This is a genomic window from Mammaliicoccus lentus, from assembly GCF_002902755.1.
GTDB classification, from domain to species: Bacteria; Bacillota; Bacilli; order Staphylococcales; family Staphylococcaceae; genus Mammaliicoccus; species Mammaliicoccus lentus.
Genome location: NZ_PPRS01000003.1, coordinates 1 through 57,671 on the forward strand (window position 1 = coordinate 1; position 57,671 = coordinate 57,671).

The 57,671-nt window shown below is 31.6% G+C and carries 66 protein-coding genes, 1 pseudogene and 1 riboswitch; of the genes and pseudogenes, 18 read left to right on the plus strand and 49 right to left on the minus strand.

Features of this window, described 5'->3' with window-relative positions:
* Positions 1 to 290: 290 nt before the first annotated feature.
* The 3 genes from CD135_RS00525 to CD135_RS00535 are packed head-to-tail and all read right to left on the minus strand — an operon-like array spanning position 291 to position 2,475.
* Entirely contained in the window at positions 291 to 1,256 is a 966-nt protein-coding gene (locus CD135_RS00525; RefSeq protein WP_016999770.1) for a 2-hydroxyacid dehydrogenase, read from the minus strand.
* Positions 1,257 to 1,277: 21 nt separating this feature from the next.
* On the minus strand, positions 1,278 to 2,045 hold the full coding sequence (locus tag CD135_RS00530; protein ID WP_064211452.1) for a TIGR01457 family HAD-type hydrolase: 768 nt from the start codon (positions 2,043 to 2,045) through the stop codon (positions 1,278 to 1,280).
* Positions 2,032 to 2,475 carry a DUF86 domain-containing protein gene (locus CD135_RS00535; RefSeq protein WP_070044943.1) on the minus strand — a complete coding sequence of 148 codons (444 nt, stop codon included), beginning with the start codon at positions 2,473 to 2,475 and terminating at the stop codon, positions 2,032 to 2,034. Before CD135_RS00535 ends, CD135_RS00530 begins: the two co-directional genes overlap by 14 nt.
* A 107-nt stretch (positions 2,476 to 2,582) precedes the next feature.
* Between CD135_RS00535 and CD135_RS00540 the strand changes: the two genes are divergently transcribed.
* Positions 2,583 to 2,852, plus strand: a complete 270-nt coding sequence (locus tag CD135_RS00540) for a DUF3055 domain-containing protein (RefSeq protein WP_016999766.1) — start codon at positions 2,583 to 2,585, stop codon at positions 2,850 to 2,852.
* 653 nt (positions 2,853 to 3,505) lie between these two features.
* Here the strand turns inward: CD135_RS00540 and CD135_RS00545 are convergent.
* From CD135_RS00545 to CD135_RS00580, 8 genes and pseudogenes are all read right to left on the minus strand, one after another.
* Positions 3,506 to 3,871, minus strand: a pseudogene (locus tag CD135_RS00545) (YutD family protein); the annotation flags it as partial.
* Positions 3,872 to 3,883: 12 nt separating this feature from the next.
* Entirely contained in the window at positions 3,884 to 4,801 is a 918-nt protein-coding gene (gene lipA / locus CD135_RS00550) for a lipoyl synthase (RefSeq protein WP_016999764.1), read from the minus strand.
* An 81-nt stretch (positions 4,802 to 4,882) separates the two neighbouring features.
* Complete coding sequence (locus CD135_RS00555) at positions 4,883 to 6,208, minus strand: bifunctional metallophosphatase/5'-nucleotidase (protein WP_064211453.1); 1,326 nt, start codon at positions 6,206 to 6,208, stop codon at positions 4,883 to 4,885.
* 12 nt (positions 6,209 to 6,220) lie between these two features.
* Positions 6,221 to 7,042, minus strand: coding sequence for a sulfite exporter TauE/SafE family protein (locus CD135_RS00560; protein ID WP_016999762.1), 822 nt, complete (start codon positions 7,040 to 7,042; stop codon positions 6,221 to 6,223).
* Between the two features lie 10 nt (positions 7,043 to 7,052).
* Entirely contained in the window at positions 7,053 to 7,901 is an 849-nt protein-coding gene (locus tag CD135_RS00565) for a DUF72 domain-containing protein (RefSeq protein ID WP_016999761.1), read from the minus strand.
* Between the two features lie 162 nt (positions 7,902 to 8,063).
* On the minus strand, positions 8,064 to 8,432 hold the full coding sequence (locus tag CD135_RS00570) for a YxeA family protein (protein ID WP_016999760.1): 369 nt from the start codon (positions 8,430 to 8,432) through the stop codon (positions 8,064 to 8,066).
* Positions 8,433 to 8,707: 275 nt separating this feature from the next.
* The gene (locus CD135_RS00575) at positions 8,708 to 9,961 is read right to left on the minus strand and encodes an N-acetylmuramoyl-L-alanine amidase (protein ID WP_103268582.1); all 1,254 of its coding nucleotides are present in this window, start codon (positions 9,959 to 9,961) and stop codon (positions 8,708 to 8,710) included.
* Between the two features lie 19 nt (positions 9,962 to 9,980).
* Entirely contained in the window at positions 9,981 to 10,301 is a 321-nt protein-coding gene (locus CD135_RS00580; RefSeq protein ID WP_016999758.1) for a phage holin, read from the minus strand.
* A gap of 142 nt (positions 10,302 to 10,443) precedes the next feature.
* Between CD135_RS00580 and CD135_RS00585 the strand changes: the two genes are divergently transcribed.
* A complete protein-coding gene (locus CD135_RS00585; RefSeq protein ID WP_026023660.1) occupies positions 10,444 to 10,773 on the plus strand; it encodes a helix-turn-helix transcriptional regulator in 330 nt (109 codons plus the stop codon).
* A gap of 37 nt (positions 10,774 to 10,810) precedes the next feature.
* Complete coding sequence (locus tag CD135_RS00590; protein WP_016999757.1) at positions 10,811 to 11,275, plus strand: ImmA/IrrE family metallo-endopeptidase; 465 nt, start codon at positions 10,811 to 10,813, stop codon at positions 11,273 to 11,275.
* A 78-nt stretch (positions 11,276 to 11,353) separates the two neighbouring features.
* Here the strand turns inward: CD135_RS00590 and dgoD are convergent, their stop codons facing one another.
* From dgoD to CD135_RS00615, 5 genes are read right to left on the minus strand one after another with little or no spacing between them, the layout of a single operon-like run.
* Positions 11,354 to 12,502 (minus strand): galactonate dehydratase, encoded by a 1,149-nt coding sequence (dgoD, locus tag CD135_RS00595; protein ID WP_070044942.1) that lies wholly within the window; start codon positions 12,500 to 12,502, stop codon positions 11,354 to 11,356.
* 1 nt (position 12,503) lies between these two features.
* A complete protein-coding gene (locus tag CD135_RS00600) occupies positions 12,504 to 13,148 on the minus strand; it encodes a bifunctional 4-hydroxy-2-oxoglutarate aldolase/2-dehydro-3-deoxy-phosphogluconate aldolase (RefSeq protein WP_016999755.1) in 645 nt (214 codons plus the stop codon).
* Between the two features lie 12 nt (positions 13,149 to 13,160).
* Positions 13,161 to 14,114, minus strand: coding sequence for a sugar kinase (locus tag CD135_RS00605; RefSeq protein ID WP_016999754.1), 954 nt, complete (start codon positions 14,112 to 14,114; stop codon positions 13,161 to 13,163).
* Positions 14,115 to 14,135: 21 nt separating this feature from the next.
* Positions 14,136 to 14,921: an SDR family NAD(P)-dependent oxidoreductase gene (locus CD135_RS00610; RefSeq protein ID WP_016999753.1), complete on the minus strand. Its 786-nt coding sequence runs from the start codon at positions 14,919 to 14,921 to the stop codon at positions 14,136 to 14,138.
* A gap of 18 nt (positions 14,922 to 14,939) precedes the next feature.
* Entirely contained in the window at positions 14,940 to 16,160 is a 1,221-nt protein-coding gene (locus tag CD135_RS00615) for an ROK family transcriptional regulator (RefSeq protein ID WP_070044941.1), read from the minus strand.
* 199 nt (positions 16,161 to 16,359) lie between these two features.
* Between CD135_RS00615 and glcP the strand changes: the two genes are divergently transcribed.
* Entirely contained in the window at positions 16,360 to 17,727 is a 1,368-nt protein-coding gene (gene glcP, locus CD135_RS00620; protein ID WP_016999751.1) for a glucose transporter GlcP, read from the plus strand.
* Between the two features lie 547 nt (positions 17,728 to 18,274).
* On the opposite strand, the gene sufB is transcribed toward glcP, so the two are convergent.
* The 13 genes from sufB to CD135_RS00690 all read right to left on the minus strand — a co-directional run bounded on the left by sufB (position 18,275) and on the right by CD135_RS00690 (position 29,305).
* Positions 18,275 to 19,672, minus strand: a complete 1,398-nt coding sequence (gene sufB, locus CD135_RS00625; RefSeq protein WP_017000941.1) for a Fe-S cluster assembly protein SufB — start codon at positions 19,670 to 19,672, stop codon at positions 18,275 to 18,277.
* A 46-nt stretch (positions 19,673 to 19,718) separates the two neighbouring features.
* On the minus strand, positions 19,719 to 20,159 hold the full coding sequence (sufU, locus tag CD135_RS00630; protein WP_064211459.1) for a Fe-S cluster assembly sulfur transfer protein SufU: 441 nt from the start codon (positions 20,157 to 20,159) through the stop codon (positions 19,719 to 19,721).
* Positions 20,149 to 21,414, minus strand: coding sequence for a cysteine desulfurase (locus CD135_RS00635; RefSeq protein ID WP_174700894.1), 1,266 nt, complete (start codon positions 21,412 to 21,414; stop codon positions 20,149 to 20,151). The genes sufU and CD135_RS00635 overlap by 11 nt, the downstream gene beginning before the upstream one ends.
* Before the next feature lie 2 nt (positions 21,415 to 21,416).
* The gene (gene sufD, locus CD135_RS00640) at positions 21,417 to 22,733 is read right to left on the minus strand and encodes a Fe-S cluster assembly protein SufD (protein WP_017000938.1); all 1,317 of its coding nucleotides are present in this window, start codon (positions 22,731 to 22,733) and stop codon (positions 21,417 to 21,419) included.
* 35 nt (positions 22,734 to 22,768) lie between these two features.
* A complete protein-coding gene (sufC, locus tag CD135_RS00645) occupies positions 22,769 to 23,548 on the minus strand; it encodes a Fe-S cluster assembly ATPase SufC (RefSeq protein WP_017000937.1) in 780 nt (259 codons plus the stop codon).
* 645 nt (positions 23,549 to 24,193) lie between these two features.
* On the minus strand, positions 24,194 to 24,799 hold the full coding sequence (locus CD135_RS00655) for a short chain dehydrogenase (protein WP_103268583.1): 606 nt from the start codon (positions 24,797 to 24,799) through the stop codon (positions 24,194 to 24,196).
* A gap of 159 nt (positions 24,800 to 24,958) precedes the next feature.
* Entirely contained in the window at positions 24,959 to 25,777 is an 819-nt protein-coding gene (locus tag CD135_RS00660; RefSeq protein ID WP_064204452.1) for a MetQ/NlpA family ABC transporter substrate-binding protein, read from the minus strand.
* Positions 25,778 to 25,791: 14 nt separating this feature from the next.
* A complete protein-coding gene (locus CD135_RS00665; protein ID WP_017001083.1) occupies positions 25,792 to 26,487 on the minus strand; it encodes a methionine ABC transporter permease in 696 nt (231 codons plus the stop codon).
* A complete protein-coding gene (locus tag CD135_RS00670; RefSeq protein ID WP_103268584.1) occupies positions 26,480 to 27,505 on the minus strand; it encodes a methionine ABC transporter ATP-binding protein in 1,026 nt (341 codons plus the stop codon). The genes CD135_RS00665 and CD135_RS00670 overlap by 8 nt, the downstream gene beginning before the upstream one ends.
* 75 nt (positions 27,506 to 27,580) lie before the next feature.
* Positions 27,581 to 27,687: riboswitch (SAM riboswitch) on the minus strand.
* Between the two features lie 29 nt (positions 27,688 to 27,716).
* A complete protein-coding gene (locus CD135_RS00675; protein ID WP_017001081.1) occupies positions 27,717 to 28,040 on the minus strand; it encodes a thioredoxin family protein in 324 nt (107 codons plus the stop codon).
* Positions 27,997 to 28,401 carry a toprim domain-containing protein gene (locus CD135_RS00680; RefSeq protein ID WP_017001080.1) on the minus strand — a complete coding sequence of 135 codons (405 nt, stop codon included), beginning with the start codon at positions 28,399 to 28,401 and terminating at the stop codon, positions 27,997 to 27,999. Before CD135_RS00680 ends, CD135_RS00675 begins: the two co-directional genes overlap by 44 nt.
* Before the next feature lie 103 nt (positions 28,402 to 28,504).
* Positions 28,505 to 28,885 (minus strand): glycine cleavage system protein GcvH, encoded by a 381-nt coding sequence (gcvH, locus tag CD135_RS00685; protein ID WP_103268585.1) that lies wholly within the window; start codon positions 28,883 to 28,885, stop codon positions 28,505 to 28,507.
* Between the two features lie 66 nt (positions 28,886 to 28,951).
* A complete protein-coding gene (locus CD135_RS00690; RefSeq protein ID WP_017001079.1) occupies positions 28,952 to 29,305 on the minus strand; it encodes an arsenate reductase family protein in 354 nt (117 codons plus the stop codon).
* A 142-nt stretch (positions 29,306 to 29,447) separates the two neighbouring features.
* Here CD135_RS00690 and CD135_RS00695 point away from each other — a divergent pair, with 142 nt between their 5' ends.
* Positions 29,448 to 29,768: a thioredoxin family protein gene (locus CD135_RS00695; RefSeq protein ID WP_017001078.1), complete on the plus strand. Its 321-nt coding sequence runs from the start codon at positions 29,448 to 29,450 to the stop codon at positions 29,766 to 29,768.
* 464 nt (positions 29,769 to 30,232) lie between these two features.
* Here CD135_RS00695 and CD135_RS00700 read toward each other — a convergent pair whose 3' ends face one another.
* The 3 genes from CD135_RS00700 to CD135_RS00710 form a co-directional block, all read right to left on the minus strand.
* Positions 30,233 to 30,772 carry a nitroreductase family protein gene (locus tag CD135_RS00700; protein ID WP_064204455.1) on the minus strand — a complete coding sequence of 180 codons (540 nt, stop codon included), beginning with the start codon at positions 30,770 to 30,772 and terminating at the stop codon, positions 30,233 to 30,235.
* Positions 30,773 to 30,867: 95 nt separating this feature from the next.
* Complete coding sequence (gene aroD, locus CD135_RS00705) at positions 30,868 to 31,605, minus strand: type I 3-dehydroquinate dehydratase (protein WP_064204456.1); 738 nt, start codon at positions 31,603 to 31,605, stop codon at positions 30,868 to 30,870.
* A 141-nt stretch (positions 31,606 to 31,746) separates the two neighbouring features.
* Positions 31,747 to 32,160, minus strand: a complete 414-nt coding sequence (locus CD135_RS00710) for a universal stress protein (RefSeq protein ID WP_017001068.1) — start codon at positions 32,158 to 32,160, stop codon at positions 31,747 to 31,749.
* Between the two features lie 271 nt (positions 32,161 to 32,431).
* On the opposite strand from CD135_RS00710, the gene CD135_RS00715 reads away from it, so the two are divergent.
* Positions 32,432 to 33,271 (plus strand): DUF4352 domain-containing protein, encoded by an 840-nt coding sequence (locus tag CD135_RS00715; protein ID WP_103268586.1) that lies wholly within the window; start codon positions 32,432 to 32,434, stop codon positions 33,269 to 33,271.
* A 48-nt stretch (positions 33,272 to 33,319) separates the two neighbouring features.
* Here CD135_RS00715 and CD135_RS00720 read toward each other — a convergent pair whose 3' ends face one another.
* Together CD135_RS00720 and CD135_RS00725 are read right to left on the minus strand one after the other, a co-directional pair.
* The gene (locus tag CD135_RS00720; protein WP_017001066.1) at positions 33,320 to 33,502 is read right to left on the minus strand and encodes a CsbD family protein; all 183 of its coding nucleotides are present in this window, start codon (positions 33,500 to 33,502) and stop codon (positions 33,320 to 33,322) included.
* 72 nt (positions 33,503 to 33,574) lie between these two features.
* Positions 33,575 to 34,540: a DMT family transporter gene (locus CD135_RS00725; protein WP_103268587.1), complete on the minus strand. Its 966-nt coding sequence runs from the start codon at positions 34,538 to 34,540 to the stop codon at positions 33,575 to 33,577.
* A 170-nt stretch (positions 34,541 to 34,710) separates the two neighbouring features.
* On the opposite strand from CD135_RS00725, the gene CD135_RS00730 reads away from it, so the two are divergent.
* Entirely contained in the window at positions 34,711 to 35,127 is a 417-nt protein-coding gene (locus CD135_RS00730) for an organic hydroperoxide resistance protein (RefSeq protein ID WP_017001064.1), read from the plus strand.
* 106 nt (positions 35,128 to 35,233) lie between these two features.
* Here CD135_RS00730 and CD135_RS00735 read toward each other — a convergent pair whose 3' ends face one another.
* Complete coding sequence (locus CD135_RS00735; RefSeq protein WP_103268588.1) at positions 35,234 to 36,634, minus strand: MFS transporter; 1,401 nt, start codon at positions 36,632 to 36,634, stop codon at positions 35,234 to 35,236.
* Between the two features lie 193 nt (positions 36,635 to 36,827).
* Here CD135_RS00735 and CD135_RS00740 point away from each other — a divergent pair, with 193 nt between their 5' ends.
* Complete coding sequence (locus tag CD135_RS00740; RefSeq protein WP_070044935.1) at positions 36,828 to 37,160, plus strand: hypothetical protein; 333 nt, start codon at positions 36,828 to 36,830, stop codon at positions 37,158 to 37,160.
* A gap of 152 nt (positions 37,161 to 37,312) precedes the next feature.
* On the opposite strand, the gene CD135_RS00745 is transcribed toward CD135_RS00740, so the two are convergent.
* Positions 37,313 to 38,245 (minus strand): nucleoside hydrolase, encoded by a 933-nt coding sequence (locus tag CD135_RS00745; protein ID WP_103268589.1) that lies wholly within the window; start codon positions 38,243 to 38,245, stop codon positions 37,313 to 37,315.
* 149 nt (positions 38,246 to 38,394) lie between these two features.
* On the opposite strand from CD135_RS00745, the gene CD135_RS00750 reads away from it, so the two are divergent.
* Complete coding sequence (locus tag CD135_RS00750; protein ID WP_103268590.1) at positions 38,395 to 39,699, plus strand: TrkH family potassium uptake protein; 1,305 nt, start codon at positions 38,395 to 38,397, stop codon at positions 39,697 to 39,699.
* 45 nt (positions 39,700 to 39,744) lie between these two features.
* Here the strand turns inward: CD135_RS00750 and CD135_RS00755 are convergent, their stop codons facing one another.
* Complete coding sequence (locus CD135_RS00755; protein WP_103268591.1) at positions 39,745 to 40,920, minus strand: hypothetical protein; 1,176 nt, start codon at positions 40,918 to 40,920, stop codon at positions 39,745 to 39,747.
* 138 nt (positions 40,921 to 41,058) lie between these two features.
* Positions 41,059 to 41,754, minus strand: coding sequence for an MBL fold metallo-hydrolase (locus CD135_RS00760; protein WP_064211751.1), 696 nt, complete (start codon positions 41,752 to 41,754; stop codon positions 41,059 to 41,061).
* Positions 41,755 to 41,921: 167 nt separating this feature from the next.
* Here CD135_RS00760 and CD135_RS00765 point away from each other — a divergent pair, with 167 nt between their 5' ends.
* Entirely contained in the window at positions 41,922 to 42,323 is a 402-nt protein-coding gene (locus tag CD135_RS00765; protein WP_017000722.1) for an NUDIX hydrolase, read from the plus strand.
* Here CD135_RS00765 and CD135_RS00770 read toward each other — a convergent pair.
* Positions 42,320 to 42,820 carry a GNAT family N-acetyltransferase gene (locus CD135_RS00770; RefSeq protein ID WP_070044931.1) on the minus strand — a complete coding sequence of 167 codons (501 nt, stop codon included), beginning with the start codon at positions 42,818 to 42,820 and terminating at the stop codon, positions 42,320 to 42,322. The two genes, CD135_RS00765 and CD135_RS00770, sit on opposite strands and share 4 nt — an antisense overlap.
* A gap of 182 nt (positions 42,821 to 43,002) precedes the next feature.
* Here CD135_RS00770 and CD135_RS00775 point away from each other — a divergent pair, with 182 nt between their 5' ends.
* Positions 43,003 to 43,422, plus strand: coding sequence for a YolD-like family protein (locus tag CD135_RS00775; protein WP_017000726.1), 420 nt, complete (start codon positions 43,003 to 43,005; stop codon positions 43,420 to 43,422).
* Between the two features lie 87 nt (positions 43,423 to 43,509).
* On the opposite strand, the gene CD135_RS00780 is transcribed toward CD135_RS00775, so the two are convergent.
* From CD135_RS00780 to rpsN, 4 genes are all read right to left on the minus strand, one after another.
* Positions 43,510 to 44,010, minus strand: a complete 501-nt coding sequence (locus CD135_RS00780; RefSeq protein ID WP_070044930.1) for a GNAT family N-acetyltransferase — start codon at positions 44,008 to 44,010, stop codon at positions 43,510 to 43,512.
* A 13-nt stretch (positions 44,011 to 44,023) separates the two neighbouring features.
* On the minus strand, positions 44,024 to 44,536 hold the full coding sequence (locus CD135_RS00785; RefSeq protein ID WP_017000729.1) for a GrpB family protein: 513 nt from the start codon (positions 44,534 to 44,536) through the stop codon (positions 44,024 to 44,026).
* A 295-nt stretch (positions 44,537 to 44,831) separates the two neighbouring features.
* The gene (locus CD135_RS00790; protein WP_017000731.1) at positions 44,832 to 46,025 is read right to left on the minus strand and encodes a GTP-binding protein; all 1,194 of its coding nucleotides are present in this window, start codon (positions 46,023 to 46,025) and stop codon (positions 44,832 to 44,834) included.
* A gap of 49 nt (positions 46,026 to 46,074) precedes the next feature.
* Positions 46,075 to 46,344, minus strand: coding sequence for a 30S ribosomal protein S14 (rpsN, locus tag CD135_RS00795; protein ID WP_017000733.1), 270 nt, complete (start codon positions 46,342 to 46,344; stop codon positions 46,075 to 46,077).
* A 294-nt stretch (positions 46,345 to 46,638) separates the two neighbouring features.
* On the opposite strand from rpsN, the gene CD135_RS00800 reads away from it, so the two are divergent.
* The 4 genes from CD135_RS00800 to CD135_RS00815 are packed head-to-tail and all read left to right on the plus strand — an operon-like array spanning position 46,639 to position 50,562.
* Positions 46,639 to 47,760, plus strand: a complete 1,122-nt coding sequence (locus tag CD135_RS00800) for an NAD(P)/FAD-dependent oxidoreductase (RefSeq protein ID WP_103268592.1) — start codon at positions 46,639 to 46,641, stop codon at positions 47,758 to 47,760.
* A complete protein-coding gene (locus tag CD135_RS00805; protein WP_103268593.1) occupies positions 47,754 to 49,085 on the plus strand; it encodes a nucleoside recognition domain-containing protein in 1,332 nt (443 codons plus the stop codon). Before CD135_RS00800 ends, CD135_RS00805 begins: the two co-directional genes overlap by 7 nt.
* Positions 49,086 to 49,097: 12 nt before the next feature.
* Complete coding sequence (gene dcd / locus CD135_RS00810) at positions 49,098 to 49,634, plus strand: dCTP deaminase (protein ID WP_103268594.1); 537 nt, start codon at positions 49,098 to 49,100, stop codon at positions 49,632 to 49,634.
* Between the two features lie 13 nt (positions 49,635 to 49,647).
* Positions 49,648 to 50,562, plus strand: a complete 915-nt coding sequence (locus CD135_RS00815; protein ID WP_103268595.1) for a CobW family GTP-binding protein — start codon at positions 49,648 to 49,650, stop codon at positions 50,560 to 50,562.
* A 32-nt stretch (positions 50,563 to 50,594) separates the two neighbouring features.
* On the opposite strand, the gene CD135_RS00820 is transcribed toward CD135_RS00815, so the two are convergent.
* A complete protein-coding gene (locus CD135_RS00820) occupies positions 50,595 to 51,146 on the minus strand; it encodes a hypothetical protein (RefSeq protein ID WP_064211744.1) in 552 nt (183 codons plus the stop codon).
* A 124-nt stretch (positions 51,147 to 51,270) separates the two neighbouring features.
* Positions 51,271 to 51,975, minus strand: a complete 705-nt coding sequence (locus CD135_RS00825; RefSeq protein WP_103268596.1) for a hypothetical protein — start codon at positions 51,973 to 51,975, stop codon at positions 51,271 to 51,273.
* A 123-nt stretch (positions 51,976 to 52,098) separates the two neighbouring features.
* Here CD135_RS00825 and CD135_RS00830 point away from each other — a divergent pair, with 123 nt between their 5' ends.
* Both CD135_RS00830 and CD135_RS00835 read left to right on the plus strand, forming a co-directional pair.
* Entirely contained in the window at positions 52,099 to 53,061 is a 963-nt protein-coding gene (locus CD135_RS00830) for an arsenic resistance protein (protein ID WP_103268597.1), read from the plus strand.
* Between the two features lie 91 nt (positions 53,062 to 53,152).
* Positions 53,153 to 53,650 (plus strand): GNAT family N-acetyltransferase, encoded by a 498-nt coding sequence (locus CD135_RS00835; RefSeq protein ID WP_103268598.1) that lies wholly within the window; start codon positions 53,153 to 53,155, stop codon positions 53,648 to 53,650.
* A gap of 65 nt (positions 53,651 to 53,715) precedes the next feature.
* On the opposite strand, the gene CD135_RS00840 is transcribed toward CD135_RS00835, so the two are convergent.
* Positions 53,716 to 54,720 carry a LysM peptidoglycan-binding domain-containing protein gene (locus CD135_RS00840; protein ID WP_017000749.1) on the minus strand — a complete coding sequence of 335 codons (1,005 nt, stop codon included), beginning with the start codon at positions 54,718 to 54,720 and terminating at the stop codon, positions 53,716 to 53,718.
* 193 nt (positions 54,721 to 54,913) lie between these two features.
* Between CD135_RS00840 and CD135_RS00845 the strand changes: the two genes are divergently transcribed.
* A complete protein-coding gene (locus CD135_RS00845) occupies positions 54,914 to 55,450 on the plus strand; it encodes a GNAT family N-acetyltransferase (protein WP_017000750.1) in 537 nt (178 codons plus the stop codon).
* Between the two features lie 250 nt (positions 55,451 to 55,700).
* Here the strand turns inward: CD135_RS00845 and CD135_RS13120 are convergent, their stop codons facing one another.
* From CD135_RS13120 to CD135_RS00855, 3 genes are all read right to left on the minus strand, one after another.
* Positions 55,701 to 55,832 carry a hypothetical protein gene (locus CD135_RS13120; RefSeq protein ID WP_256933706.1) on the minus strand — a complete coding sequence of 44 codons (132 nt, stop codon included), beginning with the start codon at positions 55,830 to 55,832 and terminating at the stop codon, positions 55,701 to 55,703.
* A 78-nt stretch (positions 55,833 to 55,910) separates the two neighbouring features.
* On the minus strand, positions 55,911 to 56,384 hold the full coding sequence (locus tag CD135_RS00850; RefSeq protein WP_070044924.1) for a GNAT family N-acetyltransferase: 474 nt from the start codon (positions 56,382 to 56,384) through the stop codon (positions 55,911 to 55,913).
* A gap of 145 nt (positions 56,385 to 56,529) precedes the next feature.
* Complete coding sequence (locus CD135_RS00855) at positions 56,530 to 57,486, minus strand: thermonuclease family protein (RefSeq protein ID WP_103268599.1); 957 nt, start codon at positions 57,484 to 57,486, stop codon at positions 56,530 to 56,532.
* Positions 57,487 to 57,671 lie beyond the last annotated feature (185 nt).

A 57,671-nucleotide genomic window follows, 5' to 3' on the forward strand; every position in this document is an offset into this window, starting at 1 on the left:
AAAATTCTCAGAGTTAATAAATTCTCTAATTTTTTCCATTGATAATCTCCTTTTGTTTTTATTCTATTTTTATATTATATGTATAATTAAGATTTTTATCAATCAAAATATGTAAAAAACTTGAATTAAAAGGAAGTTTATTGAATATGATTACATTGTTTTTAAAGGTTTAAATAGCTTTAAAGCGCTAAATATAAAGGAACTTATATTATTAAAATTTTCCAATTGTTATAACATAAAAGCAGAGGATATTCTTATTGATTTAAGAATATCCTCTGCTTTTATTTAAACTATTTATTAACCGGTGTAATTGGTGAATCTCCATTTATAATTTTTTCTGCGTTATCAACGCAAAGTTGAACCATATTATTTCTCGTTTCAATTGAACTACTACCTATGTGTGGGACAACAATAATTTCATCCATATTTAAAAATGGGTGGTCATTTGCTATTGGCTCGTTTTCAACGACGTCTAATGCTGCTCCACGAATTTCATTTTGTTTAATAGCTTCAATTAAATCCGATTCGATGACATGTCCACCTCTACCAATATTTACAAAGATAGCTGATGATTTCATCTTACTGAAAGTTTCTTTATTGAATTTACCTTTTGTTTCCTCTGTTAAAGGTGCTGTACATACAACGAAGTCGCTTTCTGTCAATAAATCATCCATTGATTTATATGTTACACCTAATTCTTGTTCGGCTTTTTCTTTTCTGGAACGATTATGATAAAGAACATTACAGTTAAAACCTTTTAACCTTCTAGCAAATGCTTCACCTATTGATCCCATTCCATATACCCCAACTGTAGAACCATGAATATCCTGACCAGCTAACAAGTAAGGTCCCCAACTTTGCCATTTTCCATCTTTTACGTATTCTACCGCTTCAACAATTCTTCTGGCAGCTGTTAACATTAGTGTGAATCCTAATTCAGCCGTTGTTTCAGTTAACACATCAGGTGTGTTCGTAACAATTACACCTTTACTTTTAGCTAGTTCAAGGTCGATGTTATCATAGCCAACTGCTAAATTTACAACACCTTTAACATTCGTAGCAGAATCGAAAAATGATTGATCGATTTTTTCACTAAGAGTGGTAATGACAACTGTAGCCTCTTTAGAACGTTTTAAAAATTCTTCTCGGGGCATTGGTTCTAACTCGCTATCCCAAACATCTACTTCAGCAAATTGCTTCATTTGATCTATGAACTCTTGAGGTAATAATCTTGCAACTAATATTTTATCTCTCATTCTTCTCATCTCCTAAACAATTTATTCAATAATTTCTAGTAAGTTTTTAATACTATAAGTAGGCAACACTTCTTTTCTCTGAATTTCTTCAAATGTTGTAACACCCGTATGAACATGTAATGTATCTATACCACTATTAATACCAGCTAAAATATCAGTATCATAAAGATCACCTATCATGATACATTCTTCTTTAGCATGACCAATTTTTTCTAATGCTTGTTCCATAATAATAGTTTCTGGTTTTCCTATAAATATAGGTGTTTGGCCAGTTGATACACTCACTACGCTCGTTAAAGAACCGTTACCTGGAAGAAAACCTCTTTCTTTCGGAATAGAAACATCTTTATTTGTTGAAATAAATTTAGCACCATTACGAACTGCAAGACAAGCTACAGTTAACTTCTCGTATGTAATTTCTTCATCTAATCCCATTACAACATAATCAACATGCTCATCATCTTTAACAATTAATCCGGCATCATTTAGTGACTTTCTAAGTCCAGTGCCACCTACCATGTATACAGTTGCACCAGGAGATTCTTCACTAATATATCCAGCTGTCGCCATAGCTGTAGTAATCACATGCTCACTAGAAGTATGAAAACCTATTTCATTTAATTTTTCCGCTACTTCTTCTGGTGTCTTTGAAGAATTATTCGTAACAAATAAGTAGTCTTTATCTTCTTTATTCAAATAATCTATAAATTCAATGGCACCTTCAATAACTTGTGAACCTTTATACATCGTGCCATCTAAATCTATTAAATAACCTTTATAATCTTTCATTCTTATCTCCTTCTCCAAATGCAGTTACGGCTACATTTTCATTCTCTAAAAAGTGTTTCGTATCAACAATAGACTGCTTATAAAAAGGCACTGCTTTTTCAAAACCTTTTCTTAATTCAGCGTGGTTAATTGATTCATAATTACGTGTTAATTCTTTTCTAAAATCAATTGAGTTTCTGATTTCTTCTGCAGTTGTAGGTTGGAATACTTTTTCTAATTCCATAATATCAATGACATCTTTGTAATTACCCGGATCTCTTAAAATAAATGCATCGATAATTAAATTACCTATATCTACCACAGATTCAATCATCATGTGAGCGATTCTTTCTAAAGCATATTTTGAATTTTTTTCTGTTTCAAAATCTTGTGTAAGTTGTTCTAAATATTCTAATTTAAGATTAAGTGTTTTAATATCTACAAAATACATGTAGATCCCTCCTATTCATCTATTATGATATCATAATTTTGAATTGTAAGGCATTGCTCTGTATACTAATAAGATAAACGAAGCTTTAAAATAAAGGAGCCATAACAATGATAGAAATGTTTTTATATGACGACCAAAGCGAAGCAAAAATTCAGTTCGTAGGTTTTGTAGGCGAACATAGCCGATATGATTTAACTTTAATTTATACAGATCGTCATTTCGGTAAGACAATCGTATTAAACACACAAAATAATACTTTTGGCATAATTGGTAAAGACGATTTAGAAGAAGAAGGTTATATCAGTCATGTTCTAGGTTTATCAGAAGAAGAAGGCGAAGAAGTAACAGAATATTTACATGAAGTAATTGATATATAATTAAAAAGTTTTTGATAAAGATTAAAATAATAAACAAAATTAGCTTTATCTATTAAAAAACCATAAAAATAAGAGGGTGGGACATAAAGATGTCTCACCCTTTCAACTCTTATTGGATTTTCTATCACATTAATCCAATTACACGCCCTCTTATTGGATTTTCTATCACATTAATCCAATTACACACCTTCTTATTGGATTTTCCATCACGTTAATCCAACTACACGCCTCTTATTGGATTTTCTATCACATTAATCCAACTAAACATACTTTTATTGGATTTTCTATCACGTTAATCCAACTAAACATACTTTTATTGGATTTTCTATGACATTAATCCAATTACACACCTTCTTATTGGATTTTCCATCACGTTAATCCAACTACACGCCTCTTATTAGATTTTCTATCACATTAATCCAACTACAATAAAAAAAATATTACTGTCCTTATATATAACGAAACAAGCTGGGACATAAATAAATGTCTCAGCTTGTTATTTTTTATAAATAATCTTTCAAAGTATTTTTGCTAATAATTGTTTCTTCAACAATTTCTATTTGCTCTTCGTTCTCTACTTCTACTTTGATTTCTTCTATTTCAGTTTCTTCTGTTTCTATTTGGTGTGCTTTGTTTTCGGATTTACTATTTTGTTGTATTGTTGGTTCAATTTTCACATTATCCAATTTACTTTCTTCATCAACAAATTCAGCATCTTCTGCTGTTAACTTTGTAATTTCTCCTTTAGACAATCGTCTTAAGACAAAATATTTACAGCCAAAGTTACAGTATTCAAGTAAATAATCTTGTATAGATGAAAATCGTTTATTGGCATCACTTTTCTTATTAGAATCATAATAAAAGCCTTTTAAGCGTAATTGCTCGTATCCATAATCACCGACTATAAAATCATATTTATCTAAGATTTCAGAATAACGCGCTGCAAATCTTTCTTCATCGAATGATTTTTGGTCATCTTTTATTACTTCAAAATAGTCTTGTCCTATTTTAGTTAACATTAAATCACCTTATTAGTTATTAAGTGCTTGTTCACCTAGTATATGCTTTCTTTTAGCTGCTTCATTAACTTGCTCATCAGCATGATAAGAACTACGCACCATTGGGCCTGCTTGACAATGTTTAAATCCTTTTTCCATTGCTACTTTTCTAAGTTTACCAAATTCTAAAGGTGTATAATATTTTTGAACTTTTAAATGTTTACGAGATGGTTGTAAATATTGTCCAATCGTCATAATATCTACATCATTTGCACGTAAATCATCCATAGTTTCATATATTTCTTCGACAGTTTCACCTAAACCAACCATTAAGCTTGATTTAGTAGGAATATCTGGATACATTTCTTTAGAACGTCTTAAAAATTCTAACGTACGATCATATTTAGCACGCGCTCTAACTCTTGGAGTTAAACGTCTTACTGTTTCAATATTATGGTTTAAAATATCTGGTTGAGCAGCCATTAGCGTTTCAAGTGCTTCATAGCTACCTCCCATATCTGATGGTAAAATTTCAATAGTAGTATAAGGATTTAATTCTCTTACTTTACGAACTGTTTCTGCATAAACATTTGAACCTGCATCTTTTAAGTCATCTCTAGCAACTGCTGTAATAACAACATGCTTTAAATTCATCAATTGAACAGATTCTGCTACACGTTGTGGTTCTTCTAAATCAAGTTCATTCGGTAGACCAGTTTTAACAGCACAAAAACGACAAGCTCTTGTACACACTGCTCCTAAAATCATAAATGTAGCGGTACGTCTTTCACCCCAACATTCATGAATGTTTGGACATTTTGCTTCTTCACAAACAGTATGAAGATTCTTTTCTCGCATCATTTTTTTCAAGCCAGTGTAGTTTTTGTTAGTGTTTAACTTAATCTTTAGCCAATCCGGTTTACGTAATATTTCTTCATTTTTAGTAGCCATATACGTGAACACCCTTCTATTAGTATTTTCATCTTCGTACATTATACCGAAAATAGTTACAAATGAAAATCCCATTTACATTTACTTTTCAATTTGTAATAATTTTTGTTCAAAAATATTTCTTAAGAACTCTGGCATAATATAATTTATTTCCATATCTTTCAGTATAGGGAAATATCTTCCGAATGTATACATATCGATTGTGCCCAATTTATAATATTGATTATCTTGAACTTCTTCGCCTTTTACAAAACATTGTCCTGTCGACTCAATGTAGCCGATATTTTTAAATACATATCCTCCAAATATATCTCCTCTAAATCCAAACCCAATTGCCACTTCATCAATATAAGATTGTTCCATCGCTTTATATATGATTTGTTTGAGTTCAGTCCCTTTGAGATCAATCGTAGCTGTATTAATAGGATGAGGTAACATTTGATGAATATCAAATTCTGTTAATTCATTACCAGACTTCTCTTTCACTATAAGGCCTGCATTTATAATCGCACAGTCTGCTTCAGTAAATTCTAACACACTTTCACAAAGCAAATCTGTTGTATAACTTGCACTATTTAACCTTCTTGGCAAAGAAAAACTTCTATTTAAAACTGGTCTGTTGAGCAAGGTTCTGCCCTTTTCTTCATAATCATTATTAACGTGTTCTAATTCATCACTATTTAATATATGCGCTTCTTTTTTTATAATTTTTTTATTTTTTATTTCTAAATCTACTTGACCTACATAATGTCCGTACTTTCCAGCGGCAGCCATCAACACGCCATTCTTCATTTCACCATTTTCAAAATAGTGATGTGTATGCGCTCCAAAAATAATATCAATTTCAGGACATTCTTCACATAATTGCTCATCAAAGAATATGCCAACATGACTAAGAACCAATAATACATCATAATCCCCTTCAACTTGAGCTATTTCATTTTTTAAAGCAAGTAATGGCGTCGTGACTTTCCAGCCTAGAGTTTCATAAAAATGATTAAAAGGAGCAGTCAAACCTATCATGCAGATTTTTAATCCGTTCACTTCTTTAATAATATGTGAAGTGATGTTACGTGGTAATTCACCTTCAAAATCAAATAAATTACAGCATGTTATATCAAATTTTGCATCATCGTATAATCGATTTAATGCATCATGAGAAATAGTCATACCCTCATTATTACCGATAGTCGCAACATCAACCCCGCTATCGTTTAATATTTTTACGTTTTCTGTACCTTGTGAAGCTTCAGTTAATGGATGAAATAAATCTATATGATCACCAATATCAATGTATATCGTGTCATGATTAATGTTTTTTCTTTGTGTTTTAATGTACTTAGATATTTTAGCGTATGTATCTAAATGGCTATGAATATCGTTCGTATGGAATATCGTGAGTTTCACAAGTTCAACTCCTTAAAGAATACTTTTTACAATCAAATATATACCTAAAATTAACATCGTAAATCTCAAAATTAAAACAACTGTATCTGATTTAATTTTACTATTAATTCTCACGCCTATTTTGGCCCCAAAATAACTAGAAATAATCAATACAATCGCGTGGACCCATAATACGTTTCCTTGAACAACGTGACTGACTGAACTAGAAAAACTTGAGAAGAATATCATCATCATACTTGTTCCTACAGCTACATGTGGTGGGAACTTAAAAATAATAATCATAAGTGGCGTCATTAAAGCACCACCACCTATTCCAAATAAACCCGTTGTTATACCTACAATAAATGAAGAAATAATTGCTACAACTGGTGGAATACCATATCGATGTTCTTCTCCATAGCGATCTGTAAATGATTTCATATATTTCTCTTGTTGAAAATATTTAATAGGTTTAACGCTATTTCTAATCATTAAAATGATAGAAATAATAATAAGAAATATACCGAAATATAAATTAAATGAATCTAACGTTAAATATCTACTTATATATGCACCAATTAGCGCACCAGGAATAATACCTATTAAAAATATTAAACCATTTTTAACATCTACTTGCTTTGTTTTTAAATAACCTAATGTAGCTGTTAATCCTGTAGTAATCAGAATTACTGAAGAAGTACCAATTGCTCTTTGAGGTGTCATTCCAGATAAAAGTTGATGGTCTATACCAAAATAAACAAGTGAAGGTACTATAATAATACCCCCACCGATGCCTACTAGCGCACCGATAATTGCTGATAAAGCACCGATTAATATTAATACAATATATGCCACATCGTCACCTCTAAAATAGTTTTAGTTGTTTAGGAGCTAAACCTTCATATTTAATATCTAATAAATCTTGGTAAGTTTTAGCATTTTGTGCAGCATGACCACCTGAATTATTATTAAATACTACGTATACGTCTTTCGCTTTATGATTCAAAATTTTGACTTTATCACTTAATTCTTTCAATTCCGCTTCATTATAATTATATAAATAACGAACATCTCGCCATTCTTGATCAGTCATATCTTTTTTAGTCCAACCGTTAACATTACGCCCATGATAACGCACAAAAGCAATATCATGAGTAACTCGGTTCACCATAGGTATTGAACCTTCTCCACTTTGAGGCTCATCACATACACTATGGATAAAATTCATATCTGTTAAAAATTCCAAAGTGTATTCTTTTACATCATTTTGAAACCAAGTTCTGTTTCTAAATTCTATACATACATCAAATTCTTTTAATTGTTCACGAACATACCTTAAATAATTAATATTTTGTGTTTGTAAATCAAACCAAGGCGGAAACTGAACAAGAATCATCGCTAATTTACCCGAAGCTTTCAAAGGCCTCATAGAATCTTTAAATAAATTAAATAATTCTTTCTTGTCTTCAGCAAATTCTTTCGCATCAGCATGACCTGTCAAAGCTTGGTGAATTTTAACAACAAATCTAAAATTCTTTGGCGTTTCACGAATCCACTTCTCAATATTTCTTTGCGGTTGAATTGCATAATAAGTCGCATCCAACTCCACAATAGGAAAATGAGAAGCATAAGCTTTTAATTTATCTTTTTTATTAGAAAGATCTGTGTATAAACTATCATGATCTCCCCAACCCGTTAGCCCAATTTTTATCATATTTTATCACCATATTCATCATACCATATAGCGTATTTATAGTTCAGTCTGTATGATTAAAACGATATAAAAAAAGACTAAGACATTTTTCTTATGTCTTAGTCTTATAAAATATTAGTTTCAATTACAAATTATAATTTTTTTATGTAATCATCAATATTATTAATATTGATTTATCTTCTTATCATATTCATTTTCAGAAATGTATTCTATATGATAAACCCATTTCCCTTTATGTCTAATTTTTACATATTTTTGAGAAGGATCATATCCGGTAAAAGTTAATAAATAACTATTTCCACGTCCCTTTTCATCATAAGACTGAATATCTTCATATCTTTGCGCGTCTACTAAAGCCTGACCTCTTAATTCCTCAATATTTTCATGATTAGGTACTTTTGCATAGCTCAACTGTTCTTTGACGAATGGGTTTAATCTATCCAATTTATCATTCGTATACATAGCGAAATACACAGCAATACATGAAAATAATAAAACTAGAAGAACAACAACAAATTTTCTTTTTACCACTGACTTCACCTCGTCTCAAATTCTTTAAGCATTATCTCATATTCTTTTTAATTTATATTAAAAAGAATATAATAAATTCATAATATTCTGTCAATAAGGTTTTATACATTTATTTCCATAGAAAACCCCCGCCATCTTCTTGTTGATGGTGGGGGTTTGTGTTATATTTTACTTAGTCAAGATACCTTGCATAAACTTATTAAATGATGGCCGTCATTGGGTAATGTTTATGTTTAAGGTATTTTTTTCTTTTTTATTCTCCATATTTATACCTCCTATTTCAATTTTAATACTTGTCCGATTTGTATCACATCTGATGTTAATCCGTTTAATTTCTTTAATGTTGCTACTGTAACACCTGTTTTTTGACTAATTCCCCACAGTGTATCTCCGGCAACAACTGTATACGTTGATGGTTTACTTCCAATCGCTGCTCCATGAATGGCTTCTGCTAATGATTTTGTATATGGGTTTAGGTTGTTCTTAATAGCATTCATATCTTTAGTCGAAGTAATGAACCCTAATTCTACAAGTCTATAGTTGATATATTCTGCTTTTGCAACGTTACAATTTAATAGGTCACTTCTCTCTGTAATACCTCGAATTGTACCAACATGCTTTTTAACGGCTGCTTGTAATGCTTTGTCGATATTATCTGGCGCTAATCCACTCGGTATAATAACATGCCCTCCTGTTGCGGATGCCGACGCTGAATCTAAATGAAACTCTACTACGATTTCATATCCTTGCGATTTAACCCAATACAGCCCATAATCTGTCTTGTTACCTACTTGTTGTCCGTATGCTGTATCTTGATACATATCTTGGTCTTTACCATACACTGCAACATTATTACCTGCTTGTTTTAAGTAGTTTGCTACTCTATCTACAATATTAGCTCTAATAAAATCTCTTTCATTTGTTCCATTTCCTACTGCTCCTGGATCGTTATAACCGTGACCTGCAACTATCATAATTTTTTTACTCATTTTAACTTCTCCTTTATTTTTAGATTGATCTAATTTTTGATTTAATTTTGTAATGTCATAATTTTCTATCGGTATACCACTACACACTCTTGATACTTCACTTGTAATGTCTGTTCCTTTTTCTCTTAATTGAATATGCAAATGTGCACTCATAGGGTTATCGTCATAGTTTGTATCGCCTTGTAAGCCTATGATATTTCCTTGTATCACTTTATCTCCTTTGGAAAATTTCAAAGAATCTCTTTGCATATGACCGTAAATCCAGTCGTTTCCATTGCTATCTCGTATTTCCATCGTCCCACCAAAATTACCGAATGGTTCGCTTAAAATAACTGTTCCACTTGCAACTGCAGGTATTTCGTCAGTTTTATTATTAAAAAAATCAAATGCTCTGTGATACCCACTGCAAAATGCATCATAGTTTATACCATCTTCTACATAATTTCTATAACCATAATTCTTTGGATAATCTTCAAATGTTCTTGGATCTGATGATATTTCCCATCCTTTCTTAGTTAAATATGATATCGCTGTTAACATATAATCATCCTTTACATTTTTATTTTTTTCCTGATTCTTTCAAAAACTTTTCTTGCGCTCTAGATTGATTAGTTATAATGAATGTATTTTTCCAAATACCGTATAAAACAAACAATATTGGAACACCTGTATTAAATACATTCATCCATGCATTTAACTTATCTGGGCTTAACCATTCTATATAAATGCCTGAAGCGTTTAAGGCTAAATATAGTGCGCCTAAAAATCCACCAATCATTGCAATGAATTGTTTAACTTTATCTAAATCAACTCCTAACCCCCTTTCATCTTCTGAATAATTCAAATCTACTTTGTTTGTTTTGAAGTTCATTTTAACCATGTCTATCACCTCCTTGGTTACACTATAGTATAACTTTCGGTTGACGTCAATAACTTTTGGTTATATTTTTTTATTTTTTATTTGAATTAATATAACTATTGGTTATAATAAAGTTATAAAACATTTAAGGAGCGGGAAGCTTATGGTGTCTGAAAATAAACTCTCGGAACAAATTAGTTTATTAAGAACAAAGAATGGATGGACGCAACAGAAGTTAGCAGACGAACTCAATGTTTCAAAACAATCCATTTCTTATTGGGAAACAGGAAGAAAAGCACCAAAGATGAAGAAAATAGAAGAAATGGCTAAATTGTTTAATGTAAGTGTCAGTTATATATTAGACGGGGAAACAAAACAATCTTATAACTCCACTGCAGAAACAATAGCTGCACATTTAGATGGAGAATTATCAGAAGAAGAGTTAAAAAAAGTATTAGAATATGTAGACTTTTTGAAGCATCAAAACAAATAATCTATATTTAATAATCGATTACTATGGTGGGGATATTTTGAATAGATATGAAAAAACACTGATCAATAATGAACACATCGTCATAAAAGAAACCAATCATCTTCCAAAGGATATGAAAGGTTTATATGTAGATGGATTAATTTTGTTGAAAGACAATTTATCAGACAAAGAAAAATTAGAAGTTCTAGGTGAAGAGTTAGCCCATCACGATATTACATATGGAGATATATTAGATACTAACGAATTATGGAAATGGAAGTTTGAACATAAAGCAAGACGACTTGGCTTTGAAAAGATTATTCCTTTACAGAATATTGTTCAAGCCTACCAATCTGGCGTGCATAATAAATATGAATTAAGTAATTATTTAGACGTATCAGAAGGATATATTGACGAAGTATTAGAACATTACCAACAAAAATATGGGTTAAGCACGTGGTATGAAAACTACTTAATTAAATTTAATCCCTTACAAGTATTTGAATATAAAGAAATCAATTAAAAATAATAGCCCTAACTCGTTGAATTTAATAAACGAATTAGGGCTTTTTAATATATTCATTTTTTGAAAGTTAAAAACTTACCACTCAGCAATACTTCCGTCTTTATGTCTCCAAACTGGATTATGCCAATCATGACCTTTTTCAGCCATTTTTCTAACAAGGTCTTCATCGATTTCTACACCTAAACCTGGACCTTTTGGAATTTTGACATAGCCATTATCAAATTCAAACACTTCTTTATTTTTGATGTAATCTAAAATATCGCTACCTTTATTATAATGAATACCTAAACTTTGTTCTTGAATAAATGAATTATGACAAGTAGCGTCCACTTGTAGACATGAAGCTAGTGCTATAGGACCTAGTGGACAATGCGGTGCTGCTCCAACATCATAAGCTTCAGCCATAGATATAATTTTTTTACATTCTGTTATACCTCCAGCGTGAGATAAGTCAGGTTGAATGACATCAACATAGCCACTTTCTAAAATTGGTTTAAAGTCCCATCTTGAGTATAGTCTCTCGCCTAAAGCTATAGGAATACTTGTTGTCTGACTCATTTCTCTTATCGCTTCTATATTCTCACTCAATACAGGTTCTTCTATAAACATCGGATTAAATTGTTCTAATTCTTTTGCTAACACTTTTGCCATTGGTCTATGTACTCTACCATGAAAATCAATACCAATGCCTAGATTATTGCCAACCGCTTCTCTAATCCCAGCTACTCTTTCAACAACACTTTCAATTTTATCGAAACTATCTATATATTGTAATTCTTCTGTCGCATTCATTTTAATAGCTGAAAATCCATTCTCATACGCTTTTTTAGCAGCGTTAGAAGTATCTATCGGTCTATCTCCACCTATCCAAGAATAAACTTTCATGGAGTATCTACAAGCGCCTCCCATTAATTCATGAACTGGTGCATTATAGTATTTACCTTTTATATCCCATAAAGCTTGATCAATACCAGAGATGGCACTCATTAATATCGGGCCGCCTCTATAAAAGCTACTTCTATACATCATATTCCAATGATCTTCGATATTTAAAGGGTTCTCTCCCATTAATTGTTGCATAAACTCATGTACAGCTGCTTTTACTGTTGCTGCTTTACCTTCTATTACTGGTTCGCCCCAACCAACGATTCCTTCATCCGTTGTAATTTTTAAAAATAACCAACGTGGTGGCACTTGAAATAATTCATAATCAATAATTTTCATTTTATGCACGTCCTTTTTTCAAATGTACAATATCACTAAATTGTTTTGCTGTTTCTTCTAAATTTTTATAATATTCTTCATTTGCTTCTAATTTAGTATTCACTAAAGAACTACCTAATCCAACGCCAACAGCGCCAGCTTTCATAAATTGCTCAATATTATTTAAATCAATACCACCCGTCGGTAACAATGGAATTTGTGGTAAAGGCCCTTGTAAATCTTTAATATATTCTGGCCCCATAGATGTTGTAGGAAATACTTTAATAATATCTCCACCATACTCATATGCATCTAAAATCTCAGTAGGAGATAATGCACCTGGTATGCTCACTGCCCCATATTTTTTAGTCATTTGTATTGTTTCTTTATTCAGTGTTGGCGATAAAATAAACGTAGCTCCACTCAATATCGCTAGTCTTGCTGATTCTGCATCTAATACTGTGCCTGCACCAACAACGACTTTATCCTTCATCTCAGTAGCAACTAGTTCGATAGATTCTAAAGCTTTAGGAGAATTCATTGTGATTTCAATTGCTCGAATACCTGATTTATATAAACTTTTAACAATTGGTAAAATATCATCAGGCTTTGCGTTTCTTATGATTGCTATAATTTTAGTTTCTTTTATTGTATTTAAAGTGTCCATTTTGACAGCTCCTTATCTAATAACATCATCTGTTTTATCTTGATTTTTGAATTGCTCAAGTTCATTCTTACTTGGCAATCCTTCTACATCACCTTTGACCGTAGTAACGAGAGCACCTGCATTACATGCTTGCTCCACAGCATCATGTAATGATAATCCGTTAATAAATCCTGCTATATATCCAGCTGCAAAACCATCTCCAGCACCTACAGGGTCAACTACTTCTATTTCTTTAGATGCTTTCGCATAACCAGATTCATTTCGGGTTTGATAGTATGCACCTTTTTCTCCTAACTTTACAATAACTGTTGAAGGTCCTAAATCAACAATATGTTGAGCGATTTTATCTTCAGATTTCTCATTAAATAAAAATTCTCCTTCACTTATACCAGGTAAAACAATATCACTTAAAGAAATAATATTAAGTAAAGTTTCTCTTGCTTCTTCTTCGCTCCATAACTTTAATCTTAAATTTGGATCAAAAATAACTTTTAAACCTAGTTCTTTAGCGACATTAATTAAATAAAGAACAGCTTCTTTACAGTTTTCACTTAATGCTGGTGTAATACCTGTTATATATAAATATTTAAATTGTGATATATAACTTTTATCAATATTATCTTTTGACATTATGCTAGCAGCTGAATCATTTCTATAATAATGTACATGTGTTTGGTCATATCGTGCCTTTTCTTTAAGGAAAATGCCTGTGCGTGCTTCATCAGTCAATTTTACTGAATCTACATTAATACCCTCACCTCTCACGAATGAAAGTATTCTATGTCCTAATTCATCGTTACCAAGTTGACTAATCCATCCAGTTCTTACACCAAGTTTTTCTAATCCAATAAGCGTATTCGTTTCCGCTCCAGCTATATGAGTAGAAAAGTCACGAGCATAGCGCATTGGTCCAACTTCATTTGGAGAAAAAGCAATCATCGTTTCACCTATCGATAATACATCCATTATTCTAATCCTCCTTAAATATTAATAACCATCTGCGTTATATAAGCGAGCTGATAAACCACCATCGATAACTAAGTGCTCACCTGTCATCATTTCAGAATCATCTGAAGCCAAGTATTGAGCTAATTTGCCAATATCTTCTGGTTCGTTAATTCTTGAAGTAGCATGTAAATCTAAGACACCTTGTCTAACTTCCTCTTCATTATCCATTGAATCAAACCAATTTTTTAAGTGGGCAGTATTTGTAAATCCAGGGCAAATAGCATTTACTCGAATATTATATTTACCTAAGCTCAACGCCATTCCTCTTGTCATACCATTTACACCACCTTTAGCAGCGGCATACATGTCTGTATCAGGTAATGTAGCGATTGAATGGTTAGAAGAAATATTAATAATAGAACCACCGTTTTGTTTTTTCATTTCTGGAATTACGTGTTTTGAGCATAAGAATGTACCTCTTAAGTCGATATTAATAATTGAATCCCAATCTTCTACAGTTGCTTCTTCAATAGATTTAAATACCGTAATACCTGCATTGTTAACAAGCGTATTAATTTTTCCATAATGCTTCACTGTTTCTTCTACCATATTTATTATACTTTCTTCTTTAGAGACATCAGTTTCTACAAAATATGCATCTCCACCATCTTGAATAATTTCTTCAACCGTTTCTTTACCAAAATCTGCATCAATAGTAGCTACTACTATTTTTGCTCCTTTATGACCCAATTGCTTAGCAATACCTTTTCCTATACCTTTTCCTGATCCTGTTACTATTACGACTTGTTCGTTTAAATTAGCCATTATAAATCCTCCCTATTTTTATTTATTTGGTTTTGGCAAAGTAAATATGTCTTCAACAATTAAAGAAGCTGCACCTATCGTATACAAATTCTCACCTAGTGCTGATGTAATGATAGGTGTTTTTTTAGCTTCTTCACCCATTACCTTAAATTGAATAACTTCTTTAATAATCGGTAGCAAAATGTCACTGATTTTAGTTAAGCTACCTCCTAACACAATAAACTTAGGTCCGAACAAATTGATTAAAATTGTAAAACCTAATCCTAAATTTCTTCCAACTTCTTTTGCTATATCGATGCAAAGTTCATCACCTTTGTTTACTGCGTTATAAAAGTCATCTATATTCAAGTCATCAATGTTTATATTCTGCATTGAAAATACATTACTTTCACCTAATTTCAATTTACGTTTTAACATTTTCAAAATAGCTGTTTCAGATGTAAACGTCTCTAAGCAACCATAATTCCCACATGAACATAATGGACCATCTGGATCGATTGTTACGTGCCCAATTTGACCCGTTACATGATGTGTACCTTTAAATATGGAGCCATTGTTGATAATACTTGCGCCCACTCCATAATCTACCAGGACTGAGATGAAATTCGTTTCATCTTTTCCTTGGCCAAACCACATCTCCGCCAGTGCAGCGCTATTACAGTCATTATCAATTATTACTTTGAGTTGTGTTATGCTTTCTAGAATCTTTTTAATCTCAATATTTTCCCAACCTAAATTAGGTGCAAAAATATTCTTACCTTCTTTAGTATCTACAAGACCATGCATTCCAACACCTATACCTAATACTTCAATTTGTTTTGCTTTATACTTATTTGCAATTAATTTAATTTGCTCACCTAAATATTCAATGGTTGAATTTGGATCCTTTTGCTTGTTCATTTCTATTTGAATTTGATCTAATATTTCAGCCTTCAAATTACTTACGATAATTTTTGTTGAGTAAGCACCAATTTCTAAACCGACTATAACTTTCTTCTCTTTATTAATATCTAACGGTATAGGCTGTCTACCTCTTACTTTTATTTCAGAAGGTTTTTCTTGAATCCATTGTTCTTCAATCAAAATAGAAACTATTTCAGATACAGACGGTCTAGATAAGTCAATCTGTTTAGCTATTTCCACTCTAGAAATAGGTCCATATTTTTGAATTGTTCTTAAAACGAGTTGTTTATTATAATCTTTCATCAAATTCACATTAATTCTTGATGAATCTTTCATAGCCGTCCTCCATTACCTTCAGTAATCTACAATAACTATTAATATGTTAAATAAAATATTTTTCACTTGATTTTCTATCTGCAAAGGCTTACATTTAATATTAAATCAGATTTAATAATTAAAAACAAGTATTTAGTTATTTAAGATAATTAAATCTGACATTTGTCTTTAAATATTTAAAATTTTGGAGGTTATTAGAATGGGAACAAGCAATTTTCGAACAAAGTTAATATTCTTCCTAGGAGCTTTAGGTGGATTGCTTTACGGTTACGATACAGGCGTAATTTCAGGCGCTTTACTATTCATAAAAAATGACATACCACTTTCAAGTACTGCTGAAGGATTTGTCGTTAGTTCAATGCTTATCGGGGCTATATTTGGTGCCGGTTCAAGTGGACCATTATCAGACAAGCTTGGACGACGTAGACTTGTGTTTATAATAGCAATCGTATTTATTGCTGGTGCGCTATTACTTGCAGGTGCACAAAACTTAAGCATGCTTGTTATAGGTAGATTTATAATCGGGTTAGCTGTAGGTGGTTCTTCAGCAATCGTTCCGGTATATCTATCAGAAATGGCTCCTACAGATAAAAGAGGGTCGCTCAGTTCTTTAAACCAATTGATGATAACAATTGGTATACTTGCTTCATATCTTATAAACTATGCTTTCGCAGATATGGAAGCTTGGAGATGGATGGTTGGACTAGCTGTTGTACCATCAGTTATCTTAATGATTGGTGTATACTTCATGCCAGAAAGTCCAAGATGGCTACTCGAACATAAAAGTGAAAAATCAGCTCGTAAAGTTATGGGTATGACGCGTAAACAAAAAGAAATTGATAAAGAAATTGACGAAATGAAAGAAATTATAGACATTTCAGAAAGTACTTGGACTGTATTGAAATCAGTATGGTTAAGACCAGTACTCATAATTGGTTGTTTATTCGCTCTACTACAACAAATAATCGGTATTAACGCAATCATTTATTATGCACCTACTATCTTTACAAAAGCAGGTTTAGGAGATTCTACTGCAATATTAGGAACAGTAGGAATAGGTTCAGTAAACGTGATTGTTACAATCTTTGCTATTCAAATCATAGATAAAATAGATAGAAAGAAACTATTAATTACTGGTAACATAGGTATGGTTGGATCATTACTTATAATGGCAGGATTAGTATGGACAATCGGTCTTGGTTCAACAGTTGGTGCTTGGATTATTGTAGCTTGTCTAACACTATTTATTGTATTCTTCGCATTTACTTGGGGACCAATATTATGGGTAATGCTACCAGAATTATTCCCAATGAGAGCTAGAGGTGCTGCTACAGGTATAGCAACATTATCACTATCAATCGGGAGCTTATTAGTAGCTCAATTATTCCCAATACTTACGTCAGTATTAAGTATTGAGCTAGTGTTCTTAATCTTCGCAGTAATCGGTATTTTAGCTATGATATTTGTTATTAAGTATCTACCAGAAACAAGAGGACGTAGCTTAGAAGAAATAGAAGTAGACTTAAGAAATAGAACATCATCTACTAAATTATCAGAAGTAGATTAATATTAAAGTTTTGAAAAATGAAGAATAAGCTTTAGAGTTTCGGATAAAAATCCCAACTCAAAATAAATAAGCATATCACTTAACTGATTATTTCAGTTTGAAAGTGATATGCTTATTTTTTATATAATATACGATTTTGTACACGCATGCTTGCCTAGAGTATGGTTCGAGACTGTAGTCTCTCACTCACACTATTTCCTCAGGCGTCAGCACTTTACAAAATCGTAGAAAATATCGCTCTAACGGGCTTGTTTACTAGCACTTGCTCGTTAGAAAATGTAACGGGCTTGTCTCAAATTTCTTGCACATTAAAGTGATGTATCATATATATTTAATGTGAAATTACATTATAATTATGCAAGATATTGTGCTAACGGGCTTGTTTATTAGCACTTGCCCGTTAGAAAATGTAACGGGCTTGTCTCAAATTTCTTGCACGTTAGAGGCTTTACCTTCTTCTTATCCATCATAAACAATAAGCTACTCGCACTTATAAAACAAAACCCCCTCACCAATTAAATTGGTAAGGGGGTTTGTCGTTATATAATTAACCGATTGAACCTTCCATTTCGAATTTGATTAGACGGTTCATTTCTACTGCGTATTCCATTGGTAGTTCTTTTGTGAATGGCTCAATGAAGCCCATTACGATCATTTCAGTTGCTTCTTCTTCTGAAATACCGCGGCTCATTAAGTAGAATAATTGTTCTTCAGATACTTTAGAAACTTTCGCTTCGTGTTCTAATGAAATGTTATCATTCATAATTTCATTATAAGGAATTGTATCTGATGTTGATTCATTATCCATAATTAAAGTATCACATTCAATGTTAGAACGAGCACCTGTAGCTTTACGGCCAAAGTGTACTTGTCCACGGTAAACTACTTTACCGCCATTTTTAGAGATTGATTTAGATACAATAGTTGAAGATGTGTTTGGTGCTTTATGAATCATTTTAGCTCCAGCATCTTGAACTTGTCCTTTACCTGCAAGTGCTATAGATAATGTCATGCCTCTAGCGCCTTCTTCAAGTAAGAAACATGATGGATATTTCATAGTTAACTTAGAACCTAAGTTACCATCGATCCATTCCATCGTACCATTTTCATAAACAAACGTACGTTTTGTAACTAAGTTATAAACGTTGTTTGCCCAGTTTTGGATTGTTGTATAACGGCAATATGCGTCTTTTTTAACAATGATTTCAACTACTGCTGAGTGTAGTGAGTTTGTTGTATAAACTGGAGCAGTACAACCTTCTACGTAGTGTACTGAAGAACCTTCGTCTGCAATGATTAAAGTTCTTTCGAATTGACCCATATTTTCAGAGTTAATTCTGAAGTAAGCTTGTAATGGTGTTTCAAGTTTTACACCTTTAGGTACGTAAATGAATGATCCACCTGACCATACTGCTGAGTTTAATGCTGAGAATTTGTTATCTGCTGCTGGAATTACAGAAGCAAAGTATTCTTTGAATAAGTCTTCGTTTTCACGTAAAGCTGAATCTGTATCTTTAAAGATGATACCTTGTTCTTCTAAGTCTTTCTCCATGTTGTGGTATACAACTTCTGATTCATATTGTGCAGATACACCTGCAAGATATTTTTGTTCAGCTTCTGGAATACCTAATTTATCGAAAGTGTTTTTAATTTCTTCTGGTACTTCATCCCATGAACGTTCAGAACGTTCTGATGGTTTTACATAATATGTGATTTCATCAAAGTTTAATTCTGATAAATCGCCACCCCACATTGGCATTGGCATTTTATAGAATTGTTTTAATGATTTCAAACGGAAATCTAGCATCCATTGTGGTTCATCTTTCATTTCAGATATTTTTCTAACAATTTCTTCTGTCAAACCTCTACCTGAACGGAAAATAGAAACGTCTTCATCATGGAAACCATATTTATAATCTCCAACTTCTGGTGATTTTTTAGCCATTTTCTTCACTCCTCTTTTATTATAGCTTACGCCCAATCTTCAAAAGTTACTGGTCATCTTCTTCTTTTGTGCCCTTTTCAAATGCTTTCCACGCTAAAGTCGCGCATTTAATACGTGCTGGGAACTTAGACACACCTGATAAAGATTCGATATCACCCATATCATCTGTGATCTCATAAGATTCTCCTAGCATCATATTAGAAAACTCTTGACTCATGTGTAATGCTTCTTCGATGGTATGACCTTTTACCGCCTCCGTCATCATTGATGCACTAGACATTGAAATAGAACAACCCTCACCTTCAAACTTAGCATCTTTAATAACATTATCTACTACATCTAATGTTAAGCGGATGCGGTCCCCACATGTTGGGTTATTCATATCTATCGTCATGGAACCATCTTCGATAGCTCCTTTATTTCTAGGATTTTTATAATGATCCATAATCACAGAACGATATAGTTGATCTAAATTATTAAAATTCATAAGAGAAAAACTCCTTCGTTCTATAGAGTGCCTGAATTAACTTATCAACATCTTCAGTAGTATTATATACATAGAAACTAGCACGTGCTGTAGATGATTGATTTAACCATTTCATTAGCGGTTGTGCACAGTGATGTCCAGCTCTAACAGCTACACCTTCAGAATCTAGTGCTGTTGCTAAATCATGTGGATGAACACCTTCAACGTTGAACGTAATCAAACCAGCTCGCTTTTCAGGTGAAGGTCCGTAAATTTCTAAACCTTCTATTTTAGACATCTCATTATATGCGTAATTAACTAACTCATATTCATGTTGATGAATTTCTTCTAAGCCTAATTCATCAATGTATCTAATTGCTTCAGCAAATCCGATAGCTTCAGCTATAAGTGGTGTACCTGCTTCAAACTTAGTTGGTAAGTCTGTCCAAGTTGCATCTTCTAATCCTACAAAATCAATCATGTCTCCACCAAATTCAATTGGTTCCATTTTATCAAGTAAATGACGTTTACCGTATAGTGCACCAATGCCGGTTGGACCTAGCATTTTATGTCCACTGAAGCTAAAGAAGTCCACATCTAAATCTTGAACGTCAACTTTCATATGTGGAGCTGATTGTGCGCCATCAACTGCAATTACTGCATCATGTTGATGTGCAACTTCAGCAATATATTTAACATCATTTATCGTACCCAATACGTTTGAAACATGTGTAACTGCAACAATTTTTGTATTATCCGTTATCGTGTTATCAATTGCTTCTTTTTCAAGTTCGCCACTGTCAGACATCGGAATAAATTTTAATGTTGCACCAGTACGTTTAGCAAGTTGTTGCCAAGGGACGATATTAGCATGATGCTCCATTTGAGTCACGACAATTTCGTCACCTTCAGAAACATTTGCGTCTCCGTAACTATGTGCAACTAAGTTAATTGCTGTAGTTGTTCCTCTAGTAAAAACAACTTCTTCAAAGTATCGAGCGTTGATAAATCTTCTGACTGTTTCACGTGCTTTTTCATAAGCATCCGTAGCAAGCGTTCCAAGTGTGTGCACACCACGGTGTACATTCGAATTATATCGATTGTAGTAATCTACAATAGAATCCGTTACTTGTATCGGCGTTTGACTTGTGGCAGATGAATCTAAATATACAAGTTTTTTACCGTTTACTTCTTGCTCTAATATTGGAAAATCTTTTTTTACTTTTTCTACATTAAATGTTGATTCGGCCACATTATCAGACCTTTCTGTGCCTATTTTTATATTTGCGTTGTTACTTTAGTTTCAATAACTTCACGTAATTGACGTTTAACGCCTTCAATTGGCAATGCAGAAACAACTGGGTCTAAGAAACCATGTATAACTAATCTTTCAGCTTCTTCACGAGAAATACCTCTACTCATTAAGTAGTATAGTTGAGTAGGGTCTACTCTACCTACTGATGCTGCGTGTCCTGCAGTTACATCGTCTTCATCAATTAATAATATTGGGTTTGCATCTCCACGTGCTTTTTCAGAAAGCATAAGTACACGTGATTCTTGTTGTGCATCTGCTTTTGTTCCACCGTGTTTAATGTAACCAATACCATTGAAAATAGATGAAGAACTATCTTTCATTACACCATGTTTCAAGATATGACCATTTGATTCTTTACCATATTGAATAATTTGAGTTGTGAAGTTTTGTTTTTGTTCACCACGACCAACTACTACTGTTTTTAAGTTACAGTTTGAACGATCGCCCATTAAGTATGTTGTATTATCATTAATAGTGCTACAGTCATTCATTAAACCTAATGCCCAGTCGATAGTAGAGTCTGCTGCTGCAATACCACGACGGATTATGTGTCCAGTGAATCCTTTATCCATGAAATCAACTGTACCGTAAGTTATTTTAGAATTAGCTCCAGCAATAACTTCAGATACGATATTTAATTGATTATCGTTAGAAGAAACAGTTGATAAATAGTTTTCAACGTATGTTACTTCTGCACTTTCTTCAGCCACAATGATAGCGTGATTGAAGAAACTCGCATCGCTATCGTCATGTAATACTACATATTGGATAGGATCTTCTACTACTACATTTTTAGGAACGTAAACGAATACCCCACCATTAACTAATGCAGCATGTAGTGCAGTTAATCTATGCTCATCTACTTTAACAGCATCTGTCATAAAATATTTTTGAACTAAATCACTGTTTTCAATAAGTGCAGTTTTTAAATCTTTAATTACAACACCTTGTTCAGTTAATTTATCATCTACTTTTGTAAAAGCAGGTGTATTATTATGCTGAACGATTAGATTTTTAGCATTTTCAGTATCGATAATTTTTTGAACTGATTCAGGTAATTTATCGATAGACTCAAATGTATCACTTTCAACAGTGTGAGATTTGAAAGAATCAAAATCCCATCTGTTTATTTTTGTTTTATCTGGTTTAGGCATTTCTAATTGTTCTAACTTTTGAAAACTGTCTTTACGTAAATCAGTCATCCATTGTGGTTCATTTTGAGATGCTGAATAATTTACTAAATCTTCAACGCTAATGTTTAACTTTGTTTCAGTTGCCATTTATACTCCTCCTACTTGACTATAATTCTTATATATTATTCAGCGTTAATTGTTTCGTCTTCAATATCAAGCTCTTCTTTAATCCATTCATACCCTTCAGCTTCAAGACGTCTCGCTAATTCTTCGCCACCTGATTTAACCACGCGACCTTGCATCATTACGTGTACGAAATCTGGTGAAATATAATTTAATAGTCTTTGATAGTGAGTGATGATTAAGCAACCAAAGTTGTCACCACGCATATTGTTGATACCTTTAGATACTACTTTTAATGCGTCGATATCTAGACCTGAGTCAACTTCGTCTAAAATACCGAATTTAGGTTCTAACATCATTAATTGAAGAATTTCGTTACGTTTCTTCTCACCGCCAGAGAAACCTTCATTTAGGTATCTTTGAGCCATGTCTTGATCCATATCTAATAAATCCATTTGTTTGTCTAATTTCTTGATGAATTGCATTAAGTTGATTTCATCGCCTTCTTCACGTTTAGCATTGATTGCAGAACGTAAGAAGTCAGCGTTTGTAACACCAGAAATTTCTGATGGATATTGCATTGCTAGGAATAAACCTGCTTGAGCACGCTCATCAACTTCCATTTCTAATACATCTTCACCATCTAAAAGGATTTCACCTTTAGTTACTTCATATTTAGGGTGACCCATAATAGCTGATGATAAAGTTGACTTACCAGTACCGTTAGGTCCCATGATTGCATGGATTTCACCTTGTTGTATTGTTAAGTTTACTCCTTTAAGAATTTCCTTGCCTTCTATTTCTACGTGTAAATCTTTGATTTCTAATTTTGATGCCATGTTTATTTCCCTCCAGAGAATTTATTCACATTTTAAAAAGATAACCCTACATTATCTTTTCTAGTTTATAATAATTTTAATGTAACGTCAAAGTTTGTTATGTTTCTTTACTCTTATTATTATAACGTAGTTATATAGGCAATCAAACACTTACGCTCACTTTTTATTATAAAACCCTATTATTACAAGGGTTTAAGCGAAATATTTTTTAAATGATAATAAAATGATTTCATTCTCAATTTATAAATATTCTATTTGAAAGGCCTCAGTAAGCATTTTTTATTTTTTTATAATATAATTATAATAATTAGAGATATAAATTTAGGAAGGATTTTAAATATGAAACGATATGAACAATTTTCATTTGTAATTAGTGCGATATGCGCTTTTATACTATTACTCAATCTAGTCAATGTTATTAATTTGAGCAGTTTAATAAATACTTTACTTACTATTTTAACGATAGTTACGATAGCCACATTTAATATTAGAAATTCTAAATTTATCGGCTTGATTTTATATGCTATTGCCGCTTTAATGCTTGTATTGTACCTTGCAAATGAATTATTTTAGAATAATTTTAAAAAATCAGGAAAAATTCTACTGAAGAAAGAATTTTTCCTGATTTTTGTCTTCAATTATATTTTATTCATATATACGAAAAGTTTGTCCTGATTGTATTCCTTCTACGCTTTTCAAATATGCCTTTGCTGCTTTACTTGCTGGTACTGCGTTAAAACCTTTAAAGAAATCACCATAATCTTCAAGCGCTTCTTCGATTACATTAGGACTGACGTTATTAATTCTTAAATTCCGTTTTAATTCAAAGGCAGCAGATTTAACAAATGCTTCTATACCACCGCCGGCCATCGCTGAAGAAACGCCCCCTTTTATTGGATCATCCATAATAACGCCCGTAGTCAAAGTAAAGCTTCCTCCATCATTTATATAATGTTGGCCTATAAGTACTAAATTGATTTGTCCCAATAGCTTACCTGTTATAGCTACCTCATTTGATTCTGGTGTTAACTCACTTAAATCATCAAAATTCGCTGCTCCTGCAGTAGAGACTACAGCATCTATATTTTCGATTTGTTGAAACATGAGTTTGATATCCTCTACGTTTGTCATATCCATTTGGTAATCACCTGAATTACGTCCAACTTTTATGACTTCATGACCATTTTCTTCTAATTCAGTTACAACGGCTGAACCTATCGTGCCATGTGCTCCAACTAGTATTATTTTCATGTTTATCCACCTTTGTTTTAAGTCTTAAATGTAGTTTATTAAACCAACAAAGTAATAACAAGAAAGATGCATAGCGTAAATCATGAGACGTTTAACCAAACTATTTAGAATAAAAAAGCCCGAGACATATATAAATGTCCCGGGCTAATTCTTATATCATTATTTTGCTTCGATTACTGCACCATCGTATTTTTCTTTGATGAAGTCTTTAATTTCTTTTGATTGTAAAACTTTCATTAATGCTTTAATTTTTTCATCGTCTTTATGACCTTTTTGTACTGCGATTAAGTTAGCATATGGTGAATCTTTACCTTCAACTGCGATTGAATCTTTTAATGGATTTAACCCTTGTTCAATTGCATAGTTAGAGTTGATAATTGTTGCGTCACCTTCATCTGCTTGATAAGATTTTGGTAAAAATTCAGCTGCTTGTTTGTTATTGAATTTTATATCTTTTTTATTTTCAGCGATATCATCGAATGTAGCATCTACTGGATCAACGCCATCTTTAAGTTTAATTAATCCTTCTTTTTCAAAGAATGATAAGAAACGTCCTTCTTCAGCTGGGTTATTAGATACATATACTGTTGCACCTTTTGGTAAGTCAGTTAATTTTTTATACTTCTTTGAATATACTGCCATTGGTTCGATATGTACGTTACCTGCAGATTCTATTTTGTAACCTTTATCTTTAGATTCAGTTTCTAAGTATGGTGTATGTTGGAAGAAGTTTGCGTCTAATTCACCTTTATCTAATAATTTATTTGGTGTTGTGTAGTCATTAATCGTTTTAATTTCTAACTTGTAGCCTTCTTTTTCAAGAATTGGTTTAGCTTCTTCTAATATTTCTGCATGTGGTGCTGGAGATGCACCGACTTTAATCGTTTCTTTTTTATCTTTATCTCCGTCTCCTCCGCCACAAGCGGCCAATACAACTGTCAATATTGAAACAAACAATAGTCCTAGAACTTTTTTCATTTTAAGGCACTCCTTTAACGTTTATCAATTTTCTTAACAATTAAATCTCCAATAAATTGGATAACAAATACAATAACTAGTATTAATATAGTAGAAACTAGGATTACATCATTTTGATTTCGTGTGAAACCAGTTAGATATGCTAAGTTACCTAATCCTCCTGCACCGATAACACCAGCGATTGCTGTAGATCCTACTAATGCAATTGCAGTTACAGTTAGACCTGATACAAGTGCAGGTAATGATTCTTTAAGTAATACTTTTCTCACAACTGTCCATGTGTTTGCACCCATAGATACAGCCGCTTCTATTACACCTTTATCTATTTCTTTCATGCCAATCTCTACTAATCTTGCGTAGAATGGCGCAGCTCCAATGATTAAGGCTGGTAGAGCACCTTTCGGACCACTTATTGTACCAAGTAAAATATCAGTAAATGGTAGCAACAATAGTATAAGTATGATAAATGGTATTGCTCTAAATAAATTCACTATAAATGAAACAATTGAATAAAATACACGAGAACTTTTAGATGTTCCTTTAGATGTTAAGAACAATAACGTTCCTAGTATTAAGCCAAACACTAGTGTAAAAACTGTTGAAATGACGGTCATGTATAAGGTCTCGTATAACGCTTCCCATACAGCGTCCCATCTCACGTTAGGCATTGTTACCATTTCAGTGATTATTTCACCAAATGACTTATTCATTAATACCCACCTCAACTTTCACACCAAGATTATTTAAGTCTTGTTTAATCTGGTCTTTAGAATAGTTTCCATCAGGCAGATGTACAATCATATGCCCAAAAGTACCATTTTGAGTGAGTTTAACGTCGCCTTCAATGACATTAATATTTACGTTATATTCTTTAATCACTTTGGCTAACACAGGTTCTGAACTAGTTCCACCTACAAAGTTCAGCTTCCATATTTCACCTTCAGGCTGTTCTTTCTTGAAGTCTTGCAACGTTCTTTCTAAATCATCTGCTTTCAAATCATCCTTAACAAATCTTTGCGTTACATGTGTTTGAGGATTATTGAATACATTGATGACTTCTCCTTCTTCGACAAACTTACCATTTTCCATTACGGCAACATGATCACAAATCTTTCTTATAACGTGCATTTCATGTGTGATAAGTATAATTGTTAAATCCAGCTCTTTATTGATGTCTATCAATAAATCTAGTATTTCATCTGTTGTTTGAGGGTCAAGGGCACTCGTAGCTTCATCACATAATAGTACGTGTGGATCATTTGCTAAAGCTCTCGCGATTCCTACTCTTTGCTTTTGCCCACCAGATAATTGAGATGGATAAGCATTTTCACGACCTTCTAATCCTACTCTTTTGATTAACGCTTCTGTCTTTTTATTAATCTCGCTTTTAGAGACACCTGCGATCTCTAACGGAAAAGCAATGTTGTCTTTAACTGTTCTAGACCAAAGTAAGTTAAAATGCTGGAATATCATACTTACTTTTTGTCGTTTTTTTCGAAGTTCTTGTTTTGACAATTTACCTATATTCGCACCATCTACTATAACTTCACCTTCAGTAGGGGTTTCTAACCCGTTAAACATTCGAATCAAGGTACTCTTTCCAGCTCCTGAAAAACCGATTACGCCATATATACTTCCTTTTTCTATATTTAAGTCAACATGGTCAACAGCTTTTATGTCACCTTTTTTTGTCTTGAAAGTCTTTACGACCTTATTTAACTCGATCAAATCTGTTGCCTCCTAATCCTTAAATTAAAAACGCCTCACTCTAATGATTAGAGAAAGGCGTTATTAATTGTCTTTCTCTCATCTCCAAAAGTTTACACTTTCTGTGAATTGGCACCATTTCATATTTATATGACGGTTGCCGGGCTTCTAAGGGCACATCCCTCCACCACTCTTGATAAGAGCTATTACGTATTTAATTAAATTCATACTATCACGATAAGTTTTTATCGTCAATAACTTTTTGAATATTCTCAACTATATACGGAACTGACTGAAATGCATAAATTCTTTTTATAACTTTTTCTTGTTTCATTATAAATAGAACTGGTACGGATTGTATTTCATATTCTTCACAAAATTCCGGATAAAAGTTTAAGTCACATTTGTTTATAGGTAGTTTTGTCATTTCGTTGGCAATATCTAGCATGCGTTCTGAGATTTTACACGTTCCACATGTTGGTGTATAACCGAATAACAAATGTATATCTTCATTAAAAAGCTTGTATACATCGTTCGATATTTCTGTGCGTTTCATGATAACGATACTTCCCTTTCAATACAAAGTCGTGATTAACTTCAAATCCATGATAGTTTAACACATTCGCTAAATATTGTCTTGGGCAACGTGCTACCTCAGTAAAAGTTGAATCTATATAAATATGATGACTTTCACTCACATATTTTTTGAACCATTTTCTTATGCGTTTACCTTCTTTATCTTGATCGACTAATATATACACTTGTTTACCATAAATTTCATCTAAAAGTTCGTCCATTTTTTCGACACCCATTGTACCGTGTGTGCAAATTACGTGAACGGGTTCATTTAATACTTCTTTCACTCGCTTCTTATCTGAAATACCTTCTACGATTATTACTTTTTTAATCATCGCCATGGCCTTCACCTTCTACAAATGAATAATATTATATTTTTACTTCTCAATGAGATTATGCTAAAAAACTCCATGATACTACTGTACCGTGGAGTTTGTTGTATTGCTATTCACCTATCATTTCACTATACGCATCAGCATCTAATAAATCATCTAATTGTGATTTATCAGTTAATTCTACTTTGACCATCCAAGCTTTGTCATAAGAAGATTCATTAACGTATTCAGGACTATCTTCTAATTCATCATTTACTTCTACAACTTTACCAGAAAGAGGTGCATATAGTTCAGAAACTGTTTTTACAGATTCTACACTACCGAATGAATCTCCACTAGTTAATTCGTCACCTTCTTCTGGTAACTCAACAAATACGATGTCCCCTAATTCAGATTGAGCGAAATCAGTAATACCGATTGTAACTACATCGCCATCAACTTTTACCCACTCATGTTCTTTTGAATATTTTAACTCATTAGGCACTGCCAAAGTAATCCCCTCCTATATGTAATTCAATTATAATAATGACATAAAGCCCTTATTCAAGCAACTATTTTATAGCCAAGTTTGGCGGTATTCATCTTCTTTAAAACCTAAAGTGATTTTGTTACCTAATACAGCTAATGGGCGTTTAATTAACATGCCATCTGAAGCTAATAATTCGAATTTTTCGTCGTCAGATAAATCATCAATTTTATCTTTAAGACCTAACTCACGATATTTTGCACCACGCGTGTTAAATAATTGATTAACAGTAACGTCTGTTCCATCAATCATATCTTTTAATTCGTTAGCAGTTGGTGTTAATTGAGTAATATCTATTGGTTCAAAACTCGCACCATTTGTTTCTAAAAATTTTGCAGCTTTTTTACATGTTGTACAGTTAGGATATTGATAAAATTTTATCATGTCTATACCTCCATATGTGTATTTAACATCATTATACCAATATTAATTAAGAACACATAGTCTTGAGTTAAATATTTTTTTAATAAACAAAAATAAGCTATAATTCATTTATAATATTAATTCTTAAGGAGCTTGAAAATATATGAAAACAATAAACCAATATGATGAATTCAAAGAGGTTACACAAAGCGATAAACCAGTAGTCATTAAATTCTTTGCAGGCTGGTGCCCAGATTGTACGCGTATGGATCAATGGATAGATCCGATTGTCCAAGAATACAATAATTACGATTGGTATCAAATTAATCGTGACGATGTCCCAGATGCAGCAACTGAAAATGATGTAATGGGTATCCCAAGTTTATTAATATTCAAAAACAATGAAAAACTAGCACACTTACATTCAGCAAATGCTAAAACACCAGAAGACGTAAAAGCATTCTTAGCTGAAAATTTAAAATAAGATGATTTAAGGCTTCTCCTCATCCGATGGGTTTGTTATTAACGGATGAGGAGATTTTTTATATGATATTTTAAAAAGTGCATGCTTGTTTTGCTAATTCTTAGATCTGCCATTTTTTATGTTTATTGTTATTATAGCAACCCATAAATCATATTTTACTTTAGATTTTTATTGTGAAGATATACGAAAGTGCTTTGTTTTTAGGTTTGAGCCAGAATAAAAAGTTAATTCGTGAGTTTAGGTATTACTTAATCCAATAGAGGTGTGTGTAGTTGGATTAACGTCATAGAAAATCCAATAAAAAGTGCTCTACTTGGATTATTGAGGTAGAAAATCCAATAAAAGTGCTCTACTTGGATTATTGTCTTAGTAAATCCAATAACAATATCAACTCATGCTTTTTTGATTAATAACATCCAAAAAAGAGCTAAGGATTTATATCCCTAGCTCTTTTAAATTAAAACTTACCACTTCGTTAATGTGGATTTATTTTTTCTTCTTGAGAATACAGCATTTTCATCTTTTTCAGTTACATATAAAAATCCGTTTACGTCTTCATCATCATTTGCACCAACGATATCACGGAATGTTGGTTTAAAGATGTAGTCAGGTGTTTTCCAACATGAGCCCATACCCGCTTCGTGTATCAATAGCATTAGGTTTTGCATAAATGTTGCTACAGCCATTTGATTTTCAAGATTTTCTTTTTGTCTAGTATCTCTTCTAGCTAATATTACAAAAATACCACCAAGTCTTGAAACTTTTTCTATATGCTGTTCTTGTTTTTTCTCATCATTCACAAATGCAGATGTAGCTACCTTTTTAGCAAATTCATTTATTTTGTCTTTACTAACGTATACTAAACGCCAAGGTTCTCTCATTCCATGATTCGGAGCATATGTTGCTAAATCAACTAGTGACATTAGCTTTTCTTCATCAATATGCATATCATGATCATAATTTTTAACACTACGTCTTTCTTGTATGACTTGTTGTAATTCCATTTTAACACTCCTATTAATCTATTGATAATTATTATCAATTATATCATATAAATAAGCCTGAGTTCTAACTTTGAGAATTCAGGCTTAAAAATATTCTACTGGTTATACAGTGCGAGTTGTTCTTTAATATTTTTAACATGTAATTGCCCTGGTGCTGCTTCGCTACCTACAAAACCATAAGTAAGTCGTGAACCAAATAAACCGCCAGTAATCCTAGTCATAATACCAAGCTCACCCATTGATATACCTACTACGTCGATATCTAATTGATGATATGCTCTATTCATCGCATTTAACAACGATAATAAGTCTTTTTCGTTGTTAGGCATTACTGCTAATTTTCCAATATCAGCACCTAGCTCTGCCATTTTTTCGTAAGTCACAAACATTTCTTCCACATCTGGCGTTGCTTTAAAATCATGGTGCGAAATAATTATTTTGACGTTATTATTTTTAGCTCTTGTAATACAATTCATTAGATTATCTTCATAAGTATCTAATTGAACATCGACATAATCTGCTTTTTGATTACAAATAATATCTTGCATCAATTTATAATATGTTTCATGGTCGAAGTCCCCTAATCCACCTTGACCTTTTGAACGATAAGTAAAGAGAATTGGTGAAGCGGTATACTTTGATTTAAACGCAGCTAACACTTCATTTATATTTTCCAAAGAAGTATCAGATAGTGTATCCGCTCTAAATTCTACAATATCTACTGATTTGTCGTTCATATTAAGTTCTTCTACTGTTTTTTCAATATCGTTTTTATCTTTTAAAGATACGGTCGCAACAATATCAGGAAACGTTTCTTTGCCTTTTTGTTTCATAGCCATTCCTCCAATGTTCTTCTATTACCATTTTACATTAGTTAGCGCTTTTTTTCTATTGAATTCAATATAATACGATAATAAAAAAACAGCAAAAATTCTTATTTTATTAAGAACTTTTACTGCTTATAATAAAGTTTATTATTTTACTATTAAAACTGGAATCTTAGCTCTTTTAGCTACTTTATGACTTACGCTTCCTAGTACTAATTTATCAGCATCTTCAGCTTTTCTATTACTTAGTACTACAATTTCATAATCTCCGCTATTTGCTAATTTAAGTAACCCAGCCTTTGGATTACCTTTAATAAATTCTAGATTATATTTAATGTTTCGTTCATTAAAGAAGTCAAATACATGTTGAATACCTTTTTGACGTTTCTCTGTCATTTCTTCAAAGTGCACACCTGTACGGACTGAGGCTTGTATATCTTTCTCGCTTATCATATTAATCATTGTAACAACTGTACCTTCACCTGAAAGTTTTGCTATTTCTTCCAGAACTTTTTCATTTTTCATATCTGTATCGATGCCGAATAAAATGTCTCTATACATGTTTACCACTCCTTTACTTTATTTTAAATGATATTGTAAGCACTATTCAACTTTTATCAACCATTATATATATTTATTATTAACCGACTATTAATATTCTGTATATTTAATAATAAGTGTAGATTTATTCCCCAAATTACTATAAACTAAAAATAATTAATAAAGAATACAATTGTTTTTCATTTTTTAATCTCTATTATAAGGCAATTAGAAAAAATGAATTTCTATTTATTTTTTATTAAAAAATAGTTTTGTGGAAGGGGGAAATATTATGAATAATTCTAACCAATCAAATGAAAATCCATTCAATCAAAACAACTCAGACCAACAAAGCAATCAACAACAAAATTCACAACAAGAGAACCCGTTTAATCAGTCGAACCAAAGTGGTTTTCAAGGGAATCAACCACCTCATTCTGGAGATCAGGGAGATTCAAATCTTAAACCATGGTTATTTGGTTGTGGTGGATGCTTAGTTATATTCATAATATTGGCGATTATTCTAGGTGCATGTGCAGCAGGGCCAATCAAAGAACAAATTGATAACTTTACGAGTGATACTGAAGAAAAGTCTACCGAAGAGGAATCAACTGAGGAAGAATCTACAGAAGAAGAAACAACTGAAGAAGAAACAACTGAAGAAGAGACAAGCGAAGAATCTACTACTGAGGAATCAACAACTGAAGAAAATGACAACGATAGTTCGGTGACAAATAAAACATCAAATCTTGGCGGATCAATTAACGCTGTGGGTACAAAAATCACAGTCGAAAAAGCAGAATTCGTTGAACCAGATTCTAAATATAGTAAACCAAGCAAAGATAAAATATTAAAAGTTTACTATAAACTAGAAAACATTAATAATTCTAGCTTGATTGTAGGCGACACTAACTTTGGCGTTACAGCAGATGGCCAGAGAGTAAGTAAATTCTATAGTATGCGTGATTCCGATGCTGGTTTCAGCTTTAGCTTGAAACCTGGACAATCAGATGAAGGTTATGTATATTATGACGTGCCTGATGCAGATAAATATGAGGTACATTTACAATTAAAATCAAAAGATAATAGTTATAGAATGAAATGGAATATTAAAGATTCAGATTTAAAGTAAATAAGAAGCCGTTTGACAATAAACTTGTCTAACGGCTTCTTATTTTTTTTATTTCTTGAATTTATCAATTACTTCATTTGCTTTATCTTTAACGTTCTCTACAGCTTCTTTAGCTTTGCCTGAAGTTTTTTCTTTTTTACCTTCGTTTTCTAAATCTTTATTATCCGTAACGTCACCTACTGTTTCTTTAACATTACCTTTTGCTTTTTCATATTTACTTTCGTCTGCCATCATTTATCACCCTTTATAAATCAATTTGAATGATTTATCATTCATTAATTACATACCACTTTCCATATAGCTTTAAACATTAATTTTGGAAGGTTTTTTTAATGGCAAACTATCTATAAAGCTATATATCGCCATGCCGATAATAATAAGTGCCACTCCTAGCATACTCAATGGCCCTGGGATAGGCAATCCAAGTAATATCATCTCTCCTATAATAGCAAAGACAACTTCTAAAGACTGCGTTGCCTCGACTCCTGCTAATTTCTCTTGGTCATCTTTTACAAGATTCGTTGCATAGAAAAACAGTACTGTTGCAATAATTCCAGAAAACAACGCAACTATAAAAGATTGTGTAACTTGATTAGAAGATGGTAGACCATGTTTAATATATCCTATGCCAAATATTATAAACCAGACGGGCATCGTAACTAAGGTCATTCCAAATACTCGTTCAATTGTACCTATATCATGTTTGACTACACTCATCATTTTTCTATTTCCTAACGGATAACAAAATGCAGCAATTATTATAGGTAGAAATCCAAGCAAGAAAATATTTAAATGAATTTCCGAAGCTTGTGGTATTTGTATAATGATAATGCCTACAAACATAATGCTAGATATAGCAAGGGACCTCCATGGTATTTTATTTCTCACTAAAATGGTTTCACCGGATACTTTCACTTTATCTATAAAGAGTGGCGCTAATAACATGCCACATATAATCGTAATTTGCCATGTCCCTGATATTACCCAACCAGGGCTATATTCAGCTGCAAACGTTAAAGGTGCATAAAATAAAACGAATGCAAAGAAACTCCATATAAACCAAGATGATTTGTACATGCTGATATGCTTCAAGACATGACCTGTTTTTCCTTTAATTACTACAATTAACCATAAAAAAGGCAACATGAAAATAAAGCGAAGAGATGAACTGAAATACCATGATCCACCTTCATTAGCCATTAAATGATTAAATACAAATGTAACTGCAAAAAATAAAGCTGCCAAAATACCAATTAAAATCGCTCTCATGTTAGCCCTCTTTCTTATACGTTTAATATTCATTATTCCATAAAAGAATGACGTTTTACATTATTTTTTTAGAAAATATCTCATATTTATAAATTAAATATTTTTAAAATGGTTTAATTTATAATAAGCGGGTAAACAATATATATAATCTATAAGGAGGTCTTTTTTTTATGGCAACTCAATATGAAACTAAAGCAACAAACACTGGTGGACGTAAAGGTCATGTTTATACAGACGATAAAGCAATTGATGTAGACGTATTACCACCACAACAAGCTGATGGCAATGCGACTAACCCTGAACAGTTATTCGCTGCAGGCTATGCTTCTTGCTTCAATGGTGCTTTTGATTTAATCCTTAAACAAAACAAAGTGCGTGACGCTGAACCAGAAGTTACGTTAACAGTTCGTTTAGCAGATGATCCAGAAGCTGAAAGCCCTAAATTAGAGGTAGACATTGATGCAAAAGTTAAAAATGTTTCTCAAGAAGATGCGGAAAAATATTTAAAAGATGCTCATGACTTCTGTCCTTATTCTAAAGCGACAAGAGGTAATATCGACGTTAAATTAAACGTAGAAGCAGTTTAATATAATTGCCTAGATTAATTTAAAGTCAAATAAATCAGGAGGCGCTCTTCAATTTAAAAGAACGCCTCCTGATTTTTATTTAATATATTATTTTAACGTGACATCATTAATTTTTTTCACTTTCTTCAGCATGCCACCATAATGCATCTTTCGGATTTTCAAAAACTTCATGTAAATCCTTTTTATTATCAACGTTCGGATAAGATCCACGAAGCGATTTATTTGATGTTGTTTTAAACATAAACACAAATACAAGTAGTCCTATAACGTTAATAACAGTTAAATAATATGACGGTGCAATTTTTTGACCAGTTGTTTCTACTAAAGTTGTTAAAATAAATGGTGTTAAACCACCAAATACCGCTGCACCTATATTATAAACGAGCGATAACGTTCTTAATCTTACTTTCGTATGGAATATACTTGGTAAGACTGAAGGCATAACTCCTTCAAATGTTGACATGAATAAAGCAATAATAAATAGACCGATAATAATCATTGGTATAGAAGGTATACTCATAAACCAGAATGCTACAACTGAGAATAAACTGAAACCTATTAAACCAAATAATATTGTGTTTTTATTACCTACTTTATCACTGTACCATCCAAAGAAGAATACTGCTGGTATCATTGCAGCCATTGTTACTGTACTTAATACACTACTCATCGTACCACCTAAATCAATCGTTCCATTTAGGAATGATGGTATGTACGACAATACCATGTAGTTTGCAACGTTTAAAAATGCTACACCAGTGAAACATACAATGATATCTCTCCAATATTTTTTGAAGATATCCTTATAAGAATATTCGAGTTCTTCTTGTTCTTCTAAAGTTGATTCGTATGCTGGGCTTTCATCTAGATTGTTTCTTAAATAAACCCCTACAATACCTAATGGTGCCGCAATAATGAATGGAATTCTCCAACCCCATGCTGCCATTTGTTCATCACTTAGTAATGCATACATAATACCAACTAATGCCGCAGCTAAAATATTCCCTGATAATGTTCCTATTTCAAGGCCACTTCCTAATTTTCCTCTTGTCTTATCAGGAGATGTCTCCGCTATGTATGTCATCGCACCAGCGTATTCTCCACCAGTTGAGAATGATTGAACCATTCTAACAATAAGCAATAAGATTGGTGCCCAAATCCCGATTTGATGTTGCGTTGGAAGTAACCCTAACACTAAAGTAGAACATGCCATTAAAATAATGGTTGATGACAGAACAACTTTACGACCATGTTTATCCCCTATGTGACTGAAGAATATTCCTCCAATCGGTCTTACTATAAAAGCAAAAGCAAAAACTGCAAAGGTTGATGCCAACTGTATTTCTTTTGGCATGTTCCCGAAGAAATTCGAACTAATGATAACCGCTAGTTGAGCGTAAAGACCAAAGTCAAACCACTCAATAGCGTTACCAATACCTGTTGCAAATACGGTTTTCTTCGTTTTACTCGCATCTACAACATTGACGTTGTCTTTCTTAAACTTCATTTTTAAATACACTCCCCATTTATCTCTATATAAACATATAACCTATTAAAATTTTTTAATCAAAATTTTTGAAATTCAATTTAAAATATTTCTTAAAATATTTTCATACCAATAATTATAGAAGTACTAATAAATTTACTTTTTCTATATTTAGCTCTATATTGAAATAAAGATATTTTTTAGGAGGGAATACATGTCAGGGTTTTACTTTTTAGTAATTGTTACAATAATCAGTGCCATTGTGAGTTTAGGATTTTCATTAAATGCAGTCGCTGATAGAAAACAAAATCAAAAATCTCAAACAAACGCACTTTATGCTTTATCACGAAGTTTAGTTTTATTTTTATTATCTATTATCGCCTTATTTACTGGTAGCGCTGCTTTTTTAACTGGTGTTGCGCTCGCTGTTGCTTTAACACATATCTTTGATGGGTTTATTGGGATAATTTTAAAAAATGATTTTAAAACTTACGGCCCATTCATTACAGGTTTTTTACACCTTGTAATTATCGCAATATTTGCATAATATACATACTAACAAACATACAGCTTCGACGCAAAATCGCTATAATTCTATCATTTAATTAAAAAGCCACTCTGTTGAATCCTCAACAGAGTGGCTTTTCCTATATAAATTCTCACAACTTTAACGCATATATTATTTGTTCTAGAATAAACTTATATTTTCTTTGCTAAGTCAGTCATATAATCAAAGAATGCATCTCTATTTACATCATTAATAATATTAACGTTTCTTCCTTCTTCACTCTTGTATGTTCTACCTTGGCTTGGTCCATGAGTAAGTACACCTAGTTTTTGTTGTTCTTTTTGTACAAGTTCTGGTTTACCAACATAAGCAGTTGTTAACACATCCCATAAAAAGTACGTTGAATTTGTAACGAAATGTGTAAGTGGTGGAACAAGCGCATAACATATCCCTAAGAAATCTACACCTTCATAGTTTCTTTCATTCGCCCACCTTTTACGAACATCTGGTGTAAGAGGTACTTGATTTGTACTTTCTAATGCTACCATATCTATTTTAATATCTGTATCAAATACAACTTTAACCGCTTCAGGATCCCAAAAAGCATTCCATTCAGCTGTTCCATCATGTTCTGGTTCTTCAACGTTACCTTTGTCTAAAAGCGTACCGCCCATCCAAACTAATCTTTCTATACGTTCTTCTATTTTAGGTTCAACTTTTAAACTTTTAGCTAAATCAGTAAGAGGACCTGTAAATAACATTGTTACTTTTTCTTTGCTATTCATTAATTTTTCAATAATATCTTCGTATGCTTCTTTTTCTGAAACTGTTGAATGAATATTCATTTCTTCATTTAAAATAGGCATAGCATCTACATAAAATGCATGCATTCTCCAATCTTTAGGAAATGGATTTTTCCCTCTTTCATTTGAAGGTGCAACATTTAATTTTTGATTTGAAAAACGATTGATAATTTTGCAAGAAGCGCTCGTAGCAGGCTCAACATAACAATCCGCTCCGATTGCACTAACGCCTATTAAATCTACATCTTCCATTTGTAATAATAAAAATAGCGAAATTAAGTCATCCACGCCACCGTCATGGTTAAAATATACTGTCTTCATTTATATACCCTTCTTTCATTCCCAATAGCACCATTATACATAATAATTAATTTTTATTATATCAATTATTTAAATTTACTTGTTTATGTATCACTAAAGATATATACTCTCATTATTAAATGTAAAATTTTAGGATATGAGATGAAAAGATGAAAATATTTATAAAACTAATCATTTTTTATTTAAGTTTATTTCTGAGTACTACACTTATTGGTTCATTATTGCTCTTTCTACCTATTACAGGCAGGAAAACTATTTCTTTTATTGATGCATTTTTTGTAACCACAAGTGCCTTTACAGTAACTGGTATATCTACTGTAGATATACCTAGCCAATTCAATACGTTAGGGTATATTGTTATTTTACTACTTATTCAAATTGGTGGATTAGGTATCGTCGCAGTAGCTCTGTTTTCTTTGATTTTATTTAATAAAAAAATTTCATTCTTAAACAGAGAATTATTAATGATTACTTGGAATTTCGATGAATTCGGTGGAGTTATAAAAATCCTTAGAAACCTATTTATATATACAATCATTGTGGAAAGTGCAGGTTTCTTACTATTATCAATCAAATTTCTACCATTATTCGGATTAAAAAAAGGACTTTTCATATCACTTTTTACATCTATATCTGCGTTTAATAACGCTGGCATATCACTATTTTCTAATAACTTGATGTCTTTTTCATCAGATTTATATATTAATTTTGTCGTATCTTTTTTAATAATTTTAGGTGGTATAGGACCATTAGTTGTTTATGATATTGTCGTTAAAAAACGTTTTAACAAACTGCACCTACATACTAAAATCGTGATAACAGCTACTGCTTTTCTAATTTTATTTGGTACATTGTCTATATTTTTACTTGAATACCATCATGGTCTATCTAAATTATCAATAAAAGATAAATTATTAACTTCATACTTCCAATCTGTTTCAACTCGTACTGCAGGTTTTAATACAATAGAATTAAATCATTTATTACCAGCTACATATGCAGTTATGATTTTCTTAATGTTTATCGGAGCAGCTCCAGTAAGTAGTGCTGGCGGTATTAAAGTAACTACATTTATTTTAATATTAGTATTTCTTTGGCAAAATGTTAGGAGTTATGAGTATCCTTATATCTTTAAAAGAACAATTCAATTTCATCAAATATCAAAAGCTTTATCTATTGCATTACTCAGCTTTATTTTGGTAATAATCGTGAGTTTAACTATGAACCTATTTCAACCAGACATTGCATATCATAAGCAATTATTTGAAGTAACTTCTGCATTTGGAACAGTCGGTTTGTCTACTGGTATTACTTTTGACCTCAACACATGTTCGAAATCACTAATTATTATCGTCATGATTGTTGGTAAAATAGGCATTATTACATTATTAGCCCTTCTAACACAACGAGATACATCTAATTACCGATTTGCTGATGGCAAAGTACATCTATAAAAAATGAGTCTGGGACATAAATAATTGTCCCAGACTCTCTTTTTATTATTCATCTTCGTTAGATTTTGAGTCAGCTTTATCTTCGTTACTTGAGTTGTCTTTAGCTTTTTGTTCGGCATCCTCTTGAGCTTTTTTATCTGCTTCTTCTTGTGCTTTACGATCAGCTTCTTCTTTGGCCTTTTCTTCTGCTTGACGTTGCTGTTCTTCAGCCTTTTTCTCAGCGTCTTCTTGTGCTTGTTCCTCTTCTTTACGCTGTTGCTCTTCAGCTTTTTTATCTGCCTCTTCTTGAGCCTTTTTCTCTTCTTCTTTAGCTTTCTCTTCTTCTTTTTGCTTTAGTTCTTCTTCACGTTTTTTATCCGCTTCAGCTTGTTTTTCTTCTTCTTGTGCTTTTTTATCTGCCTCTTCTTGTCTCTTCTTCTCTTGTTCTTCTAATTTTTTCTGTTGATCATTATTTTGGACCGCATTATTATTATATTGTTCTTCTGATGATGGTATTTGTTCAGTTGGTACTTCTTCTGTTGCTGGCGGTTGATTACTTTCAGTTTCTTTTACTTCTGAATTTTTAATATTCCAGTCTGCTTTATAAGTCTTATCTTCTGGCTTAAAGTTCATTTCTACTTTATAATTATCCGCTTCTGGTACATCATAATATAAATAACTATTTTCTGTGTTACCTTTTTTTAACTGATGTTGGAATCCAGGTGTATTTTCATTCATACCAAAGAATTGATTTTGACTTTCACCATCAATCGTGAGATCAAAAGCAGAATTATCCACTAGAATTTGCTTTTTATCTACATTTTTAAATTTATAATATACTTTTAATACTTTACCATTCTCAGGGTAGTAATATTGATCTTCAGGTTGAACAAACTCTGCCTTAACAACAGTAATTTCAAGTCCGTTCACTCTAATTTTATCTCCTAATTCCAAACCCTTCAGACCTTTTTCAGGCGTGTCTTCGAGCTTTTTAGTCTCAGTCTTTTTATCTTTCGTTTGTTGCTCGCCAAATAACTGGTCTACAGAATAACTACTACTTTTCGGCAGCGTTAAAAAAATCGAAACAAAACAAATTAACCCTACGAAAAATAGTGTTACAGTGCTTATTAACACTCCAACAAACTTACTTTTGTTCGCAATTTTTACAATAGTCGTCACCAACATCGTGACAAATGCTATAGATATTAAAATCCATACAAACGTAAAAATTAAACTGTTCATTTTTTCTCTCCTTATCGTATCTTTTATTTATCTTATAATAGCACGGATTATCTAAATAAAAATAATAAAACAAACTTTATTTCCTTTTTATAATCATTCCCTAAAATTTGAAATTTAAAATTAATTCACTAAACTTATTTACTCTTTCTCTTTTACTAACAAACCACCATGGTAACAAAAATATTTTGAAGCATTTAAATCAACAACTTTTTTTAATGAATGTTTTGCTTCTTTTAAATTCATGCTATAGTCCGGATTTGCTACTATAAGCTCCTCACCTTCTTTTACTGCGGCATCACCTGTTATCACGCTATCTTCTGACTGTATGTATAAAGAAATGTGTCCACTTGTATGACCAGGGGTTTGCACAATCTCGACCTCTTCTTCTAGTATGATTGCACCATCTGTAACTTCTATATCAACTTCCACATGATCTAAAGATTCTAGTAGTTCTATGAACTGTGTACCTTTCTCTTTATCGTATTCAGGCATGCTTTTTAATAATTCTTCCGCTTGAGTAAGTCTTTCAGATTTTTCACTACCGTTTATATACTTTGCTTCTATGAAACTACTTATTACTTTTACATGTTGGTATTTATCCTTAAAGGCTTTAAGAGCCCCTATATGATCGTCATCATAATGAGTAATAATGATATTTTGTAAATTATTCATATCATAACCTAAGTTTTGAACAGCTTCTTCTATCTTCGGTAAGAAACCGGGATACCCAGTATCAACAAGTGTTAAAGCCTCTTCTAATACGATGAGCGTTGGATATATAGCATGCTCATGCCCTTCATAATTAAACTTTATTTCTAATTCTTCTATTTGAATAGTCATAATAGAGCTCCTTTATTTTCTAACGGTCTTTTTCGAAATTGTTAATTATTATGATTCTCATTACAATTGCTACTATATAAAATGATATATATAATATTATTTTAAAGGAAACAAATTACATTAGAAAGGTTTTTGGCTTTTTAATTTTTAGGAGGATTAGCATGATACCTAAACATATCGTTTCAGCTGCATGTATTGTATTAAACGACGAACAGGAAATATTACTAATTAAAGGACCTAAACGTGGTTGGGAGATGCCTGGTGGTCAAGTCGAAATCGGTGAACCTTTGCATGAAGCAGCTATACGCGAAGTAAAAGAAGAATCTGGCGCTCACATTGAAATCACCAGATTCTGTGGTATTTTCCAAAACACTACTGACGGTATTGTCAACACATTATTTTTAGCACACTACATAGGTGGCGAGTTATGTACGAGTGACGAAAGTTTAGAAGTAGGCTTCTTTACATATGATGAAGCAATGGAAATGGTTACGTGGAAAAATTTCAAAGAAAGAATCTCTTTAAGTCTGAATGAAAAAGAACCATTTCTTGTTACGTTCTAGTATTCATCTTTCAAGATACTATATACTAGTGTATCTCTATAACCATCTTTAAGTTTAATATTTTGTCTCAATATCGCTTCATGTCTCATTTTTAATTTTTGAAGTACGATTTCTGAAGCGGTATTATTTATGTCTGTTGAAGCCCATATTCTATTCAGTTTCAACACTTTGAAACCATACTTCACAATAGTTCTAGCTACATCTGTTGCAATACCATTGCTCCAATATTCTGGATGGATAGTGAATTCAATTTCTCCACTATTATTCTTCTTATCACTTATTAATTGGATAGCACCTATAACATTATCCGTATCCGCATCTACTATTACATTGTACATCCAATCTTCATCTCTATTTAATAACGTTTGTACAAATTCTTCAGTCTCTTCATATGTTAACGGATCCCAAGTTTGATATTTCGCCACTTCAGGTAGTGAAGTATACGCGTGAATATCATCTAAATCCGATTCTTTTAAATCTCTTAAATAGTAATCCATCCTAATCCTCCTAATATTTCTATGCTTTATGACTAAACGATTGGGATTATCTTAACATAATTACATATCTATATAAACTAATTCCTATATATTTACTCAACTTTTATTAAAAGAAGATTTCACTTTACAAAACAGAACATATGTTCGTATAATAAAAGTATAATGTTTTTGGAGATGATAATGTGGTAAAAATAATTAATCCAGATATGCCTGAAGAATTTCAAAATGAGACAGATTACAGAAATATTCCAAGAGAATATTTAAATCCGAGAATTCCTCAAGGAAGAGGAATGATTAAATGGGCGCCATTTGCGACAATGCCACAGCAATTCGAAGAAATCTCACAATATATTAAAGATCAAACAAAGATAGAAAAACCTACACTTGATGAATCCGCGCTAGCTGATTTAAACCATGTATTAGCGGAGAAAATTTTCTATAATCCAAATTGCGAAATTAAATATTGGCACAATGGCTATATTAAACAAGTGAAATGTGAAATACATAAATTCAACTCCGAAATTAATATGCTACAAGTTATTAATCAAGAAAATAAACAAGTCATGTACTTAGATATGGACTGTATATTAGGAATAGAATAATGAAAAAGAATCGCCTGTAGATACCAGCGATTCTTTTTTGTCGTTTTTAGGTTTTTACGGTTCGATAATTTTGTTTTATCGAACCTTCTATAAATAAAATCGCATCATATCTTCATCATAATATTGCTTTCCATCATAAATAGCCATCGGTTCAGTTGCAAATCTTTCAAAACCTAATTTTTTATAAAATTGAATCGCTCTATCATTCATAGATAAAACTGTTAAATCAATCACTTTTAATCTTTCTATACTAGATGCTTCTTTTATAAGTTCTTTCACTACGCTTTCAGAAACACCACTCCCCCTATCCTTTTCTTTACAATACATAGCGACTATGTTCCCTTTATGTTGTAGCTTTTTAACACCTTCTCTATAAAATGTTGCAACACATACAAGTTCATCATTTCTAAATCCACCATATGTAAATTTAGAATCAGTACTTTCTAAACGTTGTTCAAATCTACTAAAAGGATATTCAACCTCATCTTCATACAAAGAAGCAAAAGCTTGGGCATCAGTTTGCAAAGCTAATAATCTAAGCTCCCTAAATTCAATGGCATCAGTTTTATTTAATTTACGAATTTTCAATATAAATCGCCTCCTATTTCAGATTGTCAAACCACATCAAAGCTTCTTTTTCAATATTTCTCACGTAATCTTTTTTAGCTTTACTGTATTCTCGTGTGTCATGGTATTTACTTGCTAACATTTCTTTGTAGTGGCTATATTCTTGGGCAACCTTTTCATTTACTCTCAAATAATCTCTAAAAATGATATGTCTTTCTATTTCTTTATTTCCTTGTTCATATATATGTATATGATGGGTTCTGTTTTCTCCGCCTTTTCTTAATAGTCTTCTGCCACTAATACCCCATTCTCCCGCTACTTCGTAACCTAAGTTTATAAATAATGAGTTAAACTGATCGACCTTTTGAATATCACGTACTATAACCATCATATCGATAACTGGTTTAGCTTTCATCCCTTCAATAGAAGTACTTCCAAAATGCTCAAACTGAATAATTAAATCTCCTAAAATTCCCTCTAAATTTTTACACTCATTTTGATAAAGACTTTTCCAACTTTCTTTATATGAACTTAACCTAATCTTCAAATGATCACCCCTTATTTAATAAATAACATAAAATAAGTTCTTTAGTTCTATTTGGTCAACTTAAATTATCTAGTAACTTGTTTATTTCAATAAACTTTGAATTTTTAATAGACAAATTCGTTTCTTCATATGTTTCACGTTTCACTACTTCTTTCGAAGATATTTTTATACATTATGAATCTATTTCCACCAATATTACCATTATGTACAAAAAAAGAGTATGAGAAATAAATTATTCCATAAAAAAAGAACCCGAGCGTGCTTTTGTCTCGGATTCTTTCCTATTTCATAAGTTTTATTGTAATACCCAACTATATGGATCTTTTAATTGTGACCAGTCTTGATCTATTTCATCTGCATTAATGAGACATTCATCTAATGATTTTGTAATTTCATCAACGTCTAAATCACTGCCGATAATAACAAATTGTGTTTCTCTATCTCCATATTCTGGATCCCAATTTGCTTTTACTTCAGGTCTTTCACTTAGTATTTCATTTTTTTGTGCTTCACTCATTGCATCAACCCAATATGTTATTGGATGGATGTTAACGAATGAACCTGCTTGTGAAAATAGACAAGCTACGTGATTATATTGTGCTAACCATACAATACCTTTTGCTCTGATGATATTCCCTTGCATATTTTCCATCCATTTATTAAATCTATCAGCATGGAAAGGTAAACGTCTTCTGTATGCAAATGATGAAATACCGTATTCTTCAGTTTCTGGTGTATGACTAGCATGACCGCCTTCAGTCAATTCTTTAATCCAACCGGCAGAATTACTCGCCTTTTCAAAATTAAATAAGCCTGTGTTAACAACCTCTTTAATTGGTACATCAGCAAAGTTTGTTTTTATAAATTTAGCGGTTGGTTGTAATTTTCTTAATACATTCTCTAGTTGATCTAAATCTTTTTTGTCCACTAAGTCTGTTTTATTTAGAATCAACACGTCACAAAATTCAATTTGATCTATTAATAAATCAGAAATTGATCTTTCGTCTTCTTCACTAACACCTTGATCTCTATCAGTTAATAAATCTTCAGAGCGCATATCGTTAATGAAGCGGTGCGCATCGACTACTGTTACCATAGTATCTAATCGACAAATGCTTGTTAAATCGATACCTAGTTCATCGTCAATATATGAGAATGTTTGAGCAACTGGTACGGGTTCTGAAATACCTGTTGATTCAATTACAATTTGGTCTACATCTCCACGTTCTGCTATTTTTTGTACTTCTACTAATAAATCTTCTCTTAATGTACAACAAATACAGCCATTAGAAAGTTCGACGAGTTTTTCATCAGTTCTAGAAATACCCCCACCTTCTATGACTAAATCTTTATCTATATTGATTTCACTCATATCGTTTACGATGACCGCTATTTTTAAACCTTCTCTATTTTTTAAGATGTTGTTTAATAACGTCGTTTTTCCTGAACCTAAATATCCACTTAGTACAGTTACAGGTATTTTATTCAATTTGTTTCCCCCTACTTTCTAATTGCTTATGCCCAAATCACACAGTTGCTTACCAACTTGATTTTTTCACGCCAGGAATTTGACCTTTGTGCGCATATTCTCTTAAAGCAATTCTAGACATACCAAATTTTCTGTATACACCTCTAGGTCTACCAGTAACTTGACATCTACGTGTAATACGCGTAGGTGATGCGTCTCTAGGAAGTTTTTTTAAACCTTCGTAGTCTTTATTTGCTTTTAATTCTTCTCTTTTTTCTCTATATTTCTCTACCATTTGAATACGTTTTTGTTCTTTTGCTATTTTAGATTTTTTTGCCATGTATATAACTCCTTTTAAATTATTATTGAACATAATGTGAATAATGAAATAAATAAGCCAACAAAGAAGTTGGCTTGAAATCGTATATTAAATAAAGTAAATGAAGTAGCCACGTAATCTCTCGGAGGTAAATCGTAATGACTACGCTTTAACTATAAAACATAATTCCAACTTTTGCAAGTAGAAAATTTCATTTCTTTCAATTTCAATAATTTTAAACTTGCTTACCTACTTCAAAGATGATACTTTACTATTATACAAAACGTAGTTATTACGATTTAGGAAGTGTATAATATGAAAGATACATTTAAAGCAATAATAATTGGTGCCGGCCCTTCTGGAATCGGTATGGCTATTGCTCTAAAAGAACTTGGTTTGCAAGATGTCATGATTTTAGATAAAGGTAAAGTTGGTGAATTATTCATTAATTGGCCAGATACTACTCGATTTATTACGCCATCTTTTACCACAAATGGATTTGGTACACCAGACATCAATGCTATTACACCACATAGCTCTCCAGCATTCACATTTAAAAAGGAACATATTTCAGGATTTGAATACGCTCAATATTTAAATGCACTTACTCAAATATATGAGTTAAATATAAAGGAACATACAGAAGTCATCGATATTTCAACTGATGAACAAAATGATTCATATACTATAAGTACAGAAAAGATAGGTTTTAAAGCAGATTATATTTTTATAGGAACAGGTAATTTCTCATTTCCACATAAACCATTTAAACATGGTGTTCATTACTGTGAGATAAAGAATTTTTCAAATGTTGAAGGAGAAACTGCTACTATAATAGGAGGAAATGAAAGTGGCTTCGATGCTGCAATACACTTAGCCCTTTTAGGTAAGAAAGTCGATATATACACAAATTCTACAAGCTACGACCAACAAGATCCTGACCCAAGCGTTAGACTTTCGCCATACACGCATCAGCGTTATGTTGAGTTAGTAGAACAAGGTTATCCTATTAAACTACACTCAAACTATTCTATAGAGGAAATTGATTTCATAAATAATCAATATACAATAAGGTTTGAAAATCAAACACGAAGTATAACTGTTGCAAATGAACCAATTTTAGCTACTGGCTTTAACCCTGTTCAAAATAATCCGTTAACAAATATTCTATTTGAAAATAACGGGAATAGTTATGAATTAACTGACGATGATGAATCAACAATTAATCAAAATATATTCCTAATTGGAGATACAGTTAAACATCAAGATGTCATTCTTTGCTACATTTATAAATTTAGAACACGCTTTGCAGTATTAGCTAACCTTGTTTGTGAAAGAGAAGGCATAGAAGCAAATGAAGATGCAATTGAATTTTATAAGAATAATCAAATGTATTTAGATGATTATTCTTGCTGCGAAGTTGATTGCTCATGTTAAGAGTGGAATACAATTTAAAAGATGGGCCATTTTCTAATATACCTAATGAAAAACATTATATTGTTGTAAAGCATTTAAATAAACTGACAACTGAACAAAAAATGTCTTTCAAAAACTTTATTATTAAGAAAAAATTAAATTTAACATTAGATGAATCACATAAAAACATCATAGAAAATCGTTCTGAAACTAAAGATATCATTTCAGAACTAGAATTACTTAGAAAAGAAAAGTTGCGTCGAGTTCCTACATTGAAAGATATGACATCATCATTATTACTTATTATTTTAATGTTTATGTTACCTATTTATATATCTTTTTATCTTTCAAGCTTTGTTCAAAACAACTGGATGGAAAGTTTTCTTAGTTTTACATCTAACAGTCTACACTTTCAATCAGAATTTTTAAATGATATATTGTTCGGTGATTATGGGCTACTATCCCTTGGCATTTATTCTGTCGTCTGGGCGTTACCAGTTGTCATATTCATTAGTACTTCTACAAACATTGTGAGTGAAAGTCATTTAAAATCTTATATCGTATGGTCAATCGATCCAATTATGACTAAAGTTGGTTTAACCGGTTACGATATTGTACCAGTGATTGAAGGGTTCGGTTGTAACTCAGCTGCAGTATTAAGAGCCAACCATGATTGTAGTGCTTGTAGTAAAAGCAATTGCATTAGTTTAATAAGTTTCGGTTCATCATGCAGTTATCAAATTGGTGCAACTTTATCACTTTTTAGTGTGATGAACGCACCCTGGCTCTTTATGCCTTATATTTTAATTGTCTTTATAGGTGGAATCATACATATAAAACTATGGTCTCCAAAGTCTATATTACCTACACATTATTTTGTATTAGATAAAGTAAGAAAGCCTTCTATAAAAGCTATATGGCTTCAATCTATGGATACAATTAAATCTTTTCTCGTTCAAGCTTTACCTATATTCTTCGTAATATGCATCCTAGCAAGTTTATTATCTATGACACCTATACTTGTTTATGTCTCAAATATATTCAATATCATATTACAACCAATTAACGTACCTAAAGAAATGTCAACAGGCATTCTTTTTTCAATGATCAGAAAAGACGGCATGCTTTTATTTAATATGAATCATGGAGCTATACTACAATCTATTTCGTTAAAAAGTGCTTTCTTACTTATATTATTTAGTTCGACTTTTTCTGCTTGTTCAGTAACAATTACGATGATAATTAAAAGTTTAGGTTGGCTAGAAGGCATTAAAATCGTTGGCAAACAGATGGTAACTGCAACGATTTGTTTCTTCATTACAGTATTAATTTTAAATTTATTATAGGGGGATTAAACCTTGATATTATCGGATCAAGATATAAAGCAATATATCAACGAAGAAAAATTAAAAATTACACCTTTTCATGAAGCGTTTATTGAACCCGCTTCTATCGATTTAACATTAGGCAATCATTTCCTTTTACCTAAAACACCTAAAAGTGGTGTGCAGCCTTTATCAACAGCTATAGAGTACAACGAGATTCACGCAGAGAAATTCACCATACCTGCTAAATCCTTTGTCTTAGCAACTACTGTTGAGTATATTGAGTTACCGAATGATATAACAGGATTTGTAGGAGGAAGAAGTTCTATAGGAAGAGCTGGTTTATTCATACAAAACGCAGGATGGGTTGATCCAGGATTTGCTGGACAAATTACATTAGAGTTATTCAACGCGAACGATTTTGCATTAGAAATAAATGTTAATCAGCGTATATGTCAATTAGTTCTCGCTCAAACACGTTCTCCTGCCAATCATGCTTACAATGGTAAATATCAAGGACAAAAGAATACAACAGGTAGTAAAGTTTATATGGATAAAGACCCAAAATAAAGGTGGCTTTTAAATGGAAATTGTAATTATAACCGGATTTTTAGGAAGCGGCAAAACGACGATGTTGAATAGTTTAATCAATGATGTTCAACAAGAAAATAAAAAATCAGCAGTCATTATGAATGAGTTCGGAAAACGTAGCATTGATACTGAGCTCATTCATAATGACGTTCCAATAAGTGAAATGATAAATGGATGCATATGTTGTGTTATGAAAGAAGATGTTGCAACACAATTACACCAAGTTTATTTAGAATACCAACCAGATGTCGTATTTATAGAATGTAGCGGCATCGCCCATCCACTTGAAGTATTAGATGCATGCTTAACACCGGTACTTGCGCCATTTTCAACAATAAGAACAATTATTGGCATTGTGGATTTACCGGCTTATCAACACCTTTCTTCTTATACTGAACAAACACAACAACTGATAGATATACAACTTAAATATTGTCACGATATTGTATTAAACAAAATCGACATGATGGATACAGATGACGCTATAAACACAATGAAATCTATACAAGAAGACTATACAGAAGCGGATATCTTTTCTACGACATTTGGAAATATCCATTTTAGTCATTTTACAAAATCTAATCGAGATTTAAAGGTTACACAACACGACGCACATCATCATGGTCATGTTTTCCATAAATATTATCCATTAACAGAACCAATTACGATGGAAGGTTTTAAAACATGGTTAAAAGATTTACCTAATAACATCTATAGAATTAAAGGCTTTATTACATTTAAAAACGATCCAAATAAATATTTAATCCAAGCTTCAAATGATAACCTAAGGATAGAACAATATAACATTAATATCGATGATTACTTAATATTGATTGGCGATAATTTGAATAAAGAAGCGGTATTTTCCCCTAATGAAATAAAAAAAGCATCTCATCAAAGTAAATGATGAGATGCTTTTTTTATAAATTGGATTTTATATTATTCTACTTTCCAAACATTTAGACCATGCACTTGGCTATTCTCGTCAAATTTCAAATCTTCTTTACCATAAAACGTATAAGTTTTACCTTCTTCTAGCAATTTATGGTCGTAATCAATAATAAAATAAGATTCTGTACTATTACCACTTTCTTTTACTACTTCCACAACCTTATTCCCTACTTCATTCTCGCTAATTTTCTTAACCTTTGCATTCGTTACTTTTAATAATTGATCATGATCATAAGTTTCATTATTGAACTTATCATAATCAATCTCAATAGAATGATTCATTTTCTCTTGATTGAAGTGATCAGCTTGAGCTTGTGCCACATTACCATCCATATTAAAAGTTGAATCACGATCTTGGTTTGGCTCAGTAGATACAACGCCAACAATACAACCTAAAGTTAAAAAGAATAATACAATGGTACTTAGCAACGGAACTCTAAACCTAGTATCTTTAATCGCTTTAACCACAGTTGTACCTAACGCTGCACAAAAAGCTATTAATACTATAATTCCTAAAACGCTAAATATAAAACTTTCCATTTTTCATTACTCCCTTGATTTTTTCGTTTTTACATCAGTTTATATTAGACCTAATGTAAACAAATGTCATTTATTTTGTTTCAAAAACCGAAAGAACACGTTTTCATAGCGAGTTTAAAGTATCTCAATTTTTGATTTTATACAAATATTCACTCAACCTTTGATTACGTCCTCCTTTATCCCAACTATGATAATCTTCAATTAATAGATGTATATTTTTGTTGTAATGATTAAATACTAAATCAGTGATTGCTAAAAAACTTTTCCAATAATGAAACATAATTGAATTTGTATCTTCATTTTCATACAAATCATATGTGAAAGCCTCTAAATATTTTTCATCATAACGTTCTTTATAATAATTGAATAATTCTAATTCAAGATTATATATTTTGCTAAATTCTTCTTCTGTATAAAAATAAAATCTCGGTAAGAACATAACTAGTCCTTCTTCAAACCATAAATCATCTGAAGAAACATCTTCATCATCAAAATCAGACAAGAAAAAATCACAGTGATGTGTTATTTCATGCCCTAATATACATAAAATTTCCTTCTTCAAATAATGATCGAAAAATGTTTTTGTATCAACACTCATATCGTCTTGGATTGCTTCTGTTAAAAATTCTTTCCAGCTATCTAAGTCTATACTTATAAAAACACCTTTTTCATTAGTATAAGCTGGGATATTTTTTTGTAACACATTTTCCATTACATACTTACTAGTCCAAATAATATGTGCTGGTTCATCTTTTAATTCATATTCTATTTTTAATTTTTCAACTTCTACATTCGTATCTAAACTATCTAACATATATATACTTTTCATATCTACCACCGACTTTTTAAAGTGATTTAACAAATTCTATTCATTTTTAATATACCATAATACATTCTCATTATTTTTGGTAAACTTATATATAATTGAAATGATATTTTGAAGGAGATTTTTATGCAGCATATTAAATCATTTTTAGAGGTTAAACAGATTTATATTTATATTATTTTCTTGATTTGTGGTGCTGTTTTAGGTTTATCGTTTGGTGATTTAAAAAAACTGTTTGAGCCTTTTATTTCACTTTTTTTAGCTATATTATTATTTAGCATGTTTGCTCAAATACCGTTTTTAAACCTTAAAGATAAACTATTAGATTTTAAATATGTTTTAGCGCTACTTGTTTCGAATTTTATTTTAATACCTATTTTTGTTTTTATACTTGTGTCTCTTTTCAATGTGACATCTATACCCATTTTAATTGGTGTTTATCTTGTTTTACTGACACCATGCATTGATTATGTCATCGTCTTCACTAAACTAGGTAAAGGTGACGCTCAGTACATGCTAATCTCTACTCCAATATTGTTTATTGTACAGTTTGTCTTGTTGCCTGTTTATTTTGTATTATTTTTAAGACAAGACTTCTCTCAATATATAAAATTAGGACCATTTATTGAAACGTTTGTTTTATTAATTTTAATTCCATTTATTTTAGTCCTGATTTTACAACTAGCGAGTCAAAAATCTATCCAAATGAAAAAGTGTTTGAATTTAACTGAATGGCTTCCTGTTCCTTTTATGGCACTTGTTTTAATGGTGGTTATTGCCTCTCATATTTCTACGTTAACTCATGATTTGGATAATGTTATTACAGTTATTCCTATTTATATTTGCTTTATGGTTATCGCTCCATTCATTGGGTCATTTACAGGAAAACTTTTTGCACTACCTGTTGATTTAAAAAGAACTTTAGCATTCAGTTCTAGTACAAGAAATGCTTTAGTTGTATTACCTTTAGCTCTTTCGTTACCTAAAGAATGGTCTGCTATCGTTACGGTAGTAATTTTGACACAAACAGTTGTTGAATTAATTGGTGAATTAGTTTATATACGCGTCATAAAAAAAATCATCAAATAAATTATTTTTTAATATCTTAATAACTTTATTTTGTTATTTAATGAAGTCGTGTAATAATAGAGTTATATTATGAATAATTAGGAGTGAAATCTTGAGAGTTAGAGCATTAGAATCTAATGACTTACCTTTTGTACACGAATTAAACAATGAATATTCAATCATGTCATATTGGTTTGAAGAACCATATGAATCGTTAACTGAGCTTCAGTATTTGTTTGATAAACATTTACTTGATGAATCTGAAATAAGATTTATAGTTGAAGATGATAAACAGATTGTAGGGATTGTTGAACTTGTAGAAATTGATTATATTCACCGTAACTGTGAAATTCAAATTATTATTAAACCAGAATTCGGTGGCAAAGGATATGCTAAATTTGCCTTTGATAATGCTACAAGTTACGCGTTTGATATTTTAAACATGCATAAAGTTTATTTATATGTAGACCAAGATAATGAAAAAGCTATACATATATATGAAAGTTACGGATTTAAAAAAGAAGGTCTATTAAGAGAACACTTTTATGCTAAAGGTAAATATAAAGACGCTTTTTTAATGGCTTTATTAAAATGTGAATATATTTCATAAAAAACAGCTCTAAACGTAAGGTTTTCTTACGTTTAGAGCTGTTTAATCTTATTAGCTTTATTTAATTATTTTAACTTTAATTCTTGTCCTACTGTTAAGTCATTTGAACTTAAATCATTTAATTCTTTAAGTTTATCTACACTTACACCGCTTCGTTTAGAAATATTATATAATGTATCTCCTGAAACTACTTTATGTGTATCACCACTTATAGTCTCTTCATTATCTGTTTCATTCGTTCCATTATAATGTTTTTCTACAAGTTTATAGAACTGATCCATATCGTATCCCCATTGACTAAAGTAATTGATAGGATCCGTGTGGTCTGTTCCACCCCAATATTCACTGATGGCATTATGACTGATTACAGTACCAGTACCTTCATTATTATCTGCTAATGATGGTTTTAAACCATTTTGTTTAAGCATTTCAGCTGTTAAATATGCTTGATTATTTACTGATTTAGCAAATTCATCAAACGTACTTGCTTGCGCTAATTCTATTTGGTAAAAGTAAGGATTCGCTTTAGCACCTGCACCCCACGCTAAATAGTCACTTGATGCTGTTTGTACTATTTTATTACTACCTGCATATGCATGCACAAATGCACTCTCATAATTATTATACATATAATTAATTTCATCATCGATTGTACTACTAGGATTAGATGTTTCATGAATAACTACACCAATAAATTCATCAGATTTAAAATCATATTTTGGTAAGCTATCCATTCTAGAATCTTGAGTAATATTCGATGGCTTTATGTTATTTTTCTCAATGTAATTATTTACATCTTGATAAGCTTCGTTCGTACTTTTCTTTGATCTCATTTCAGTAGAACCATGCTCAGCAACTTTATTATGTAACTCTAAATCTTCATCCGTTAGTAAATTCGTAAGTTCTTTCGGCTTCATTTTTTGAGCCTCTTCGAAGTTAATTGATTTACTTGTATTTTCAGTTTGACTATTACTCGCCTCATTAGATTCTTCAGCATTCACATGCAAACCAGATTGAGAAAGCAATAAACCAGATGTCAAAATTAATACCGTTCCAAATTTATACTTCATAATAATCCTCCTTCATTAAAGTTCTTTGAACATTGTATGATAAAATAATATTAATTAATACAGAATATTAATATTTGTAATTATTAATTAACATGTTTGAAATATTTTGTTTTTTATTTTTATGACTCATATTCAAGAAACAACATTATATTGTATAATTACATTTAATATTGATATAGAAATGAGGTAAGTTATGAATTCAACACAAAAGTTATTTATAAGGCCTATTAAAGAAGATGATTTATATATAATTTGGTCTTTAGCATTTAAAGAAGAAAACCCCGAATGGAAAAAATGGGATGCTCCCTATTTCAAACATGAAACAATGTCATTTGAGGAATTTTTAAAGCTGAGAGATACTTGGGTAAATGTGCCTAATAAGAAGGCTGTCATATATGATGATGATGTGATAGGCACAGTTTCATACTACTGGGAACACGAACCTTCTAGATGGCTAGAAATGGGTATTACTCTTCATCAACCACATACTTGGGGTAAGGGTATAGGTACAAAAGTTATGAGTATATGGATAGAACATTTATTTAACACTTTAAATATAGTACGTGTAGGCTATACAACATGGTCTGGAAATAAAGGTATGATAAGAATTGGTGAAAAGCTTGGTATGACTATGGAAGCTAAAATAAGAAAAGTGAGATATTATAATGGTTGTTATTATGATTCTATTCGCATGGGATTATTAAGAGAAGAATGGGAAAAGAGTAATTAAGTGTTTTACACCTAATTACCCTTTTTATTAGAACCTTTATTTATTAATTTACGTATTAACCTCATTATGACTGCTACACTAATATATCTAAAAATTCGTTTGATAATACTTTGCATATTGTTTAACTCCTTGTTTTCGGATTATTTTATACCTTTATCAGTACATACCCAACAATTAAGAAGGTTACACATTTATTTATATTAATATCTTATTTATCTCTTCATTTTTTGTATACAAATTAATTATACTACTAGAATATTTTAGAGATAACTCTTCCAACCCAGATAAAAAATCTTGGTATAAGCATTAATATACCTGGTATTTCAAATAAAATATCTGATACCACTTCCATAAAAATCGTTCGCTTCTTCATTCTTTGCATTTAACATCTCTCCTTAAAAAATCCTAATTTTTTACAGTTCTTATGTATATTATATACCCATCTTTTTTAGTCTATATATTAATTGTGTTTAAACTTTTCTAGTCTTAAAAGTCCTTCATCATCTGGTTCTTTAATACCGTCTTTATAATCATATCCATATTTTCTATAGAAGTGTACGGCAGTGATAGAAGCGGGTATTTCAATGCGCTCAGCTCGTTTAAAGTAAAAATCACTTTCTAATGTTTGAATGATTAACTTTCCTATTCCCTTACCTTGATAATCTGGTGAAACAAATATTGTAAATAAGCTGCTCTCAGTTTCACTATCCCAGTACGGTCCAATAGCACCTGTTCCAACGATTTTAGATTCTTCTTCAAAGACATAAAAGTTAGTAAAACTTGCTCTTTCTATAATAGCTTCTGGTGTCATCGTACTAACTACTTTCTCAATTTCTTCAATAGGCTCATCTTTAACATTCGTTGTTCTAAGTGTATGTATAATTAATTCGCTTATTTCTTCAGCATCTTTTGTTTCAAACATTCTTATGTTCATGTTGTCTCACTCCTGCTCTTTAAAAGTAATATATGACTCTTTTTTATATTAATACTATTTAAGCATATATGAAACGTGGAATAAAAAACCTATCAAAGTTTAAAATAACTTTAATAGGTTTTCTTTTATTTTTTATAGTTTTATTTTAATTTGCTTCACATGCAAAGTTATCTTTGTCTCTATCAAGTTTTGGTAAATATGCTGGATGAGTACTTGGTACACCGTTTGGATATACTTTTCTTAGTTCAGTACAGTTTTTATAAAATTCTTTACTTTGTGATTGTTGAGTCTCTGGTTGAGAGGCAGGAACATTTGTCGTTGTATTGTTATTAGAAGTATTTGAATTTGTATTTGCTTCTGTATTATTAGCTTCTTCAAAAGCACTATCTAAACTCCAAATACCTAATTTCTGTTCTTTAGCTACAGCCTGCGCACTTTCCAATCGATCTAGATAACGTGTGTTAGGAGGATAAACATACGCTACTTTCGCCAAACCTTCTCTAACTAATATTTCGTTTACCATTTCACCATCAATATATATATAAGCTAAATATCTTTGATACTTGTCTTGTTTCTCACCTACATCAAACTCAACTTCGATTTTGTTAGCGTTCATGAGTAACGATTTCGTTCTATCAGAAGCTTCTTGACCAAACGGCTGTTTCCCAATTCTAGGGTGCTTCGTTTCAGGCGTATCTATTAATAAAAATCTAAACGATCCTTCTTTACCATTATATATAAACTTAGCAGTATCCCCGTCTACTGTTGATGAAAGTTCCACAGGTATTCTATCAGTCGTACCAGGTGTGAATGTCTTTTTTTCTTCTTTATTTGAATCTTGCGTAGCATTCTCTACTTCTTTCTTTTCATCCTTTGAATCTTTCTTAGTATAATTAGTTTTCTCTTTTTTATCTGTTTCTTTTTTCTCAGATTTTTCTTTATGAGCTTTTTCATCTTTCTTTTGTTTGTCATCATTTTGCTTCTTATTCTCTTCGCTTACTTGACTCTTATCATCTTTATTCACATCATCATCACTACAAGCTCCTATTAAAATAAAAAGCATGAAGATTACAAAACAAAACCATAAACATCCTTTTTTCATAACTTACTCTCCTAAAATATATTCATTAAAGTAATAATAACAGATTTTACACTAATTAATAACTATTTTTTTAATTTTCTTTAAATTTAATGATTATTTTTATATAAACCTATCAAAATCATTATTTGTAGAATATGTATATAAAAAGACAGTGGATTTAACCACTGTCTTTGAAATAATTTTAT

Bases quoted from the DNA above. Each gene is read 5' to 3' on its own strand.
- CD135_RS00525 (WP_016999770.1), bottom strand. From the start codon at position 1,256: ATGAGAGATAAAATATTAGTTGCAAGATTATTACCTCAAGAGTTCATA.
- CD135_RS00530 (WP_064211452.1), bottom strand. From the start codon at position 2,045: ATGAAAGATTATAAAGGTTATTTAATAGATTTAGATGGCACGATGTAT.
- CD135_RS00535 (WP_070044943.1), bottom strand. From the start codon at position 2,475: ATGTATTTTGTAGATATTAAAACACTTAATCTTAAATTAGAATATTTA.
- CD135_RS00540 (WP_016999766.1), top strand. From the start codon at position 2,583: ATGATAGAAATGTTTTTATATGACGACCAAAGCGAAGCAAAAATTCAG.
- lipA (WP_016999764.1), bottom strand. From the start codon at position 4,801: ATGGCTACTAAAAATGAAGAAATATTACGTAAACCGGATTGGCTAAAG.
- CD135_RS00565 (WP_016999761.1), bottom strand. From the start codon at position 7,901: ATGATAAAAATTGGGCTAACGGGTTGGGGAGATCATGATAGTTTATAC.
- CD135_RS00575 (WP_103268582.1), bottom strand. From the start codon at position 9,961: ATGTTAACAGCGATATCATATTTAACTAAGAAAGGATGGGAAATATCA.
- CD135_RS00580 (WP_016999758.1), bottom strand. From the start codon at position 10,301: ATGGTTAAAATGAACTTCAAAACAAACAAAGTAGATTTGAATTATTCA.
- CD135_RS00585 (WP_026023660.1), top strand. From the start codon at position 10,444: ATGGTGTCTGAAAATAAACTCTCGGAACAAATTAGTTTATTAAGAACA.
- dgoD (WP_070044942.1), bottom strand. From the start codon at position 12,502: ATGAAAATTATTGATTATGAATTATTTCAAGTGCCACCACGTTGGTTA.
- CD135_RS00600 (WP_016999755.1), bottom strand. From the start codon at position 13,148: ATGGACACTTTAAATACAATAAAAGAAACTAAAATTATAGCAATCATA.
- CD135_RS00605 (WP_016999754.1), bottom strand. From the start codon at position 14,114: ATGGATGTATTATCGATAGGTGAAACGATGATTGCTTTTTCTCCAAAT.
- CD135_RS00610 (WP_016999753.1), bottom strand. From the start codon at position 14,921: ATGGCTAATTTAAACGAACAAGTCGTAATAGTAACAGGATCAGGAAAA.
- CD135_RS00615 (WP_070044941.1), bottom strand. From the start codon at position 16,160: ATGAAAGATTCATCAAGAATTAATGTGAATTTGATGAAAGATTATAAT.
- glcP (WP_016999751.1), top strand. From the start codon at position 16,360: ATGGGAACAAGCAATTTTCGAACAAAGTTAATATTCTTCCTAGGAGCT.
- sufB (WP_017000941.1), bottom strand. From the start codon at position 19,672: ATGGCTAAAAAATCACCAGAAGTTGGAGATTATAAATATGGTTTCCAT.
- sufU (WP_064211459.1), bottom strand. From the start codon at position 20,159: ATGAATTTTAATAATTTAGATCAACTATATCGTTCTGTGATTATGGAT.
- sufD (WP_017000938.1), bottom strand. From the start codon at position 22,733: ATGGCAACTGAAACAAAGTTAAACATTAGCGTTGAAGATTTAGTAAAT.
- sufC (WP_017000937.1), bottom strand. From the start codon at position 23,548: ATGGCATCAAAATTAGAAATCAAAGATTTACACGTAGAAATAGAAGGC.
- CD135_RS00655 (WP_103268583.1), bottom strand. From the start codon at position 24,799: ATGAAAATAATACTAGTTGGAGCACATGGCACGATAGGTTCAGCCGTT.
- CD135_RS00660 (WP_064204452.1), bottom strand. From the start codon at position 25,777: ATGAAAAAAGTTCTAGGACTATTGTTTGTTTCAATATTGACAGTTGTA.
- CD135_RS00665 (WP_017001083.1), bottom strand. From the start codon at position 26,487: ATGAATAAGTCATTTGGTGAAATAATCACTGAAATGGTAACAATGCCT.
- CD135_RS00675 (WP_017001081.1), bottom strand. From the start codon at position 28,040: ATGAAACGCACAGAAATATCGAACGATGTATACAAGCTTTTTAATGAA.
- CD135_RS00680 (WP_017001080.1), bottom strand. From the start codon at position 28,401: ATGGCGATGATTAAAAAAGTAATAATCGTAGAAGGTATTTCAGATAAG.
- CD135_RS00690 (WP_017001079.1), bottom strand. From the start codon at position 29,305: ATGATAAAATTTTATCAATATCCTAACTGTACAACATGTAAAAAAGCT.
- CD135_RS00695 (WP_017001078.1), top strand. From the start codon at position 29,448: ATGAAAACAATAAACCAATATGATGAATTCAAAGAGGTTACACAAAGC.
- CD135_RS00700 (WP_064204455.1), bottom strand. From the start codon at position 30,772: ATGGAATTACAACAAGTCATACAAGAAAGACGTAGTGTTAAAAATTAT.
- aroD (WP_064204456.1), bottom strand. From the start codon at position 31,605: ATGAAACAAAAAGGCAAAGAAACGTTTCCTGATATTGTTGCGACCGTA.
- CD135_RS00710 (WP_017001068.1), bottom strand. From the start codon at position 32,160: ATGTATAGAGACATTTTATTCGGCATCGATACAGATATGAAAAATGAA.
- CD135_RS00715 (WP_103268586.1), top strand. From the start codon at position 32,432: ATGAATAATTCTAACCAATCAAATGAAAATCCATTCAATCAAAACAAC.
- CD135_RS00720 (WP_017001066.1), bottom strand. From the start codon at position 33,502: ATGGCAGACGAAAGTAAATATGAAAAAGCAAAAGGTAATGTTAAAGAA.
- CD135_RS00725 (WP_103268587.1), bottom strand. From the start codon at position 34,540: ATGAGAGCGATTTTAATTGGTATTTTGGCAGCTTTATTTTTTGCAGTT.
- CD135_RS00730 (WP_017001064.1), top strand. From the start codon at position 34,711: ATGGCAACTCAATATGAAACTAAAGCAACAAACACTGGTGGACGTAAA.
- CD135_RS00735 (WP_103268588.1), bottom strand. From the start codon at position 36,634: ATGAAGTTTAAGAAAGACAACGTCAATGTTGTAGATGCGAGTAAAACG.
- CD135_RS00740 (WP_070044935.1), top strand. From the start codon at position 36,828: ATGTCAGGGTTTTACTTTTTAGTAATTGTTACAATAATCAGTGCCATT.
- CD135_RS00745 (WP_103268589.1), bottom strand. From the start codon at position 38,245: ATGAAGACAGTATATTTTAACCATGACGGTGGCGTGGATGACTTAATT.
- CD135_RS00750 (WP_103268590.1), top strand. From the start codon at position 38,395: ATGAAAATATTTATAAAACTAATCATTTTTTATTTAAGTTTATTTCTG.
- CD135_RS00755 (WP_103268591.1), bottom strand. From the start codon at position 40,920: ATGAACAGTTTAATTTTTACGTTTGTATGGATTTTAATATCTATAGCA.
- CD135_RS00765 (WP_017000722.1), top strand. From the start codon at position 41,922: ATGATACCTAAACATATCGTTTCAGCTGCATGTATTGTATTAAACGAC.
- CD135_RS00770 (WP_070044931.1), bottom strand. From the start codon at position 42,820: ATGGATTACTATTTAAGAGATTTAAAAGAATCGGATTTAGATGATATT.
- rpsN (WP_017000733.1), bottom strand. From the start codon at position 46,344: ATGGCAAAAAAATCTAAAATAGCAAAAGAACAAAAACGTATTCAAATG.
- CD135_RS00800 (WP_103268592.1), top strand. From the start codon at position 46,639: ATGAAAGATACATTTAAAGCAATAATAATTGGTGCCGGCCCTTCTGGA.
- CD135_RS00805 (WP_103268593.1), top strand. From the start codon at position 47,754: ATGTTAAGAGTGGAATACAATTTAAAAGATGGGCCATTTTCTAATATA.
- CD135_RS00815 (WP_103268595.1), top strand. From the start codon at position 49,648: ATGGAAATTGTAATTATAACCGGATTTTTAGGAAGCGGCAAAACGACG.
- CD135_RS00820 (WP_064211744.1), bottom strand. From the start codon at position 51,146: ATGGAAAGTTTTATATTTAGCGTTTTAGGAATTATAGTATTAATAGCT.
- CD135_RS00825 (WP_103268596.1), bottom strand. From the start codon at position 51,975: ATGAAAAGTATATATATGTTAGATAGTTTAGATACGAATGTAGAAGTT.
- CD135_RS00830 (WP_103268597.1), top strand. From the start codon at position 52,099: ATGCAGCATATTAAATCATTTTTAGAGGTTAAACAGATTTATATTTAT.
- CD135_RS00840 (WP_017000749.1), bottom strand. From the start codon at position 54,720: ATGAAGTATAAATTTGGAACGGTATTAATTTTGACATCTGGTTTATTG.
- CD135_RS00845 (WP_017000750.1), top strand. From the start codon at position 54,914: ATGAATTCAACACAAAAGTTATTTATAAGGCCTATTAAAGAAGATGAT.
- CD135_RS13120 (WP_256933706.1), bottom strand. From the start codon at position 55,832: ATGCAAAGAATGAAGAAGCGAACGATTTTTATGGAAGTGGTATCAGAT.
- CD135_RS00850 (WP_070044924.1), bottom strand. From the start codon at position 56,384: ATGAACATAAGAATGTTTGAAACAAAAGATGCTGAAGAAATAAGCGAA.
- CD135_RS00855 (WP_103268599.1), bottom strand. From the start codon at position 57,486: ATGAAAAAAGGATGTTTATGGTTTTGTTTTGTAATCTTCATGCTTTTT.